Below are 57,671 nucleotides of genomic sequence, written 5' to 3' on the forward strand. Positions count from 1 at the left end.
AATAGTTTTTTATGAAAAAGACTTCGACAAGCTCAGTCTGACAATCACGGATTTCATTTGTCTTTTTAGATAAATTTATAATAGGGGATATGAATTTTGAATTATTTGTAAATCCAATTAGAAACTAAGATGTCACGCAGAGCCTGTCGAAGCGTTTTTTAAAAGTATAGTTTTTTTTGTGAAAAGCCTTCGACAAGCTCAGTCAGACAACTATGGTTTTCATTTGTCTTTTTTAGTTGGTTCTATATTTTTTGATAAAAAGATGTTTGTTTTGAGTGTTGCATAACGATAAATATTATTCATTTAAAAGGGAAAAAAATAAATAGAGGTTTTAGAATATTAAACCATTTGTAAAGCTATTTGAGAAGTAGAATGTCACGCAGAGCCTGTCGAAGTATTTTTTAAAGCATAGTTTTTTTGTGAAAAGCCTTCGACAAGCTCAGTCTGATAATCACGGATTTCATTTGTCTTTTTTTAGTTGGTTCTATGGTTTTTGATAAAAAGATGTTTGTTTTGAGTGTTGCATAACGATAAATATTATTCATTTAAAAGAGAAAAAAATAAATAGAGGTTTAGAATATTAAACCATTTGTAAACCCATTTGAGAAGTAGAATGTCACGCAGAGCCTGTCGAAGCGTTTTTAAAAGCATAGTTTTTTATGAAAAAGCCTTCGACAAGCTCAGTCTGACAAAAGGAGTTTCATCTGTCTTTTAGATTAATTTAAAATAGGGGATATGAATGTTGAATTATTTATAAATCCAATTAGAAACTAAAGTGTCACGCAGAGCCTGTCGAAGCGTTTTTAAAGAATAGTTTTTTATGAAAAAGACTTCGACAAGCTCAGTCTGACAATCACGGATTTCATTTGTCTTTTTAGATAAATTTATAATAGGGGATATGAATTTTGAATTATTTGTAAATCCAATTAGAAACTAAGATGTCACGCAGAGCCTGTCGAAGCGTTTTTTAAAAGTATAGTTTTTTTTGTGAAAAGCCTTCGACAAGCTCAGTCAGACAACTATGGTTTTCATTTGTCTTTTTTAGTTGGTTCTATATTTTTTGATAAAAAGATGTTTGTTTTGAGTGTTGCATAACGATAAATATTATTCATTTAAAAGGGAAAAAAATAAATAGAGGTTTTAGAATATTAAACCATTTGTAAAGCTATTTGAGAAGTAGAATGTCACGCAGAGCCTGTCGAAGTATTTTTTAAAGCATAGTTTTTTTGTGAAAAGCCTTCGACAAGCTCAGTCTGATAATCACGGATTTCATTTGTCTTTTTTTAGTTGGTTCTATGGTTTTTGATAAAAAGATGTTTGTTTTGAGTGTTGCATAACGATAAATATTATTCATTTAAAAGAGAAAAAAATAAATAGAGGTTTAGAATATTAAACCATTTGTAAACCCATTTGAGAAGTAGAATGTCACGCAGAGCCTGTCGAAGCGTTTTTAAAAGCATAGTTTTTTATGAAAAAGCCTTCGACAAGCTCAGTCTGACAAAAGGAGTTTCATCTGTCTTTTAGATTAATTTAAAATAGGGGATATGAATGTTGAATTATTTATAAATCCAATTAGAAACTAAAGTGTCACGCAGAGCCTGTCGAAGCGTTTTTAAAGCGTAGTTTTTTTATGAATGCCTTCGATAATCTCAGTCAGATAAATGGAGTTTCATCTGTCTTTTAGATAAATTTTAAATAGAGAATAATAATATTAAATCATTTATAAGTTCGATTTGAAACTTAAATGTCTCGCTGAGCTTGTTGAAGCGTTTATAAAAATTATAAGAAATTAAATAAAATTACTGCATTCGTGGCAAAACAAAACCCCAATCAAATTCATTTAAAAGTAAAAGATTATTCTGTTTCTAAGGAGGTTTTTGAGTTAATCCAGAATACCGAATTTGGTTTTTTAGAAACAACGCCAAAACCAAGTTTAGATAAATTACCAGAGTATTACGAAAGCGAAGATTATATTTCGCATACCGATTCGAAACGAAATCTTTTCGAAAAAGTGTATCATTTAGTGCGAAGTATTTCGCTTAAAAGTAAATTGAATTTAATCAATTCGGTTTCATCAGAAAGTAAAGTGCTTTTGGATGTAGGTTGCGGTACAGGCGATTTTTTACAAACGGCTCAAAATAATAACTGGAAAGTTTCGGGAGTAGAGCCTAATCATGATGCGCGACAAATTGCAAATTCTAAAACAAATCAGTCTGTATTTGAAACTGAAATGCTTTCTAAGTTTGAAGCAAATCATTTTGATGTGATTACGCTTTGGCACGTTTTAGAGCATTTACCAGATCTAGAAAATCAAATCGAAATTTATAAAAAACTCCTAAAACCGAGTGGAACTTTAATTATTGCTGTCCCTAACCATAAGAGTTACGATGCTGCTTATTATCAAGAATTCTGGGCGGCTTATGATGTGCCAAGACATCTTTGGCATTTTAATAGTGATTCTGTTTCAAAATTGGTTGGAAAGTTTCAAATGCAGGTTGTAAAAGTAAAACCGATGTGGTTTGATGCTTTTTATGTGAGTCTGCTTTCAGAAAAATACAAATCAGGAAAAATGAATCCTTTTAAAGGTTTTTGGATTGGATTACTGTCAAATTTAAAAGCTTTGTCTTCAAAAGAGGCTTCTTCCTTAATTTATATCGTTAAAAACGACTAAAAATCATTTTAAACTATTTATTTCTGTTTCTATTTATTAAAACAATCAAATACAAGCCGAATTTTAAAAACCTGCTTAAATCGCTTTATTTTGAGTCAAAATTAATAGAGAATAATTATGATCTTTCGATTTTTAAATAGTTTTATCTTATATGTTAAATTCAAACGAATTCAGCATTTGATTTTATTTTACTTTCCTACATTTGTCCGAACCTAAAAAAAATAATTAATCAAAAATGAAAAACATAATTTTCCTGGCAATTGTTGCCATCGCATTTACTTCTTGTCAGCAACAACAAAAAATTGGTTATATCGATAATGGTGTCGTAATTAACGATTTTCAAGAAAAAAAGGATATCGAAGCCAAGTTTCAAGTTAAAGATGCTGCTTTTAATAAAAGAGCCGATAGTATCGGACAAGCATTTCAAATGGAAGTTCAAGAAGCACAAAATGTAGCAAGAAAGTCTACACAAGCGAAGGCTCAAGAAATCATGGCTGGTTTGCAACAAAAACAACAAATGTTACAGCAGCAAATGCAACTTGAACAACAAGAAATAGCAAAAGAATTTCAAGTTCAAATAGATTCTACAATAGCTAAGGTGAAGGATTTTGTTAAAGATTACGGTAAGAAAAATGGCTATACGTATATTTTAGGAACTAGCGATGCGGCTTCAACGGTTCTTTACGGTAAGACTGAAAACGATTTAACAGAAACGGTTTTAGAAGCTTTAAACGCAGCTTACGAAAAGTAATTTTAAATACAGTTTATTTAATACAGAAAACCACCTCGAATACAGGTGGTTTTTTTGTGCGTGGGTTTTTCTAAACATGAATAAATCGTGCTCCTCACTTCTTTGTGAAGGGAGGACAATTTCGATAAAATCGAAATTAGGAGGGTTAAAGGACAACAAATAGAGGTTTTTAACTTATGAACTGCAGTGTTTTTAAAACCTGATGAGTTTGAAGAAACTAGAGTTTTAGGAATCACAAATACCCATATAAAGCATTTATAATCAATTTATTACGATTGTTTTAAAAAACTTATTTCTTGTGAAGTAACCGCGTTAATTTAATAGATAAATCGGTTAAAATAATTTTCGAATTGCCGTTGCGTTCAATATGGTAAATGGCGTCTTGAAGTTCGTTGCTTATTTCCATAATATTATTTCCATGAACAAAAGGCGCGAAATTTTCAAGCTTAAATTTTTCAGTTTTAGGCTCGAAATACACTAAATCTGTCGCGTTATAATTCAGCATTAAGGCTTGTCTGAAAAAATCCAAACAGAAATTTAAAAACTGCTTTTGTGTTTCGCGACCTGTTTTAGAGATGTCTTCGCTCCACGAAATTAAATCGTGAATGGCGGCTTTGTTTCCTTTGGCTTTAAAGGCACTTCTAATCCAAAAAATAAACCAAGTTTCAAACTGGGTGTCTTCAGAATCATGATACACCAAATCGCAGGCTTTATTATAATTTCCATTAGATTGGTGTGCAATTTTAGTAGCTATAGAAGGCTCTAAATTGTATTGTTTTATCAGGGATTCTTTAATTACGTTTTCGGCAAGTGGTGGAAAATGTAAAATTTGACAACGGGACCTGATGGTGTTTATAATTTGCTCTTCATCTTCAGCAATTAAAAGAAAAATCGTTTTGTTTGGTGGTTCTTCAATCAGTTTTAAAAGTTTGTTGGCACAGGAGGTATTCATTTTTTCGGCCATCCAAATCAGCATCACTTTATAGCCACCTTCGTATGCTTTTAAACTTAGTGATTTTACAACTTCCAAAGCTTCTTCAACCCCAATTTGCCCTTGTTTATTATCAACTCCAAGCAATTTGTACCAATCAAAAAGGTTTCCGTAAGGTTGTTCTTTTAACAGTTGGCGCCATTCTTCTAAATAAAAACTAGAAACGGGTTTACTTTTCACTTTGTCGCTAGTAGTTACAGGGAATGCAAAATGCAAATCGGGATGCGACATGTTGCTAAATTTTAAATTGCAACTTTCGTTTCCGTTGTTATTTTCGCCTGCTTTATTCGCACATAAAATATATTGGGCATAGGCCAACGCCATGGGTAAAGTGCCTGTGCCTTCGTTACCTACAAACAATTGGGCGTGTGGTATTCTACCATTATCAACGCTTTGCGTGAGGTGTTTTTTAATGTGTTCCTGGCCTAAAATTTCGGAGAATAGCATGAAACAAACCTACATAATTTTTTAGTTTTTACAGTGAGATATTTTTGTAAAAGTGAGGCAGTTTTGAGAGCTTCTTAAGTATTTGAATGATTTTATTACTGAATTTTGTAAAAGTTTTAAATTTTAAAATGCATTTATTTTGTAAACTAAGGACGCTTGAAAACAAGTCTTTTAGAACGTTTTTTTAAGAATTGCATATATTTTTAAAAATCTTTAAAAATTCAAACGTTTTCGTAAACAAACACATTTTTTTGCACTTCATAATTAGTTACATTTGTGCAACAATTATTTAAAAGACAAAATATAGACCTATGAAAACGTTGAACGATTTTAATTTCGAAGATAAAAAGGCATTAATTAGAGTGGATTTTAACGTCCCTTTAAATGAAAATTTTGAGGTAACCGATGCAACTCGTATTGTATCTGCAAAACCTACAATAATAAAGATTTTAGAAGATGGCGGAAGTTGCATTCTTATGTCTCATTTAGGTCGTCCAAAAGGATTTCAAGAAGAATTTTCTTTAAAACATATCGCAAAAAAAGTTGAAGAAATTTTAGGAGTAGAAGTAAAATTTGTGTCAGATTGTGTTGGACCAGATGCTGAAGAAGCGGCTGCTAATTTACAACCAGGACAAGTTTTATTATTAGAAAACTTACGTTTTTACAAAGAAGAAACTGCTGGTGATGTTGCTTTTGCTGAAAAATTATCGAAATTAGGTGATATTTATGTTAATGATGCCTTTGGTACTGCACATAGAGCGCATGCTTCTACAACAATTGTAGCGCAGTTTTTTGAAGGTAAAAAATGCTTCGGAAAATTATTAGCTCAAGAAATTGAAAGCATTCAAAAAGTAATGGAAACTGGAGAAAAACCTGTTTTAGCTATTCTTGGTGGAGCAAAAGTGTCTTCAAAAATTACCATTATTGAAAATATTCTTGATAAAGTAGATCACCTTATTATTGGTGGTGGAATGGCCTTTACTTTTGTAAAAGCGCAAGGTGGAAAAATAGGCGATTCTATTTGTGAAGACGATAAAATGCCATTGGCTTTAGAAATTTTAGAGCAAGCAAAAGCTAAAAATGTACAGGTTCATATTCCTATTGATACCGTTGCTGCTGATGCGTTTAGTAACGATGCTAATAAACAAACCGTAGATATTACAGCTATTCCTGATGGTTGGGAAGGTGTTGATGCTGGACCAAAATCGATCGCTTTATTTGATAAAGTTGTTAACGAATGTAAAACCATTTTATGGAACGGCCCATTAGGTGTTTTTGAAATGGAAAGTTTTGCAAATGGTACTATCGAATTAGGAAATTCTATCGCTAACGCTACTAAAAACGGCGCTTTTTCACTAGTTGGTGGCGGTGATTCGGTTGCGGCTGTTAAGCAATTTGGATTTGAAAATAAGGTGAGTTATGTAAGTACTGGAGGTGGTGCAATGCTAGAAAGTTTAGAGGGTAAAACACTCCCTGGAATTGCTGCCATACTAGAATAAAAGCCTATAAGTTTTTAATTTAGCGTAAAATACACGAATTTTGCCATAATATCGTTCAATATTCATTGATATAGATCTTATGGCATTTCGTTTTTTTATATTCTTCGTACTTCTAAATATAGGCACTGGTTTCTCTCAAGTGCAAGATTCAATTTCAGTTCAACAAATTCAGGTTAAGGAAGATTCTTTAATTATTCAGAACACAAAAATTAAAGACACCTTAATAGACGGCAAGACCCAAGTTGTTAAAACCGTTGCGGTTGATAGTTTTTCAATTAAAAGCTTAAAGGATCATGAACTGGCTGCTAAGTTTGATGCTAAATGGCATGACGAGCTTTATAATAACACACTTTACGATTCCATGTATAAATCGGTTAAGGAGCTGGATTACGAACCTGTTGATTATCCAGAATTATCTACCGATACGCTTAAAGTACGTTTAGCCGCATTAAATGCTAAAACACCTTTTAATGTGGAATATAATCCCGCTTTGGAAAGTGTGATTAAATCCTATTTAAAAAATAGACGCAATACATTGCAGCGGCTTATTAATTTAAGTGAATTCTATTTTCCTTTATTTGAATCGGAATTGGATAAAAACGATATTCCTTTAGAAATAAAATACTTAGCTATTGTAGAATCGGCTTTAAAGCCAAGAGCGAAATCTAGAGTAGGGGCTACAGGTTTGTGGCAATTTATGTTTACTACCGGAAAAGCCTATGGTTTAGATGTTAGTAGTTATGTTGATGAGCGTAGCGATCCCATAAAATCTACCGTAGCTGCCGCAAAATATTTATCGAAACTCTATGCTATTTTTGGCGATTGGGATTTGGCTCTAGCGGCCTATAACTCAGGGCCTGGAAATGTAACTAAAGCGATTAGACGCTCTGGTGGATACCAAAATTATTGGAATATTCGTCCATATTTACCACGAGAAACCGCTGGGTATTTACCTGCGTTTTTGGCGAACATGTATATTTTTGAATATGCCAAAGAACATGGTTTCACAGAAGATAAGCCTGAAATAGCCTATTTTCAAACAGACACGGTTAGAGTGAAGCACATGATTACACTCGATCAAGTTTCAGAAGTTACGGGAACTTCTATTGAAGAACTTCAGTTTTTAAATCCATCATATAAATTAGATATTATTCCAGTTGTTAAAAATGAAAATTATGTTTTAAGGTTGCCTTTAGATGTGATTGGAAATTTTGTTAACAATGAAGATACAATCTATGCTTTCGCTAAAGCGGAATTTGACAAACGTGAAAAGCCTTTACCACAGTTTTTAAAATCGAATGATAAAATTACGTATCGCGTAAAATCTGGAGATTATCTTGGGAAAATTTCTAGAAAATACGGGGTGCGTGTTAGCGATATAAAACGATGGAACGGACTGCGAAGCAACACTATTGATGTTGGTCAGCGCTTAACCATTTACCCTAAAAAACCTCATGTTGAAGCGGTTAAAACCAGCAGTAGTACCCAGAAAACGACTGCTATTTCTGGCGAACATATAACTTATACGGTTAAAAGTGGGGATTCACTTTGGAGCATCTCTCAAAAATTTTCTGGAGTTTCTATTCAAAATATTAAAGATTGGAACGGTATTAGTGGGGATAAACTAAAACCAGGTTTGAAACTTAAAATTTCCAAGGGGTAATTTCAAAAACTTTATAGTATGATGAAAAAAATTATTTTTCCAGCATTAGTTTTATTGCTGTTAGTTGCTTGTGGTAAAAAACAAAAGTCTGATGAAGAGAAGTTTCTTCCAGATGCTTCCGGAACGATTAACAACGTGTCTGTAGTTACAGAAAACGATTTGTGGGATGGCTCGATAGGTGATGCCATTCGTGCCGTTTTAACCAAGCCTATCTATGGTTTACCTCAAGACGAACCTATGTTTAGTATTAATCAAATTCCTTCGTCGGTTTTTTCGGGATTTGTAACAAAAAACAGAACGGTTTTAATCATAAAATTGAATCAGGAAAAAGGCATTAAATTTTTAGATAATGTCTATGCAAAACCCCAAAAGGTGATTGTTGTTTCGGGGAAAAATCGAAATGAAATTATTGAAACACTTTCTGAAAACGAATCCAAAATTATTGAAACGTTTAGGAAATCGGAGTTGGAAGAGAGACAGCGTCAAATGGCAAAATCGCCACATACATTCAAGTCTATTAAAGAAAAGTTAGGTTTAACGTTACAATTTGCTTCCATTTACAGAAAAGCCAAAGAAACCGATAATTTTTTCTGGTTTAGAAAAGACATCACCACAGGAACAAATAATTTAATGATTTACGAGCTGCCATTAAATGCTATAAAAAGAAATGATAGTGTGGTTAATCAAATTATAAAAATAAGAGACTCTATCGGACAAAAATACATTGAAGGTCCTTTAGAAGGCTCGTATATGGTTACAGAAGACGCTTATGCGCCCTTTATTACAGAAACCATTATAGATAACAAACCAGCCTTAGAAACCCGCGGCATTTGGGAAGTTAAAAATGCGTTTATGGGTGGCCCATTTATTAATTATGCCATTGAAGACCGTGTTAATAACCGCTGGGTGGTTATTGAAGGTTTTGCCTTTGCTCCTTCTGTAGAAAAAAGAAATTACATGCTGGAATTAGAATCGATTATAAAATCGGTTAAAATTGATTAAAAACAGCTGTTTTTTAATAGTTGTCAGTTCGAGTGATGCGACCCAAGGAGCATTGTATCGAGAACAGTTTTTCAAATATCCCCTAGAGGGTTTTATAGGGGTGTTTTTCAAATATCGCGATAACGCTTCTCGATACAATTCCGACAAAACCCCGATATGCATCGCGGTTTCACCAGAATCACTCGAAGTGACAAAATAAAGCGCAATGTCAGTTCGAGTGATGCGACCCAAGGAGCATTGTATCGAGAACGGTTTTTGAAATATCCCCTAGAGGGGATTATAGGGGTGTTTTTCAATTATTACGTTAAAGCTTCTCGATACAATTCCGACAAAACCCCGATATGCATCGCGGTTTCATCAAAATCACTCGAAGTGACAAAAGTAAGCACGATGTCAGTTCGAGTGATGTGACCTTAGGAGCATTGTATCGAGAACAGTTTTTGCAATAACCTCAAGAGTGGATTATAGGGGTGTTTTTCAATTATTACGTTAAAGCTTCTCGATACAATTCTGAAGAAAAATCAGAATCACTCGAAGTGACAAAAGAAGCACGATGTCAGTTCGAGTAATGCGACCCAAGGAGCATCGTATCGAGAACCGATTTGAATACATCATATTAATTATCGAGAACTTATTCTGTTTTAAATTTCTTCTTTGCCAGATTAGGAAGCTTTTCAAACTCACCATTAATTAATGCTTCTTTTTTAGCTCTCGACCACTTTTTAATTTGTTTTTCGGTTTGTATGGCAATACTTGGTTCTGTAAATTCCGCATAAAATACCAAGTGAATAGGCCTTCGGTTGTGCGTATAGCTTTCAGGATAGCGTCCTGTTTTGTGTTCTTCAAAACGCTTTGATAGGTTTGAGGTAAAACCTGTGTAATAGGAGTCATCTGAACATCTTAAGATGTATACATAGTAAATTTTCATGGTATTAAGATAGTGCTTCTCGCTACAATTCTGAAGAAAAATCAGAATCACTCGAAGTGACAAAAGAAGCACAATGTCAGTTCGAGTGATGCGACTCAAGGAGCATTGTATCGAGAACGGATTTTGAAATATTCCCAAGAGGGGATTATATGGGTGTTTTTCAAATATCTAGTTAACGCTTCTCGATACAATTCTGAAGAAAAATCAGAATCACTCGAAGTGACAAAAAGAAAGCACGATGTCAGTTCGAGTGATGCGACCCAAGGAGCATCGTATCGAGAACAGTTTTTGAAATATCGCCAAGAAGGGATTATAGGGGTGTTTTTAAAATATCGAGCTAACGCTTCTCGATACGATTCTGAAGAAAAATCAGAATCACTCGAAGTGACAAAAAGAAAGCACGATGTCAGTTCGAGTGATGCGACCCAAGGAGCATCGTATCGAGAACAGTTTTTGAAATATCGCCAAGAAGGGATTATAGGGGTGTTTTTAAAATATCGAGCTAACGCTTCTCGATACGATTCTGAAGAAAAATCAGAATCACTCGAAGTGACAAAAAGAAAGCACGATGTCAGTTCGAGTGATGCGACCCAAGGAGCATCGTATCGAGAACAGTTTTTGAAATATCGCCAAGAAGGGATTATAGGGGTGTTTTTAATTATTGAGACGAAGCTTCTCGATACGATTCTGAAGAAAAATCAGAATCACTCGAAGTGACAAAAAGTAAGCATAATGTCAGTTCGAGTGATGCGACCCAAGGAGCATTGTATCGAGAACCGTTTAGAAATATCCCCTAGAGGTGATTATAGGAGGTGGTTTTCAAATATTGAGACGAAGCTTCTCGATACGATTCTGAAGAAAAATCAGAATCACTCGAAGTGACAAAAAGAAAGCATGATGTCAGTTCGAGTGATGCGACCCAAGGAGCATTGTATCGAGAACTGATTTGAAATACTCATTCAATATACCCTATACAAAAAAAGACCAACACAATGTGCTGGTCTTTTTTTTATAATTAAAATAATAACTACTCTTTTTTATTGGCGCTAACGTCTTCCTCTTCCTTGCTAGCGTCCTTGAATTCCTTAATTCCACTACCTAATCCACGCATTAATTCTGGTATTTTTTTACCTCCAAATAATAATAAAACAACCACAACTATTAATGCGATTTGCCAAGGTCCAATGGCCAATGGTAACATGTATAAATTCATAATAATTAATTTAAAAAACAAAGTTAATAATTAAAGTTTAATAAAATCGTTTTAAGGCTAACTTTAGCATTTCTGAAACTATTTTCCTTTTCGGAATTATATCATACTTTGCTTGAAGAATCTTAGTATTTCATAAATTCTATTTATTTTTGCTTTCCAATGCCAGATAAAAAAAAGAAACCAAAAAGACGAATAAGAAAACTGCTGGATAAATACCGGCTAGTAATTCTTAATGAAAACACTTTTGAAGAGCGTCTTTCATTCAAATTAACACGGTTAAATGTGTTTGTAATGGGCTCTTTAATGGCGGTGTTTTTCATTTCTATAACTTATTTAATTATTGCTTTAACGCCGTTAAGAGAATATATTCCAGGCTATTCTTCAACAGCATTAAAGAAAAAAGCAACCGAGTTAAGCTATAAAACCGATTCTTTACAGCAAGTTATTATCATGAACGATCGTTATTATGGTTCCATAAAAAAAGTACTTACTGGCGATGTGAGTTCGGTGGATATTAATCGAGATTCTATTATTAACGCCGTGCAATTGGAAGCTAGTGAAGTGGATTTAAAACCTATTGCAGAAGATTCAATATTGCGACAAAAAGTAGATAAAGAAGATAAATACAACCTTTTTGAATCGGCAACCTCGTCAACAAATTTTGTGTTATTTCCGCCAGTAAGCGGTGCTATAAGCGAATCGTATAATACAAAAGATAAACATTATGCTGTCGATATTGTGGTCGCTAAAGACACCCCAATAAAAGCAACGGCCGATGGCGTGGTTATTTTTGCCGAGTGGACCGCAAGCACAGGTTATGTAATTATTCTTGAACACAGTCAAGATTTAATTTCCATTTATAAACACTGTTCGGCACTAACAAAAGTGCAGGGCGATTTGGTTAAATCTGGCGAAGTGATTGCTACCGCTGGAAATACAGGCGAATTATCAACAGGGCCGCATTTGCATTTTGAACTTTGGAACGATGGTTACCCCATTAATCCAACCAACTTTATCGATTTTAAATAGATGATATCACTAAAAGCCGCCATTGCAAAACCATTTGCAAAACACATTTATAAAAAGGTTCAAAAATGGGCAAATAACCCTGTGGAAACTCAGCAACGTGTTTTTGAAAACCTGATTTCCGATGCAGCAGAAACGGCTTTTGGAAAAGATCATGATTTTGTAAGTATTAATAATCATGAAGATTTTGTAAAGCGTGTGCCAATTAGAGATTACGAAGCTTTAAAACCCTATGTAGAGCGTGTGGTTGCGGGCGAAGCCAATGTGCTTTGGAAAGGCAAACCGTTATATTTTGCGAAAACATCTGGAACCACATCTGGAGCTAAATATATTCCGCTTACCGCGGAAAGTATGCCGAATCACATTCAAGCTGCTCGAAATGCTATTTTAATGTACATTCATGAAACGGGGAAAACCAAGTTTGTAGATGGTAAAATGATTTTTTTACAAGGAAGCCCCGTTTTAAAAGATCAAAATGGCGTGCAACTTGGACGATTATCGGGTATTGTGGCGCATTATATTCCTAAATACCTTCAGAAAAACAGACTGCCATCTTGGGAAACCAATTGCATTGATGATTGGGAAACTAAAGTTGATGCTATTGTTGAAGAAACCTTGCCTGAGAATATGACGGTTATTTCAGGAATACCATCTTGGGTTCAAATGTATTTTGAAAAGCTTCAGAAAAGAACCGGAAAGAAAGTAGGAGATATTTTTAAAAATTTCAACTTATTTATTTTTGGAGGCGTTAATTACGAGCCCTATCGCGCAAAATTTGAAAACCTTATCGGAAGAAAAGTCGATAGCATCGAGCTTTATCCTGCCAGCGAAGGGTTTTTTGCCTATCAAGACAAGCAAAACGAAAAAGGCATGCTGCTTTTACTAAATTCAGGCATGTTTTATGAGTTTATAAAGGCTGAAGAGTTTTTTAATGAAAACCCAAAACGCCTCACCATTAAAGATGTCGAGGTTGATGTAAATTATGTAATGATTATTTCATCAAACGCCGGACTTTGGGCTTATAATCTTGGCGATACCATTCAGTTTACTTCAACAAAACCGTATCGTGTTATTGTTTCTGGGCGCATCAAACATTTTATTTCAGCTTTTGGCGAGCATGTTATCGGAAAAGAAGTGGAACAGGCCATGCAAGAGGCGACTTTAAATTCAAATATTAGGGTTTCAGAGTTTACGGTAGCCCCTCAAATTAATCCTACCGAAGGTTTGCCGTATCACGAATGGTTTATCGAATTTGAAAACGAACCGGAAGACCTTTCCGCATTAGCGAAAAAATTAGATGCCTCACTTCAAAAGCAAAACACCTATTATTTCGACTTAATTCAAGGGAAAGTATTGCAGCCCTTAAAGATTACAAAAGTTAAGAAGAATGGTTTTCAGGACTATATGAAATCGGTTGGAAAGCTAGGCGGACAAAATAAGATACCAAGATTGTCTAACGACCGAAAAATTGTAGAGGGTTTTTCGCATTAAGATTAAATCAATAATACTATCTTTGGCGAGGATTTAAAATAGGCATGGCAAATAATAAAAAACATCATACACGAACTAGAGCACAAGAGAGTTCCAACGCGATTGAGCGGATGTATATTACCATGCGCCATTTATTTAACCGTGGGTTTTATAAGCCTATGGGCATTTCGGGTGAAACCTTAAGAGAATCTTTACTGCTTTTAAGACCTGAAATTTATGGTTCTGTTGCTGAAGAAAAAGCCGAATTGGAAGGCTTATTGTATGTAATTGATCGCTTACCACAAGGGATTGAAGAATGTACTTTTATAAATTTAACCAGTGATGAAGGCTATTCGAGTTCGCATTTTAAACCTATAATTCCAAAGAAACGTCGCCGAAACTGCTACCGCATTGATGCCGAGCAAATGAATATTGAAATTACCCGGGGCCGATCGGAGATTTACGATATTTTAACACACCTCACCTTTATTTTTATCGAATCGCATAAAATTGGGCGTCGTGTTTTAATTAATGAAGATGGCGCCACCACTAGAGATTGGAGCAAACTTGAAACCGCCGTACTTTCTAAAAAGAAATTGACTCAAGAAGCCAGAGAGGTGGCTATTTCGCATACCGCTAATATTTTAGGTCGCACGTTTAACGAAATTATGGCGCTTTATAAAGCATACGCCATGCCATCGCAGCCCGAGCGTTTTTTACATATTGTGTATTGGCTGGGTAAGTTGGCTATTGAAGAACTTATAAATAATAATAAAAGAACCATTACGTTTAGTCCGGTGTTGCGTGAGCGTATTGGGCATCATATTCATGGTGAAATTTGGGCAGATACCATAAAAGAAACCTTGTATAAAAACGATTTGTTGGAAAAGCCCATTCATATCATTAGTGCGAACATGCATAGTGTGATGAATACTCTTTTTGCAACAAAGGTTTTAAAAGCAAAAGACGCTAAAAAAGATGTTTTTGAGGTGTACGAAGCTTTAAGTAAGGAAGAAAACGAAGGGTTACGCAAGCAAGTCGCTAAAGAAGCGACTCAAAATGGCATGATGTATATCAAAGATACTTCGGGTGCTAATATTGATGTTCAAGTTTTCGATACTGCTAAATTTAATACTGCTAAGCTTGGAATTCCAGTTTCGGAAACGGTTTTAAAAGACAAGCAACCCGTTATTGTGGTTATGGATTATGCCTTCGGAGAACAGGCTTACGAAACCATTGACGAATTGCTGAAACCTTATAAAGTAAAAAACAAGAACATCCATCTAAATGTAGATTCAATTTCCATAATGGGGAAAGCAGGCATTTTAGAAGGAGGTAAAGGCGATATTATGATACCTTCGGCTCATATTTTTGAAGGAACCGCGGATAATTACCCTTTTAAAAACGAATTAAAAAAGGAAGATTTAGAAGGGCAAGGCGTTGGTGTTTATGAAGGTTCAATGATAACCGTTTTAGGAACCTCATTACAAAACAAAGACATTTTAAAATTCTTTTATAACTCCACATGGAATGTGATTGGTCTAGAAATGGAAGGGGCACATTACCAAAAAGCCATTCAAGCCGCTTCAAAAGTACGGGGGAGTATTCAGTCTAATGTCAAAGTAAGATATGCCTATTATGCTAGCGACAATCCCTTAGAAACTGGGGCTACATTAGCCTCGGGAGGTTTAGGAACTTCGGGTGTTAAACCCACTTATTTAATAACACAAACCATATTACAACAAATACTTAATTAATAATTATGAGTCAAGATTTGCAAAACCCGCAACCACAACAATCTGAAGAAGTCGATTTAGGGCAATTATTTAAACTAATTGGTAAGGCTTTCGATCGTTTCTTTAAGTTTATAGCCAGTATTTTTATTGGGATCTATAAGGTTATTTTGTTACTACTGGTTCATATATATTCGCGTTTCGTATGGTATGCAGGAGCCGTTGTAGTAGGTGTAGTTCTTGGGTTTTTTATAGATAAAAATACCGATAAAATGTATGGTGCCAATATGTTTATTGAAACCAATTTTAAGTCGGCACGACAAGTTTACGAAAACGTTAAGCAGTTACACCAATTAGCAGAGGATGAAGATACTTTACAATTGGGGAAAATTTTAAATATAGATCCATCTAAGGCAACGAAATTAAAAGGATTTTATATAACACCTGATGTTGATGAAAATGAAATCTCTGAAATGTATTCCGAGTTTTATTTGAAACTAGATTCTTTGTCTCGTGTAACGATGACTTACGACCGATATAAGGAGTCTTTAATTTCAAGTAATTTCCCTATGCATAAAATTGGTGTGGCTTCTACCGATAAATCGATTTATAAAAAAATAGAGCAAGGGTTTACCAATAAGCTTATTGATAACCCGTATTTAGAGGAATTGTTACAAGCTAATAATAAAGTTTTAATCCAAGAGGAACAAGCTTTAAAAACTCAAATAAATAAAACAGACTCTTTGGTAACACAGTATCTTAAAATTAGAGTGTTAGAGTCTCAAAAAGAACCGGTTCAAGGTTCTGGAACCAATTTATATATGGGTGATAGTGAGTCGAATGGCTTGTTGGTTGATGAATCTAAAATTATTGAAAAACGTTTGGCTTTAGAGCGTCAAAGAAGAGAGGTAATAAAAAGACAAGCCGAGGAAAAAGGGGTTGTTAATGTATTAGCTGGATTTCCAGAAACTGGTTATGATATTAGGGAGTGGACCGATAAAATGAAATTTGTTTTACCTATAGCATTATTTTCAATTATCTTTTTGTTTTTCATTGTGCTAGGCTTAGGGAAATTTTTAAAATCGCAAACACAAAAATAAAACAGATGACTATATTAATAACAGGGGGCACAGGTTTTATTGGCTCACATGTGGTGCGCCTTTTTGTGGAGCACTATCCCGATTACCATGTTATTAATTTAGATGCGCTTACCTATGCCGGTAACTTAGAAAATTTAAAAGATATAGAGCAGCAACCTAACTATCAATTTATAAAAGGTGATATTACCGATGCTGATTTTATAAATAATTTATTCAAAACCCATCAATTTGATGGGGTGATTCATTTGGCAGCCGAGTCGCATGTCGATCGTTCTATTTCAGACCCTTTGGCATTTGTAAAAACCAATGTGATAGGCACTATGAATCTTTTAAATGCTTGTAAGGAACAGTGGCAAGGCAATTTAGAAAATAAGCGTTTTTATCATATAAGTACCGATGAGGTTTATGGAACCCTAGGGGAAACTGGTCTTTTTACCGAAACCACGCCTTACGATCCCAATTCCCCGTATTCCGCTTCAAAGGCGAGCTCCGATCATTTTGTAAGGGCCTATGGTGAAACCTATGGCTTGCCTTATGTGATTAGCAACTGTTCCAATAATTATGGTCAAAATCAATTTCCAGAAAAATTAATTCCACTATTTATAAATAACATCATTCATAACAAACCGTTACCTGTTTATGGTGATGGCAACTACACCAGAGATTGGTTGTATGTTAAAGATCATGCCGTTGCCATCGATTTGGTTTTTCATAAGGGAGAAAATCATGAAACCTATAATATTGGCGGATTTAATGAGTGGAAAAACATTGATTTGGTAAAGCTACTGTGTACTCAAATGGATGAAAAATTAGGTCGATCTACAGGAACTTCAGAGAAGTTAATCACTTATGTAAAAGATCGTCCAGGACACGATTTACGTTATGCTATTGATGCTTCAAAAATAAAGAAAGAATTGGGTTGGACCCCTTCAGTAACTTTTGAAGAAGGCCTAAATAGAACCATTGATTGGTATTTGGAAAATAGTGAGTGGTTGGATCGTGTTTCTAGTGGGGCGTATCAGGATTATGATAGTTAAGAGGTTATAGAGTTAAAAAGTAATAAAGTAATAAAGTTAGAATGTTATAAGGTTACGAAGTTAAAAAGGGTAGCGGGTTACTAAATTAGTTTGTTGTCCTTTTAAAAACACTATAATTTAAGCCATATAGGAATAGAATCCCAATAACTCTATAACATTTTCACCTTTTAACTTTTTCTAACAGCATCACCATATAACTCTATAACCATTTAACCATATCACTTTTTAACTGCATTCCTATGACTAAAATTCAATCACACAAAGATTTATATGTTTGGAAAGAGGCTATGGATTTAGTGGTTGTTGTTTATAAGCTTACAGAAAAGTTCCCTTCACATGAGGCTTTTGGATTAACATCTCAAATACGGAGAGCAGTGATTTCTATTCCTTCTAATATTGCGGAAGGTGCTGGTAGAAAAGGAGGAAAAGAATTTTCTAGATTTTTGTATATTGCTTTAGGCTCGCTTTCGGAAGTGGAGACACAAATAGAAATCGCATTTAGACTTCAATACATAAAAAACATTGAAGATGTAAATAAAAGTATTTATTTCATTAGGAGTATGTTGTCAAAATTAATAAAAAGTTTAGGGTAGTTTTTAGTGAGGAAGTGATATAGTTAAGAGGTTATATTGTTAAAAAGTTAAACTGTTATGATGTTAAGAAGTTATAGTGTGAGATGGTTGTAGTCCCATATATTGTAATCCTCATAACTTTTATAACCTCATAACCCTATAACAGCATCACTCTATAACCTATAATCATTTAATAGTATAACCTTCTAACATTTTCACAATGAGACGCTATAACCCCATAACCTTTATAACTATATAACCTTATAACACAGTACCTACCATGAAAGGCATCATACTCGCAGGAGGCTCAGGAACCCGTTTACATCCATTAACTTTATCAGTAAGTAAGCAGCTCATGCCTATTTACGATAAACCTATGATTTACTATCCGTTGTCTACTTTAATGTACGCAGGAATTCGTGAGGTTTTAATTATATCTACACCTAAAGATTTACCCTTATTTAAAGATTTATTAGGCGATGGGAAAAAGTATGGCTGTACCTTCGAGTATGCTGTTCAAGAAGACCCTAATGGTTTGGCTGAAGCTTTTATAATTGGTGCAGACTTTATTGGTAATGATAAAGTCGCCTTAATTTTAGGCGATAATATTTTTTACGGGACCGGTTTAGCAAAGCTTTTACAAGCTAATAACGACCCTGATGGTGGTATTATTTATGCCTACCGTGTTCATGATCCTGAACGTTATGGTGTTGTTGAATTTGACGAAGCGGGACAAGCCATTTCTATAGAAGAGAAACCAGAACAGCCTAAATCAAATTATGCAGTGCCAGGGATTTATTTTTATGACAATTCGGTGGTTGAAATCGCTAAAAATATAACACCGAGTCATCGGGGTGAGTTAGAAATTACCGATGTAAACCGCACGTATCTTGAACAAGGTAAACTTAATGTGAGTATTTTAGATCGTGGTACCGCTTGGTTGGATACTGGTACCTTTCAATCGCTTATGCAGGCTTCACAGTTTGTTGAGGTTATTGAAGAACGTCAAGGCCTAAAAATAGGGGCTATCGAGGGCGCCGCTTTTGAAATGGGCTTTATTAACGAGGATCAATTTAGAGCTTTAGCAGAACCGCTGCTTAAAAGTGGCTACGGTAAAAATTTATTAGGGTTACTTAATAAAAAATAAAACACAATGTCAGTTCGAGTGATGCGAGCTTAGGAGCATCGTATCGAGAACCGCTTTGAAATAACTCCTAGAGGTGATTTAGTGGTGTTTTTCAAATATTGCGCTAAAGCTTCTCGATACAATTCTGAAGAAAAATCAGAATCACTCGAAGTGACAAAAAAATAAAAAAATAACAGCTTAATATCAAAAATGACTGTAAAAGAAACAAAATTGAAAGGGTGTTTTATCATAGAACCCAAAATATTTAATGACAGCCGCGGCTATTTTTTTGAAAGTTTCAATCAACAAACGTTTAATGCACTAATAAATCATGAGGTCAATTTTGTACAAGATAACGAGTCCTTTTCATCAAAAGGCGTTTTAAGAGGCTTGCATTACCAAACTGGTGAGCATGCACAGGCTAAATTAGTACGCGTAATTAAAGGCTCGGTGTTGGACGTTGTGGTCGATCTACGAAAAGACTCGCCTACTTTCGGCCAGCATGAAACCGTCGAATTAACCGAAACTAATAAAAAACAGTTATTTGTGCCTCGTGGCTTTGCCCATGGTTTTGTTGTTTTAAGTGATACCGCAATTTTTTCCTATAAATGTGATAATTTCTATAATAAAGCATCAGAAGGAGGCATTATTTATAACGATAAAACGTTGGATATCGATTGGAGACTACCTAATGAAGACCTTATTGTTTCGGAGAAAGATTTGGTGTTGCCAAATTTTGAATCCAGGTTTTAATATTATTGTGTGTCATTCCGACGATAGGAGGAATCTCAAACAGTAAATCGTTTAGAATAGCACTTCGACAAGCTCAGTGTGACTTGGTTAATTCTAATTTGTATTTTGTTTAATTTGATGTCAATAAATTTCAATTATTTGTAAAGCCAAATAGAAATTGCGATGTCAGGCAGAGCTTGTCGAAGCCTATTTTCGTTAACTCGAATTTAAAAATAAGTCATGATTTTAGCTGAGATGAAGGGGAGTTGTAGTGATAAGGTAATTCACTCAACGTTGTTCCGTTCTGTTTGACATACGTTTGTCATTCCGACAATAGGAGGAATCTCAAAAGAAATAATTAAAAGGAAAGAAAAATAAAAACTGAAGACCAAGGTCAATTAGCCTTTTTGTACAAACCAACAGCCAATATCAAAATTTAAAGTTTTAACATGTTATGAAAGATGCGTCTTTAAACAATCCAGAAACCAACAACCAACAACCAACAACCATTCTAGTAACCGGAGGCAAAGGCCAATTAGCATCTTGCATAAAAGCCATAGAAAACCAGTGTCAAGATTTAAAATTCATTTATACAGACCGAGAGGAATTGGATATTACTAGTTTAAGTCAGGTTCAGGATTTTTTTAATGCCAATACTATTGATTATTGCGTGAATTGCGCGGCCTATACCGCTGTAGATCAAGCTGAAAAAGATGAAGCAAAAGCCTTTGAAATAAATGCTTTAGGTGCTAAAAATTTAGCATTGGTTTGTAAGGACCATAACGCCATTTTAATTCACATTTCAACCGACTTTGTGTTTGATGGAGCATCAAATAAACCCTATACTGAAACCGATACCCCCAACCCGATTAGTGTTTATGGCGCATCAAAACTTCAAGGTGAAATTGAAATTCAAAAAGCATTAAAGGAACACTTTATTATAAGAACCTCTTGGTTATACTCCGAATACGGCAATAATTTCATGAAAACCATGCTCCGTTTGGGAGAAATACGCGATGAATTAAGCGTGGTTAACGACCAGATTGGTACACCAACCTATGCAGGTGATTTAGCAGAAGTGATGCTTCAGATTATAAAAACAAAAACAGATATATACGGACTTTACCATTACAGCCATTTAGGAGAAATTAGTTGGTACGATTTTGCAAATGTTATTTTTAAATTCAACAAAAGCAATGTGAAATTACATGCTATTCCTTCAACGGAATATCCAACTCCAGCTAAACGGCCGTCATATTCTGTATTGGATAAAAGTAAAATAACAAAACTGTTAGCTATTAGTGTTCCTAATTGGGAAAAGCGTCTTGAAGTTGTTTTGTATAAATGTAATTTGTGAAAAGTCTTTAATGAGTGTGTTATTACATAAAGTATTTAAGATTTTCCATATGTTTAAAACTGAAATATTTTTTTTGTTTTTATTAAATTTGCTTGTGTTAAAACTATTTTCAGAAAAGGAGATGTTGAACAATATTAAACTTGTTGAAGAAAAGAATTATCGTACTTTTGCCGATAGATAACAAAATAGTGTTTTTATTATAAAATAAACTAGTTTTTAATGTGCGGAATAACAGGAATATATTCAAAAAATAATATTTCAAATATTGAAGAAAGAATTCAACGCATGAATACTTCTATAGTACATAGAGGTCCAGATGCAGGTGGTTTTTATGTCAATAGAAATTTGGTTTTGGGACATCGGAGACTTAGTATTATAGATACAAGGCAAGTGTCTAACCAACCTATGCATTCAAATAGTAAGGTTTGGCATCTTGTGTTTAATGGTGAGATATATAATTTTGAAGAAATAAAATCAGAACTTGATTACAATTTTAAAACATCTTCTGACACCGAAGTTATCCTTGCAGCAGTTGAAGAGAAAGGGGTAGATTGGTTTCTTAATCTAGCTAATGGAATGTTTTCAATTGCGCTTTATAATTCTGAAAATGAAGACTTATTTTTAATTAGAGATAGATTAGGGATTAAACCTCTATATTTTTATAATGATGGTGAAAATATAATTTTTTCATCTGAAATAAAGGCAATATTATCTAGCGGATTGGTTAATGCTGAGTTCAATGATGATGCCGTAGATGAATATTTAGCAAATAGGTATGTTAGGTCTCCATATACTTTTTTTAAAAACATCTTTCAAGTAAATCCAGGAACTTATTTGTCTATAAAGAAAAATTTATCTAGTATAGAGCATAAATATTGGGATATACCAGATGTCTTTAATATGTCAACAGATTATAATGAAGAGGATATACTCAAAGAGTTAGATGAAGAACTAAACAAAGCTATAAGATATAGGCTTATTGCTGATGTTCCACTAGGTACATATTTAAGTGGAGGTGTAGATTCTAGTCTTATTACAGCAATTACGGCATTAAATAAAAATGAAAAAATTAATACTTATACTATAGGTTTTGATGAAATTAATGAGTTTGAGTATTCTGAAGTTATAGCCAAGAAATATAACACAGAACATCACGAAATCTTAATGAAAAAAGAAGATTACCTGTCTAATTGGGAGAGACTTATTAAATTTAAAGATGCGCCCTTGGGAGTTCCTAATGAAATTCCACTAGCTGTAATGTCTAGTAAATTAAAGGAAAAAATCACAGTTGTGCTATCAGGAGAAGGTGCTGATGAGCTTATGGGTGGCTATGGTAGAATTTTTAGAACTCCTTTTGACTATGAAAATGAAGTCACGAACGAATCCTTTTACGATTACTTTATTTCGAAGTATGATTATGTTCCAAGATCTATGAGGGATGAATTAATTAACACTTCTAAAAGTTATCGAAATGAATTTGATACTGAAATTAAGGCTCAATTTAATAAAAGTACAAATGAAGAAAATATTTTTAAGTTTTTTCATAAATATCATGTGAAAGGATTATTACAGCGAGTAGATATGACAACTATGCAAACGTCTGTAGAGGCTAGAGTACCCTTTTTAGATCATAATTTAATTGAGTTTTCATATAATAAAATCCCTTTTAACTTAAAATTACGGTGGATAAGTGAGGATGCTGAAATGCAAGCAAGGACAATGAATTCTAATGAATATAGTGAAGTATTAGATATACCAAAATATTTGCTTAGAAAATTATCATATAAATACCTTCCCAAAGATATTATTGAACGTAAAAAAATAGGGTTTCCAGTGCCTTTAACCGAATGGTTTGATAATTTGGAATCATTAGCTTTAGAGCTTTTACCTAATGCAAAATGGTTAAAGAAGGGAGTGGTTAATGAGTTAATTGAACAAAGTAAAACAGAGTCTAGAGCAGGACAAATTCTCTGGATGTTTATTAATATAGAATTATTTAAAAGAAACTACTTTAATAAAGAGTGGAAGTGGTAGAATAGAGGAGTTATGTATAAAAGAGGAGATGAAAAAACAACAGTAGGGTACACATCTGGGGTATATGATTTGTTTCATATTGGACATTTAAATTTATTAAAGAATGCTAAAGGGTTGTGTGATAAGTTAATTGTTGGAGTTACTTCTGATGAATTGGTTGCCTACAAAAACAAAAAATCGGTAATTAATCATCAAGAACGTATGGAAATTGTTAGGAACATAAAGCATGTTGATGCTGTTGTGCCTCAAAACGATATGGATAAATTTAAAATGTGGGAACGTTTAAAGTTTGATGTTATGTTTGTTGGTGATGATTGGTTTGAAAGTGAAAAGTGGAATGAGTTAGATAAGAAATTTAAAGCTGTTGGAGTGAAGATTATTTATTTTCCTTATACGAAGGGTACATCTTCTACGTTAATAAATAAAACTTTAAAGAATTTAAGAGAGAACGAGTAATTTTTATGTCAAAATAGAAATTCTTACCTAATTGTTGATTAACTAGATGAAGCTTTCTTTTTTTAAACATGTATTAGTAAAGAATTTTTTAGCTCTTTCTACTTTACAAGGAATTAATCTTATTTTACCATTTGTTACTTTACCTTATTTAACTAGAGTTCTTGGAGTATCTAATTATGGAGTGGTGGTGATGGTTTATTCTATAATGCAGCTGTTAACGGTCGTTTGTGATTATGGCTTTAATTTATCTGCGACTAAGGAAATCTCCATATTTAGAGACAACACTCCAAGGGTCAATACAATTTTTAGTAGTATTTTGATAGTGAAATTAGTACTATTATTAATTTCATTTCTCATTTTATTTGTTTTAACGATATATGTGCCTGTTTTAGAAGCGAATAAAACCTCATATTTTATGGGTTTTGGTATAGTAATAGGTCAAGCAATTACGCCTACTTGGTTATTTCTTGGAATGGAAAAAATGAAGTACATAACAATAGTCAATTTAGTATCGAAGACATTGTTTACATTTTTAATTTTCTTTTTAATAAAGAACTCAGAAGATTTTTTTTATGTACCATTACTTTATTCTATTGGATTTGTTATCGCTGGTATATTATCATTAGTCTTTGCTTATAAAGAATTTGGAGTATCCTTTTATTTTATAAAAAAAATTGATATTATAAGACAAATAAAGAATAGCTCCCAATATTTTTATTCTAGAGCATCAGTTGCATTATATACATCAAGTAATAATTTTATAGTAGGATTAGTTCTTGGTGAATTTTATGCTGGCATTTTTGGAGTAGCCGAAAGATTATTTACTGCAATGACTGTTATTTATAGCCCATTATCAGATGCTATTTATCCATATATGGTTCAAAAAAAAGATTTAAAACTTTTTAAGAAAATATTTTTTTCTGCAATATTTTTTAATTCTTTAGTGAGTTTAATAACAATGTTTTTTTCTAACGAAATAGTATATTTTGTTTTTGGTTTTGGTTATGAAGAAAGCGCTGTTTTATTAAAATATTTTTGTTTTTTATCTATAATTATAGTTCCTGCTACTTTTATAGGTTATCCTTTATTGGGAGCTTTTGGCTTTGAAAAATATGCTAATTATAGTGTGGTTATAGCTTGTGTAATTCATATGATTATTTTAATTTTTATTTCTTCTTTTCTTTCGGTTTATTCAATGGTTTTATTATTGATTTTCACTCAAATTATTGTTTTATCAATCAGGTTTTTAGGAGTTAGAAAGTTTTTAAACAAACGCCGTTTAATCAGCAATAATATCTAATTATAGAAGAAATGAGAAAGATTTTGAAGAACGTGAAAACAATAACTAAACTAGTTTTTGGGCTACCTATTTATTATATTTCTATTATTTTTCCCAAGAAAAAAAATTTATCCGTAATCGGTTCATCTTTGGGGAAACATTTTGCTGATAATTCAAAGTATTATTATATAAAACATTATGATAACGAAGATAATGATGTGAATCTTGTATGGATATCAAAGAACAAAGTTGTCGTTAATGTTTTAAAACAGAAGGGCTATCTTGCAGAGTATTTGTATTCAATTAAAGGGGTTTATTCAACTTTACGTGCATCAAAAGCATATCTTTCTCATCAGTTAGATGATATAGATGGTGCGCTAATAGGTGGTTCTGAAATAATTCAATTATGGCACGGTATGCCATTAAGAAAAATAGGGTATGGTGGAGATTGGAAAAATGATACGCTATCGGGGCAAATCAAACTTTTTATTTCAAAATGGTTGCCTTATGCATATTATATGAAATGTGATGTTTTATGGGCGCCTTGTAAAAGTGCAAAGGATAATTATAAAATACCTTTTTCTAAGTCATTTAGAAATAATAACATAGAAGATAAAATTATTTTATCACAACAACCAAGAACATTTTGTTTTAATGATTCATTTAAGTTTAAAAAAAACTTTTTTCCTGAGATGGACATGCTTCTTAAACTTAACGAAAATTATAAAAATATAATCTCATGGTTGCCAACTCAAAGAAAACAATTCAATAAAACAATAATTGATGTAATTAAAGATTCGGGTTTAGATTTATATATTATGAATCAGTTTTGTAAAAAAAATGAGAGCTTGTTTGTTATTAAAGCTCATTTTTTAGATTTTAATTTGTTATCCAGTATAACAAAAGGGTTTGAAAATATTTTAATTTATCCTGAGTCAGATCCGTATCCATTACTTAAATATACAAATGTATTAGTAACTGATTATTCAAGTGTCTTTTTTGATTTTTTAATGATTAATAGACCAATAGTATTTATGTGTCATGATTTATTGGAGTATTCAAAAAAAGTAGAATTTTATTATGATTTTGAAAATTTAAAAATTGGTCCAATATGTAGTTCATGGGATGAAGTGTATAATTGTATTGGTGACGTTATGAGTAATAATGATGTGTACTCTGAAAAAAGAAAAGAAAAGTTAATTGATCTTGAATACGCATTAAATTATAAAGGTTAGTTTAGCTAAAAATTATGGATGTTAGTTTAAACTATATAATTGTAAGTTAATGAAAATTAAATTCACTACTTTTTTTTGTCTTTTTCTATTTTTCTTGTCTTTCACACAGGCACTTACTATAAATATAGGATTCCCTTTAAAAATATCAGAGTTATTACTTATGGTGATAATTATTCTATATCTTTTTGTTGGATATTTGCCTAAAGAATATTTGTATATTGTTTTAAATAGCAAAAGTTTGGTTTTTTTTTTATTATGGGCACTTTTATCATTTGGTATAAATAGTTTTTGGCAATATGATTATTCTTTAAAAAAAATACCATTTAGATTAAATGCAATTGGAGATAGTTTTTTAAGGCTTTGTTACATATACTTGAATATTTTAGCATTTTTTATTAGTTGTTATTTTATTTCAAAAAGTACAAATATTTTAAAATATTTTGTGATTGGTGCAGTTATCGCAAGTTGTTATTCATGGTATTTATTTGTTTCTTCAGCCTTAGGTTTTCCTTATATAAAATTATTCGGAATGGAGTCATCTCCCCAAAAACTTTTTGGTATTATTAGATGTGGAACATTTAAGGAAGGTAATTTTTTAGGACTTTTTTTAATTTTATCAGCAGCAGTTGCTTTTTTTAAACAAAATCTTAAAGCAGGATGGTTTTTATTATTTACCATTATAACAACTATGTCTACAATTTCTATGGTTAGTGGAATTGTTTTTTTGATTTTTATTTACAGAAAAAAATTATTTACTGGAAAAGTTTTAATTATTTACCCTTTAATTATAATTTCTTGTTTGTTTTTTATTAAAACTGAATATTTTCAACGTTATGTTGAAAAAAAAATATTTCAACCAGTAAGCAACCTTACTACCTCAAATTTTTCTAAAGTAGATAGGTATATCACAGGAAGGATTGCTTACAAGGAGGGACTTGATAACCCACTTCTTGGTGTTGGGCCCTATAACTATGCTTTACATTACGATCATTATAATGATTATAAAAAAGTAGTAAAAAACCCTTCTAAATGGTTTGATAACTTTATAGCTAGAAACAATGTAAGAGGAATAACGAATAATGTATATTTAGAAGTATGGTCTGAATACGGTATTGTTGGTTTTATTATTTTTTTGTTTTTTTTAGTAAAAACAGTAATTATAGCTTTTAAAAACAAAGATGATTATATTACAGGAGGTATTATTGCAACCTTAATTTCTTTTAATGCTTTCCCATCTTTTATAATGTTATTCATTTGGGTGTTTTTTGCTATTCCATATGCTATGTGTTATCAAAAAAAAATATCGAATGTTTTTTAAAAACGTAAAAATGGTAAATGTTTCAATATATTTAATTGCGTTATTACCGTTATTATCTTTATTTATGGTAAGTATCGCCATTATTGCTTTTTCAATCGGAGCTTTACTTAATAGTTTTTATTACCAAAAAATAAAGCAAATAAAAATAGAGAGTTTAAAAGTTGTTTTATTATGTGTTTTACCATTTTTAATGTATTTGATTTCACTGTTATGGACAGAGGATTTTAATAGTGGATTAAAAATTATAGAAAAAAATTTAGCTTTTCTTATATTACCTTCAGTAGTGTTTGTTTTAAAACCATTTAAAACATGTGCTCAATTAAAAATATTTAAGAAAATATTTGTCTGTTCTGCTGCATTCTCCGTAATAATTACATCTTGTTATTTGCTCTTTAATTTGAGGGGTATTTTAACCGCGCAAAATGCTTATTCCATTAATATTAAGCTTCGTGAAAGTATCGAGTTAGTGCCAATTATAGGGGAGCATTCAATTTATTTTTCATTAATATTAGCATTAGCAATAGTGTTACTTTTTTTTAATAGTTTTAATTATAGGTGGTTAAATATAGCTTTATATGTGTTATTTATTTTAGGAATTAGTATAGCAAGTTCAAAGGGTGTAATTTTGGCTGTTTTATTAGTAGTAGTTGTAGGTGTCTTCCAGCGGTTTAGAAATATAAAAAAAGCTATAACAGTTCTATTCTTTTCTTTTTTATGTTTTGGGTTTATTGTTTATTTTTCACCAATTAAAGAACGTTTAAACGAAATTATAGAGTCTAAATATATCTACCCCGAAGGTGTTCATTATAATTCTTTTAACTTACGTATGGCTATATATAATTGCTCACTTTCGTTAATTAAGGATACACCGATAATAGGTTTTGCTCCTGCAGACACCCAAAAGCAATTGAATGAATGTTACAAAAAGTTTAATACAAATGCATTTTTTGAAAAAAATTACAATACGCACAATCAGTATTTTGATTATTTTTTATCATTTGGTATTTTAGGTTTAATGATAATTTTGTTTTCATTTACATATTTCTTAAGAATTGCTATTGTAAATAATAACTATGAGTATTTATGTTTTCTAACCTTATTCTATACTGCATTTCTTACTGAGAATATCTTGGTTAGAAATACGGGAATAGTTTTGTTTGTAACATTTAATTGTTTATTTGCATACTCAACTTTATTTACTAAAGAATTAAACCAAAATTTAAATTTGAAATCATGATTGTTATTAATGCTAGGTTTTTAACCCAAAAGATGACGGGAGTACAAAGATATGCTTTTGAAATATGCAATAGATTACCAAAAAAAATTGGAAATCATGAACTTATTTTTGTAGCTCCTAATGAACCTGTTGTAAATAAATTGGAAAATGATATTGATATTGTTTTTGTCGGGAAGCATAAAGGGCAATTATGGGACCAACTAAGTTTACCTGTATTTTTGAAGAAAAATAAAAACCCTTTGTTGCTAAATTTCGTAGGGATAGCACCGATATTTTATAAGAACAAAATAATGTTTTTATACGACTTGGCTTTTAAACATCACCCAGAATGGTTTTCATACTCTTTTCAGAAATTATATAATACCCTAATCCCTTTTAGTTTAAGTAATTCAAAGCGAATAGTTACAGATAGTAATTATGTGAAGCAAGATATTATTGAGACTTATAAAATTCTGGATAGAAAATTACATGTTATCTATGCAGCACCATCAGAGAAGTTTATCAATAAAAATTTAAAACGTGAAAAATTTATCCTAACGGTTTCTTCCATCGACCCAAGGAAAAATTTGAAACGTGTTATTGAAGCATTTAATAAAATAGACTCAGATTATAAACTTGTAATTGTAGGAAAAAAAAATAAAACATTTTCTAATGTTGGTTTAGATGAAGAAATTATTAATGATAATATTATCTTTACAGGATATTTGACAGATGAAGAATTGATTGACATATATAATACAGCGGAATTATTTATATATGCGTCTTTATTTGAGGGTTTTGGGATACCTCCTTTAGAAGCCCAGGCATGTGGATGTGCATGTATTATATCTAATGTGACTTCTTTGCCCGAAGTTTATGGTGATTCTGTTGAATATTTTGATCCTAATTCTGTAGATAATATAAAGTCTAAAATGGAGGAAGTTATTAATAATAAAGACACAATTGATAAAATTAAAAACCTTAGTGCTTTAAACTTAAAACGCTATAATTGGGATGATTCAACCAGTAAATTGAAATGTATAATTGAAGAATTAATATGAAAAAAGCATTAATCCATGATTGGTACACCGTTTACGGTGGAGCAGAAAGATGTGTTGAAAGTTTTACTAACATTTGGGACGATTTTGATCATTTTTCTTTGATTGATGACTTATCACAGAAGAATAGAGATATTATTTTAAAAGGGAAACAGACAAAAAATACATTTATTCAAAAACTGCCGTTTGGTAAAACAAAATACAGAAGTTATTTACCTCTTTTTCCTTTAGCCATTGAAGAGTTAGATTTAAATGATTATGATTTAATTATTTCGTCATCTTCATCAGTTGCAAAAGGAGTATTAACGCGCCCAAATCAATTTCACATATCTTATGTTTATTCGCCGGTAAGATATGCTTGGGACTTATATTCTCAATATATTAAAGAAGCAAAATTAGATAAAGGAATTAAAGGCTTTATTGCTAGATATTTTTTATTTAAGTTAAGATTATGGGATTATTCTACGGCAAATAGGCCTAATCAATATATAGCTATTTCTAATTATGTAGCAAAAAGAATTAAAAAAATTTATAACAAAGAATCAATTGTTATATATCCACCAGTTGACACCAATTCTTTTACTCTAACAACTGAAACAAGTGATTATTATATTACTTGTTCGAGAATGGTTCCTTACAAAAGAATTGATCTCATAGTTGAGACATTTTCTAAAATTGGCAAAAAATTAATTGTTGTAGGAGATGGGCCTGATTTTAAAAAAATAAAGAAATTAGCTAAATCCAATGTTGTACTTAAAGGGTATGTTGAAAAAGAAGAGATGCAAAGGTTGTTAATGCATGCTAGAGCTTTTATTTTTGCTGCTGAGGAAGATTTTGGTATAGCCCCAATTGAAGCTCAAGCTTGCGGCGTTCCTGTAATCGCCTATGGTAAAGGAGGTGCTCTTGAAACGATAAAAGGAGTATTTCCAAGTAACAAAAATGTTAATGAAGAGATAACAGGTGTTTTCTTTGAGCGACAAAGTGTTAATGCTTTAGAAGAGGCTTTGATTTATTTTGAGAAAAACGAATCTTTATTTGTTAAAAAAAATATTAGAAAAAATGCAGAGCTTTTTAGTATAGAACGATTTGAAAAAGAATTTAAAAATACAGTAGAAACATTATATAATAATTGGAAAGAAAATAAATAAAAATGAAAAAAGCCATAATAACGGGAATTACAGGGCAAGATGCAGCATATTTAGCAGAACTTTTACTAGGCAAAGGGTATAAGGTTTTTGGAACATATAGAAGAACAAGTTCTACCAATTTTTGGAGAATAGAAGAGCTTGGAGTAGATCAGCACCCAAATTTAACTTTATTAGAATATGACTTAATTGATTTATCCAGTGCGTATAGAATTATTTCAGAAATTGAGCCAGATGAAATATACAATTTAGCAGCACAAAGCTTTGTAGGAGTTTCTTTTACCCAGCCTATAGCAACTGCACAAATTACGGGTGTTGGTGCAATGAATTTATTGGAAGCTATAAGAACCATAAATCCAAAGATTAAATTTTATCAAGCCTCTACTTCTGAAATGTTTGGTAAGGTTCATGCTATTCCCCAGAAAGAAGATACACCGTTTCACCCTAGAAGCCCTTATGGTGTCGCTAAAGTTTTTGCTCATTGGGCCACTTTAAATTATCAAGAGTCGTATAATTTATTTGCGACAAGTGGTATATTATTTAACCACGAATCGCCTTTAAGAGGGAAAGAGTTTGTAACTAGAAAAATTACAGATGCTGTTGCTAAAATTCATTTAGGAAAACAAGATTTTTTAGAATTAGGAAATATGGATGCTAAAAGAGATTGGGGTTATGCAAAGGAATATGTAGATGGTATGTATCGCATGTTACAAATTGATGAGCCAGGAACCTTCGTGCTTGCTACGAACAAAACACAAACAGTTAGAGATTTCGTTACTTTAGCTTTTAATGCTGTTGATGTAGATATTCAATGGAAAGGGGAAGCGGAGAATGAAATTGGATTGGATGCTGCAACAGGAAAAGAATTAATAAAAGTCAACCCTAAGTTTTATCGTCCTGCAGAAGTAGAGTTGTTAATTGGAGATGCTTCCAAAGCAAATGAAAAATTAGGATGGAAACCTAAAACAACATTAAAAGAGTTGTGTGATATGATGGTGAAAAAAGATATAGAAAGAAATGAAAATGGTGGAACTTTCTAAGAAAAAAGTATTTATTACTGGGATTAGTGGTTTTACGGGAATTCATCTCGAAAAACATTTAATAAATGAGGGTTTTGATGTTTATGGGTCAACATTAGCACAAGCAGATAATCCAAAACATTTGTCTTGTAATATTTTAAATGAACAAGACCTGTTTGAAACTTTAAGATTTGTTAAACCTGATTATATAATACATTTAGCTGCTGTCTCTTTTGTAGCATCTGAAAATATGCAAAATATTTATAATGTAAATATTTTTGGAACTTTGAATTTATTAGAGGCAATTGAAAGGTTGAACTATATTCCTGATAAAATATTAATTGCGAGTAGTGGAGCTGTTTATGGAAATAGGGAGGGAGAGTTGGACGAGTCAATGTGTCCGCAACCTGTTAACCATTATGGGAATAGTAAGTTGGTTATGGAAAATATGATTCGTTCTTATTTTGACAGACAAAATATAGTGATTACTAGACCTTTTAATTATACTGGTGTTGGTCAAGAATCTCATTTTTTAGTACCTAAAATAGTGTCACATTTTAAAGAGAATAAGTCAGAGATTGCCTTAGGAAATATAGATGTTTATAGAGAGTTTAATGATGTTAGTTTTGTTGTAGAATGCTACGAAAAACTGATAAAGAGTGATGTGAAGTCAGAAATTGTAAATGTTTGTAGTGGTAGTGCTATAAATATAAAAGAAATTATTAGTGTTTTAGAGGGACTTTCTAGGCGTAAAATAAGTGTTACTATAAACCCTAAATTTGTTAGAAAGAATGAAATCCAAACGCTCTGTGGTTCTAGAAAAAAATTAAATTCAATAATTGGTGATTTTCATAGAAATTATGATATAGAAAACACATTAAGTAAAATGTTTAATCATTAAAATTATTGATCCACTTTTCGATTAAGTAGCTCATTATATTATGAAAAAAGTTCTAATAACAGGAGCAGCAGGATTTTTAGGCTCGCATTTATGCGATCGCTTCATCGGTGAAGGTTATGCCGTTATTGGCATGGATAACTTTATTACGGGAGATAAAAAGAACCTGGCTCATTTAGAACAGCACCTCCATTTTCAATTTATTGAACACGACGTTACCGAGTTTGTGTCCATTGAAGGTGATTTAGATTATATTTTACATTTTGCATCGCCAGCTAGCCCTATTGATTATTTAAAAATCCCTATTCAAACGTTAAAGGTAGGCTCATTAGGTACCCATAATTTGTTGGGCTTGGCTAAAGCTAAAGGAGCACGAATTCTTATTGCTTCGACATCTGAGGTTTATGGCGACCCCTTAGTGCATCCTCAAAATGAAGATTACTATGGTAATGTGAATACCATTGGCCCTCGCGGGGTTTATGATGAGGCCAAGCGATTCCAGGAATCCATCACTATGGCTTACCATCGTTTTCATGGTTTAGAAACCCGTATTGTTCGTATATTTAACACTTATGGACCAAGAATGCGCCTAAATGATGGCCGTGTAATTCCTGCTTTTATGGGGCAGGCTTTACGAGGTGAAGATTTAACTATTTTTGGTGAAGGTTCGCAAACCCGATCCTTTTGTTATGTAGGCGATCAGGTAGAAGGGATTTACAGATTGCTATTAAGTGATTATACAGGACCTGTAAATATTGGGAACCCGCATGAGATCTCAATTAAAGACTTTGCAGAGGAAATTATAAAATTAACAGGAACTGCTCAAAAAGTTATCTATAAAGATTTACCTGTTGATGACCCCATGCAAAGGCAACCTGATATTACATTGGCGAAACGTGTGTTAGGCTGGGAACCCCAAATAGGTCGTGCTGAAGGCATGCAAATAACCTACAATTATTTTAAGGGTTTAACACCTGATGAACTCTATAAAAGTGAACATAAAGATTTTAAAAATCATATAAAAAAATAAGTGGAATACAAAAGAAGCAGATATTCAGGGTATATAAAGCCGCTCTTTGGGTTTATAGATTTAATCATTATTAATTTGGCGGTTTTTTTCTTCGACATTAACCTAACAGATGTCTATGTATTTTGTGTCTATATTTCTTTGTTGTGGGTAGTCATTGCTATTAAAAACCATTTTTATGAAATAGAAAGACACACCAAATTAATTCAAATTATACCCTTGCTTTTTAGGCAGATTATCATTTTTGCTGTTGTGCTATACGCGTTTATAGGGTTTTTTAAGCAGCCTAGTATCAGTAGGTTGTCTTTGGTTTACTATATTTTGGCTGTGTTTGCATGTATAAGTGCATTTAAATTAATAAGTACTTTTTTGTTAAAAAAGTACCGAACGGTTTTTGGTGGAAATATTAGAAACGTAATTGTAATTGGTAGTAACGAAAAAACCAGACAATTAATAAAAACCTTTAAAAGACGTGCTGATTTTGGATACAGTTTTAAAGCTAAATTTAGTGTAAATGATCATGGCTTTAGTTTAGAAAAGTGTTACCACTATATTATTGCAAATAATATTGATGAAATTTATTTTTCTGTAGCCGAATTATCTAATAAACAGATTAATAGTTTAATCGATTTTGCAGATAATAATTTAAGAGAATTAAAGTTTATTCCCGATAATAAGGATATTTATTCCAAACGTTTAAAGTATCAGTATTACGATTACATCCCTATTTTATCGATAAGGGCGATCCCTTTACAAGAACCAGGAAATAAATTTGTTAAAAGAGTGTTTGACATCCTGTTTTCATCTTTTGTTATTGTTTTTTTACTGTCTTGGTTAACGCCTATCATCGCTATTTTAATCCGATTAGAATCTAAAGGCCCCATATTTTTTAAGCAATCTAGAAATGGTTTTAACTATCAAGAATTCGATTGTTATAAATTTAGATCCATGAGGCCTAATAAAGATGCGCACTTGCATCAGGCAACTAAAGGCGACATGCGTATTACAAAGGTGGGAGCATTTATTCGAAAAACCAGTATCGATGAATTGCCTCAATTTTTTAATGTTTTGTTTGGCGATATGTCTGTGGTAGGACCGCGTCCGCATATGGTTAGTCATACCAGTATGTATGCCCAACGCGTTGATAAGTTTATGGTGCGTCATTTTGTGAAACCTGGTATTACAGGAATGGCTCAGATTAGTGGTTTTAGAGGTGAAATAGAAACCGATAAAGATATTATTAACCGTGTGAAATACGACATCTTCTATATTGAAAACTGGTCACTTTTATTAGATATTAAAATCACCATTCAAACATTTTTAAATGCGATTAAAGGTGAAGAAAAAGCTTATTAATCATCCACTGTAGTGATGCAGCCTTTGGTTTCTGTAATAACACCCATGTTTAATTCTGAAGCTTTTATTTCAGAAACTATTCGTAGTGTGATTAGTCAGACCTATCTAAATTGGGAATTGCTTTTAATTGATGATGCTTCTGAAGATGCTACTTTGCAAGTCATTCAGCCTTTTTTAGAAAACCATGCCAACATCAAACTTTATAAAAACCCTAAAAATTTAGGAGCTGCTGTGTCCCGTAATTTAGGCATTGAAGCTGCACAAGGCGATTTTATAGCCTTTTTAGATGCCGATGACCTGTGGAAACCTAATAAACTGGAGCTACAGGTTAAGTTTATGCAAACTGAAAACTGTGCCGTTAGTTTTTCTACTTACTATTTTATCGATGCTAACGGAAATCCATTGAAGAAACGCGCTAATGCGTTACCAGTCTTAACTTACGAAAAACTTCTAAAAAGTAATTACATTGGGAATTTAACAGGGATGTATAATGTGAAAAAGTTAGGTAAAATAACTACTCCAAATCTACGTAAGCGTCAGGATTGGTTGTTGTGGTTAGCGGCGATTAAAAAATCGGGGCAACCTGCTTTGGGAATTCCGTCGTCTTTAGCATACTACCGGGTTAGAAAAGACTCCATGTCGGCCAATAAATTTGAATTGCTTAAACATAATTATTGGGTATATCATAAAGGCTTGGGTTATTCTAAATTAAAATCTTTGTACTGTATGTTGGTGTTTTTAGTGGAGCATTTTTTTGTGAAGGCTAAGTTGGTTGAGAAGTTGAGTAGTAATAAAGTTATAAAGTTATAAAGTTATAAGGTTATATAGTTATAAAGTTAGGTGGTTAAGGAGCTAATAGCTAAGCAGTCTTAGGCATGCTCAGCTTGAAATTTTTGGTTCTATTTAAGAACATGGATCGGTATAAACATTTATTTATTACTGTTTTTCTTAATCTACAGGGTGTTCGAGCGGCGTCGAGAAGTACACTTTAAACTTGTTGTTTTACGTCACCTTGAATTTATTTCAGGGGTATCAAAAGTACAGAATACTTTTTATGTAATTGCTCTGTCATTCCCACGCTAGGAGGAATCCCAGAATAACGTAGTAAAGATTCTTCATTACGCTACGCTTCAATCTGATTGATAATGCGTTACTTTAAAAAACCTATAAATAAGACGTGAACTGCTTGAGTTTTCCCCGGTTGGAACGGTTTAAACTTGTTTTCTGTTCAAAAAGAATTGAGAGCTGAGGTTCTAAATATTTAGAGATGGCTTTTCTAATGGCTTCAAGTTTGTCTTCCGAAAGGGTTTCGGTACTCACATAGCTAATTTTAAACGTGTTTAATTTTAATTGTTCAATAACAAATTCTTTTACGGGGCTTGAATCTTCAATAATCGTTTTTGTAACATAATAAAAACTGAGTCCAGCTGCTGTTTTTCCGCTTGGTAATTGCACGAGATCACTGGTTCTGCCTTGAAGACTTTCAAGAATCGGTTTACTGGGCGTGCTGTTTTTTGATAATGTGCCAATATCACCTAAATCGTAACGAATAAAAGGATGTGCTTTGTTAAATAGCGAAGTGATTACCACGCGTCCCGTTTCACCGTAAGGCAAAATGGTGTTTTCTTCATCTAGAATTTCAACATATAAATCTTCGTTATTAATCAACCATTCGTTTTTACTGTTCTGAAAGGCGATGAGGCCTAATTCGGCAGCGCCATATTCATTAATCACTGGAACGCCAAATTGTGTTTCTAAAAGGGTTTTATCCGATTCAAAAAGCATTTCAGAAGTAACAATACAAGCTTTTAGAGTCGGGCATACTGTTTTTAAAACGATGTTGTTTTTCTGAAGGTATTTAGCAAACTGAACAATGGCACTGGTATAGCCATTAATATATTCAAAAGGAGTGGTTTTAAATTTTTCAACATTTTTTCCAAGCTGTACATCGCTTAAATCAAATACTGAAAAACGGTAACGGTTGCTTAATTTATCTTTCAAACGTTCCTTGTAATAGCCTTTTTTATCCAAAGGAATTCCATAAAAACGGGCTTGTTTCGAGTGTTGAATATCGATATTAAACCAATTATATCGGTCTATAAAATTGGCCCAGGTTAAGGCGTGGCAAAATTTATCTTTAGCAAAAATAAAAGGCGTTCCAGAAGAACCGGAAGTTTTGTGGAAATGGCAGTTGGTTTTAGAAAAACCATTTGATAAGCGCTTAGTCAAAGGGGTTTGTAAATCACTTTTGGTCATTACGGGGAGGCTATTCCAATTGGTAAATCCTTCAGTATTTACAAAGTTTTTATAAAACGTATTATGTTTTAAGTGGTAATTAACTATGGCTTGTTTTTTAGCTTCAATGTAAGTTTCATAATTATTATCCACACGATTTTGAATGCTTTTTAGCACACGGGAAGCTTCCTTTATAGGAAAGCCGTTTAATTGTAAGGACAGGTTAAATAAATTCATGTAAATCGAGCCAAAAAATCAAAGCTAAAGATAAAAGTAATATCCAAAACGGTTTTATAGAAAAAATATAATGATACAATCTTATTCAAAAAACTTCTCGACTCCGCTCGAAGACCGTTACCTTTTGAACTTATTTTAATCCTTTATTATTAGGGTGTTCGAGCGAAGTCGAGAACATATACATTTGAATGAAATAGTCTGTTATTTTTACATTCATTTAGCTTGGATAGTTTACTGATTTACTAATCTTATTCAAAAACCTTCTCGACCCCGCTCGAAGACCGTTACCTCGTGAACTTATTTTAATGCTTCATTATTAGGGTGTTCGAGCGAAGTCGAGAACATTTTAGATTAGAATGAACAGTCTGTTATTTTTGCATTCATCTAACATGGATAGTTTACTGATTTACAAATCTTATTCAAAAACCTTCCCGACTCTGCTCGAAGACCGTTGCTCTGTGAATTTAGAATAAAAAATCAGAAAAAAACACATCTGTTTTCGTGGCTAATTCTAAAAAGCCCTTATTTTTGCAACCATATAATTTAAAGCCATTCTCATGTAAATGAGAATCTAAAAAACAACACCATGCGTATTTTAATTCTTGGTTCTGGCGGAAGAGAACACACTTTTGCTTGGAAAATTGCTCAAAGTCCTAAATGTGAACAGTTATTCGTAGCTCCTGGAAACTCAGGAACTGCCGAAATTGCTACCAATGTTAATATTGGAGTTACCGATTTTCCTGCTATTAAAGCCTTAGTTTTAGAACATAAAATCGATATGGTAGTGGTAGGTCCCGAAGATCCGTTAGTGCAAGGTGTTCACGATTTCTTTTTGAACGATGCTGCCATTAAACACGTTTCGGTAATTGGACCACAAAAAGCAGCTGCCGAGTTAGAAGGTAGTAAAGAATTTGCAAAAGAATTTTTATACCGTCATAATATTCCAACAGCGGCTTACGAGAGTTTTACAAAAGATAACGTTGAAAAAGGTTATGCGTTTTTAGAAACTTTACAACCACCTTACGTTTTAAAAGCAGACGGTTTAGCGGCTGGAAAAGGTGTGGTTATTTTAAATGATTTAAATGAAGCCAAAGCAGAACTAAAAAGTATGCTGGTTGATGCAAAATTTGGTGCAGCAAGTACTAAAGTGGTTATAGAAGAGTTTTTAGACGGTATCGAGCTAAGTTGTTTTGTTTTAACCGATGGCAAAAATTATAAAATCTTACCAACAGCTAAAGATTACAAGCGTATTGGCGAAGGCGATACAGGTTTAAATACAGGCGGTATGGGAGCTGTTTCTCCAGTGCCTTTTGCAACCGACGAATTTTTAAGCAAAATTGAAGAGCGTATCGTTAAACCTACGATTGGCGGCTTTAAAAAAGATAATTTACCTTATGTAGGTTTTGTTTTTATTGGCCTTATAAAAGTAGGCGACGATCCTAAAGTGATTGAATATAACGTGCGTATGGGCGACCCAGAAACCGAGGTTGTTTTACCGCGATTAAAAAATGATTTTGTTGATATTCTTCAAGCTATGGCTGAAGGTACTTTAGATAAAATTAATATTGAAATAGACGAACGTGCTGCAACTACTATCATGTTAGTTTCTGGAGGTTATCCGGAAGCTTATGAAAAAGGTAAAGAAATTACAGGAATTGAAGCTGTTGAAGATTCGATACCATTTCATGCAGGTGCGGTTATAAAAGATGGTAAAATTGTAACTTCTGGCGGACGCGTTATGGCAATTACTTCGTATGGAGATACCTACCAAGAGGCCATAAAAAAATCTTACCAAAATATAGAAAAACTACATTTTGATAAGATGAATTATCGTAAAGATATCGGTTTCGATTTATAAATACGAGTGCGAAGAAATGCTTTTGTCTTCTTCGTTATTGTCGTTAAATCCTTTTAATTGGATCATCCAATAAACCATGGCAACAAAGCCAATAATGATGAAAATCCAAGAAACCATGTTTGCTAAAAACCAATTTTCAAGCTCTAGAGCACGAATAGCATCTAAAGGTTTAAAAAGAACATTAACAAATAAATCTTGTATCGCGTAAAAGAAATCTTTCATGTTAGTTTGTTTATTATGCGCTAACCATATATAGTTAGTATATTTACGAAGCAAAAATACAAAAACAGTTAATGTTAACAAGCTTTTTTAATAAATCTAAACCAATAAATTTCATCATCGTGTTTTTTATCACGCTATTAGCTTTTGTTATGGCGCGCATAAATATACCGTTAGAAGGAATGGATTCTTTTTTTGTTGCTAAGCAAGTTGGTGTGCTTTTCATGCTTTATGGCTCTATTTTAGTCCTTAATTTTATAGTTAATAAGAACAGCTTAACGGTTAATAATAATTATGAAATTTTACTTTTTAGTCTTTTCATATTATTTATAACACAAACAACAAGCTACCCGAATGTTATTTTTGCCAACTTTTTTGTGTTATTAGGCCTGCGACGTATTATTAGTTTGCATTCGCAAAAAGAGGTTAAAAAGAAACTTTTTGACGCAGCCTTTTGGATTGGTATTGCGGCCTTGTTTTATTTCTGGTCCATTCTGTTTTTTGTGCTAATCCTTTTATCTTTAGCGTTGTATACCGATAATAACCTTAGGCATTGGATTATTCCTTTTCTAGGCATTTTTACCGTTTTTTTAATAGGTTCGGCACTTTCTGTGGTTTTATACGATAGCTATTTCGAGATTTTTCATTTTTCAACAGCTATTAGTTACGATTTTAGTCCCTATAATTCCATTACCTATTTAATAGCCATTACCGTACTTGTTTCTTTTGGTGTTTGGTCCTCCTTTTATTATTTAAAAAATATTAAAAAGAAGAAAAAGGTGTTTCGCGTTTCCTTTAAAACGGTAGTCTTAGCTGCTGTTATTGGTGCTTTAATAGTGGTGTTTGTACCCGAAAAAAACGGTAGCGAGTTTTTGTTTTTATTTACACCTTTAGCTATTATTATCGCGAATTATGTTGAAATTATTCAAGAAAAATGGTTTAAAGAAATCTTTTTGGCTGTACTTATCTTGGTGCCTTTTATCTTATTAATGCTGTAGTTTTTCACCAAAAGCCAAATCGCCAGCATCACCAAGTCCTGGAATAATATAGCCCTTACTGTTTAGTTTTTCATCAATAGTGCCAATCCATAAATGCACATTGGCATCAAAATGATTGCTTATAAAATCGACGCCTTCTTGTGCACCAATCACACTTATTAAATGAATTTCTTTTGGGGTTCCAAAACCTTTTAAAGCTTCAAAAGTGGCCACCATCGATTGTCCGGTAGCCAACATGGGGTCGGCTAGAATAAGGGTTTTGTTTTCCAAACTTGGGCAGGCTAAATATTCCACCACAATTTCGAAACTTTCAGGGTTTTGTTTGTGCTGTCGGTATGCCGAAATAAAGGCGTTTTCAGCGGTATCAAAATAATTCAATAAACCATTGTGCAAGGGAATCCCAGCGCGTAAAATGGAACATAAAACGATGTTGTTTGTGGGTAATGCCGTTGGACTAATGCCTAAGGGTGTTTTAATGTTTTCGGTTTGATAATCTAGAGATTTACTCATCTCATAAGCTAGAATTTCACCTATGCGTTCAATATTTCGCCTAAATCGCATGGCATCCTTTTGAATATCAACCTGTCTTAATTCAGAAAGAAAGGTGTTAAGTATCGAATTTTCAATTGATAAATTGCGAATTTTCATGGCTTCAAATTGTGTTTTCATTAGTAAAGTTAACGAATTATAAATATCTTTGCATTTTAAAATTAAAGACTATGTTTACTACAAAAGCGAATAAAATATTTCAGGAGGTTATCGAAAAATATCACATTATAAATACGGTCGATCAGCCTTTTGAAAATGCCTATCCAGAAAGTGAATTATTAGAGCATTTATTATACAGAAAATGTTGGATTGATACTGTGCAATGGCATTATGAAGATATTATTCGCGACCCGCAAATCGACCCTGTTGCAGCACTGACTTTAAAGCGCCAGATTGATGCTTCAAATCAAGACAGAACCGATATGGTGGAGTATATTGACAGTTACTTTTTAGAAAAATATAAAGATGCTCCTGTAAAAAAAGACGCGACTATTAATACCGAAAGTCCGGCTTGGGGTGTAGATAGATTGTCTATTTTAGCTTTAAAAGTGTACCACATGCATGAAGAGGCGACTCGTAGCGACGCTTCCGCGGAACACAAAGCTGCTTGTCAGAAAAAATTAGATGTTTTATTAGAACAACGTGTCGATTTATCAACTGCAATTGATACCCTTTTAAGTGATATTGAAAAAGGCGATAAATACATGAAAGTGTACAAGCAAATGAAAATGTACAACGATGATGAATTAAATCCTGTACTTCGTTCTCAAAAATAAATGCATAAAAGCCATTTTGTGATTCTTGGTTTGTAACTTAGAGGAGTATCGAAATGAAAATATATTTTCATTGAATATGAGTGGTGTATGGTAAAAAGGTGTTCGTTACACCCCTATAATCCCCTCTAGGGGATAACTATACGTAATCAATTCAACTTTTTAAAAACATTGATAAAGTAGTTTAAAAATGTTTTAATTCTAAAGACCTTTGGAAAGGATTGTCCCCTTGAGGGGATTTTAGGGGTGTTTTATATTTTTTGTAAACCTTAATCACAAATTACATCAACTGTAGCTTGTCGAAGACTTTTTCAACTGAAATTCCATGCCAAATACAAAACATATATTAGCAATACGTCTCTCTGCTATGGGAGACGTTGCTATGTCTGTGCCTGTGCTTCGGGCGCTTATTCAGCAGCATCCAGAGGTTGAAGTTACGGTTTTAACCCGAGCATTTTTCAAACCTTTTTTTAGAGATATTCCTCGAGTTAAAATCGTTTCCGCAGAGGTTAAAGGAAAACATAAGGGCGTTTTCGGACTTTATAAATTAGCTAAGGAACTCAACCAGAATGCCTTTTATGGGGTTGCCGATTTGCACCATGTTTTACGAAGTAAAATTTTAAAACAGTTTTTAAAATGCAAACGTTTTGTGTCTTTAGATAAAGGCCGAGCAGAAAAGCGTTTATTGATTTATGGCGAAAAATTTGAAGCTTTAAAAACAACGCATCAACGCTACGCCGATGTGTTTGAAAAATTAGGTTTTCCTGTCGATCTTTCAAATCCGAGTTTCCCAAAACGCGTGGTTTTAGGTCAGACTTTACAAAGGTTAATTGGTCGCGATTCTAAAAAATGGATTGGCGTTGCGCCTTTTGCAGCTCATGAAGGCAAAATGTATCCGCTACCTTTAATGAAACAGGTTGTTAAGGCACTTTCACAAAAGTATACCGTGATTCTTTTTGGTGGTGTAAGTGATGTTGAAGCTTTAAACACTTTTGAAAACGGCATCAATTTGGCTGGAAAGCTCACTTTTGATGAAGAATTAGATGTCATTTCAAACCTTGATGCCATGCTTTCTATGGATTCTGGAAACGCACATTTAGCGGCCATGCTGGGTGTAAAAGTGGTCACTATTTGGGGGGTTACTCATCCTTTTGCTGGTTTTGGGCCGTTTAATCAGCTAGAAGATTTTGCACTTATAGCCGATAGAACACAGTTTCCTAAAATACCAACTTCAGTATACGGGAACAGTTACCCAGAAGATTATAAAGACGCTGCTGGAAGCATTGCTCCAGAAGTTGTGGTTGCTAAACTGCAGGATGTTGTAGGGTAGGTTTTGGTTACTGGTTTTTAGTTATTAGTTAATTGTTGCTAGTTGTTGGTTATTGGTTTGTTGTAATTGGTTTTAATTCAACTTTGCAAAAAACAACGGTGACAATAATAGCTTAAAATAATGTGCTATTTCTACAGAATCTGGTTTGGAATATCCCCTAGAGGGGATTATAGGGGTGTTTTAAACGTTAATAAGTTTTTACTGCACGAGTAACAGTTAAACAATTACACAAATCAACAAATCAAATCAAAATTAAACATCATCAAAATCAATTGTAATGGTTGGGGTTGTTGGGTGCGCTTGACAAGTTAAAATTAAACCTTCTGCTACTTCGCTTTCGGTTAAAATATTGTTTTGACGCATGGTAGCTTCGCCTTCTGTAATTCGGGCTAAACAGCTGCTGCAAATACCACCTTGACAAGAATATGGGGCGTCTAAATCTTCATCTAGAGCGGCTTCAAGAATGGTTTGTTTTTGAGACATTTCAAAAGTAGTAGTTTCATCATCAACGGTTACCGTTATTTTTGATGTGCCTGAAGCTTGTGTTTCAGTGGGTTCAACTTCGGCAGGTTTTGCGGCTTTAAAAAGTTCGTAATGAATTCGAGAGGCATCTGTATTATGTTCTGTTAAAACATCTTTCACCGTATGAATCATGGCTTCTGGTCCGCAAAGGTAATAAGCATCTACTTCAACGTGTTTATGTTCGTTTTTAATAACGTAATTCACGGTGCTTTTTTCAATTCTTCCAAAAATAGCATCGTCTTCATCTTGTTGACTAAATACAAACTGAATTGAAAAACGATCTTTATAAGCGTGTTGAAGCTCTAAAAGTTCGTTTAAAAACATAGTGTCTTCAGTAGTTTTATTACCGTAAACTAAAATAACTTTACTGTGCACTTCTTCTTCCAAAGCACATTTTATAATGCTTAAAACAGGAGTAATTCCGCTTCCTGCAACAAAAGCAGCAATGTTTTTAGTTTTAGAGTCGTTGGGTTCAAAAATAAAGCGCCCCTTTGGTGGAGCAACTTCAAGCGTGTCGCCAACTTTTAGGCTGTTATTAGCATAGGCCGAAAAGGTGCCGTCTTCTATTTCTTTAATAGCCACTTTAAGTTCGCCACTTTTAGGTGATACACAAAGTGAGTAATCCCGACGTACTTCATGGCCATCGATTTCGGTTTTTAAAGTTATGTATTGTCCCGCTCTAAAAGCGAAGGTCTCTTTAAGGTTTTCAGGAACATTAAAAGAAATACTAATGGCTTTTGGAGTTTCTCTTTTTATGTTTTTTACCGAAAGTTTGTGAAATGATGCCATGCAAATTTATTTTTAGCAAAAATAGTGAAGCCTTTAAAAATTAGGATGTTTTTTTAATAAAATTAACGCGTAAGAAAAATATTAAAATGTACTTTGTGTGTTTCTAGTAAGTAGGTAATTAATACACTTTCTGTTAATGTGTTTAATTTTCTTATACATAATTTATTTATGTATAAGAAAATTATGTAAATTTGAATTGTTATGAAAAAATCTAATCTATATAAAGGCAGTTTAACCACTATTATTTTGAAACTCTTAAACGAGAATGATAAAATGTATGGTTATGAGATTACTCAAAAGGTAAAAGAGCTTACAAAAGGAGAGCTTAAAATTACTGAAGGTGCACTTTATCCATCGTTACATAAGTTGGAATCCGAAGGTTATTTGGATGTTGAGGTTTTAAAAGTTGATAATAGAATGCGTAAATATTATAAACTTACGGAGACAGGCACAAAGGAAACAGCTAATAAACTTAATGAGTTGGAACAATATATTGCAACCATGAGAACTTTGGTAAACCCTAAATTTAGAATGGGATAATTATGAAATTAACGACAGATGAAATTAAGCAGATTGAAAAATTCCTTGATGTAAAAGGGATTGTTTATGTTGATTTGAGAATCGAAATTTTGGATCATTTAATACTGCAAATAGAAGATGAAATGAATAACCACGGAGTTGACTTCGAATATGCTTTTGTTCAGGTTACTAAAAAATGGAATTCTTATTTTAATAATAGCAGTAGTTTGCTGTTTGGGTTAACCTTTTCTGCGCCTAAACTCGTTATTGATAAAGCAAAAAAAATATATTTGAAGTATTTCATAATTTATATGCTAACATGCTTCTTTCTGCCTTTTATAAATGATGAAGTAGAAATATCCACATTCTTAACTTGTGTACTTGTCGGAATTATACTTTTATTTTCTGTTATTTCAATTATTAAGTTTAATAAAATTAGAAAGTCTAGTGAAAAGACAGTTTATAGTTTTATTGCTAAAACTCAAATATGGAGTGTTATTACTTACCCTTTAATTATAATTGTTGTTTTTCAAGGTTTGTATACTTCGTTATGGCTTTTGTTTAATAGTTTCATATTTCTTTATTGTTCTATTGTGTTTTTAAAGAAGCACCAAAAAATCATAAAGCAGTTTAATTAAAAGTTTTATATTCCATTATAAATAGCTTTTTGAGTTTTGATCAGAAGCGCTATGTTTATTGCCGTCATGTATAATACGAAATGGTTAAATAATATAAAAACAGTACAGGAATCAGTGGGTTACAAATTATAATATCCTTTTTTGGGTACTCATAACTTATGAATTTATAAAATTTTGTTTTTTGTAGTTTTTAAGATTTAATCAAGGAAAAACAAAAACTTCGTTTGAAGCCTATAATTTTATTTTAAAAACTGTAACTTTTGTTGAAATTTAAGCACATATTTAATTAACTAATTAATCCTCTTTTAAAAATGAAAAAAATCGTAGTAGTATGCCTTTTATTGGTTGTTAATGTAGCCCTGGCACAGGATAACACAGCGTTTAAAAACGAAGCCATAGAGTTTATTAAGTTAACAGGAGCAGGTTCGGCTTTTGATGCTGCAATTGCACAATTTGGTAGTACAGTTTCTGATGATAAAAAACAGGCATATACCACCGAAGCTAGCAGCACTTTAGATGGTTTGTATACTAAAATGGCCGATTTATATATGGCCGAATTTACTCAAGATGAGATTAAACAACTTTTAGCATTTTACAAGTCACCCTTAGGAAAAAAGTTAGCCGAAAAGCAATTAGCCCTTACGCAACAAGGCATGATGCTGGGGCAAAATTGGGCAGTGGAAGTGCAAGGTATTGCTAAGAAATATCAATAATGACATCCTTTTTACCTAAATTAGAATGGAAGTCTTTTTTTAGATCGGCAAGTTTTGGTAAAAGTCTTGGGCTAAAAATTTTAATGGGCTTTTTTGCCTTTTATTTTATAGCGATGTTTTTTGGGGCAGGTCTCACTTTGTTTCCTTTCCTTAAAGATAAATTTCCTGCCCAAGATCCTTTGTTTGTTGTTAATGGGTATTTATTCTATTGGTTTTTAGTCGATTTGGTACTTCGTTTTTTCTTTCAGAAGCTGCCTGTTTTGGCTGTAAAACCATTGTTAATTTTACCTGTAAAGCGACGCGATATTGTAAACTATGTTTTAGGGAAGTCGGTGCTTTCTTTTTTTAATTTTTTGCCGCTATTTGCCATTATTCCTTTTAGCATAACTTTAATTTATAAAGGCTACCCAGCAGGTTTGGTATTAACTTGGATGCTCGCTTTTTTTCTGGTAACGCTCATTATTAACTTCTTGAATTTTATTATTGAAAGCTTTTCTTCTGAAAAAGACTTGTCTGTGCTGCCTATAATTATCTTAGCAGGAGGGCTTTATGCTTTAAATGATTTTCAAATTATTTCGTTTTCAACTTTAATAGGTAATGGATTTAATGCTATTTATAATTCCCCTGTTTTTATTATAATTCCAGTATTTATTCTAGTTGGTTTGTACCTTATTAATTTTAAGCTGCTAAAGCAGAAATTATTTTTAGATAGTGGTTTAAAGACTAAAATAAAAGCAGTGCAAACTTCCAATATGGAATGGACTAAAAATTTTGGTGACACCGCTCCGTTTTTACAATTGGATTTAAAACTTATTTGGCGCAACAAAAGATCAAAATCGTCTGTTTATGGTTTAATTATTGGTTTGTTGTATGGTTTGTTTTTTTATACCAACCCAACATACCAAAACTCACCATCGTTTTTTGTTTTTATTGGAGTGTTTTCAACAGGCATATTTTTAATTAATTTCGGACAATTCATTCCGGCGTGGGATAGTGCTTATTATAAGCTTTTAATGAGTCAGAATATAAAATACGAACACTATTTAAAGTCTAAATTCACCTTAATGGCCATAAGTGTAATCCTGCTTTTTATTTTAGGAATTCCCTATGTTTATTTTGGATGGAAAATTCTTGTAGTGCATTTTGCTGCTGCTATTTATAATATTGGTGTGAATTCGCACATCATGCTTTACGGCGGTTCGTTTAATCGAAAAAAAATAGAATTAGACCAAAAAGCAGCCTTTAATTTTCAAGGCACAGGTGCAGTACAATGGATAATTGGTATCCCGTTGTTATTAATCCCCATGCTAATATTTGGCTTATTTAATTTTTTAGTAAGTTTTGAAGTGGCTTGCCTTAGTCTTATTACATTGGGTGTTTTAGGGATTGTTTTTCATCAAAAAATAATGAAGAAAATCACAGCCAAATATTTACAATCAAAATACATAATGATTAATGCTTTCGAGCAAGACAACTAATTTTTAAATATGATTATATCTTCTAATTTATCTAAAAAGTACGGTGGAAAACAAGTTTTAAACATTGAATCTTTAGAAATTCCTAAAGGGCAAAGTTTTGGTTTGGTGGGTAATAATGGCGCAGGAAAAACTACTTTTTTTAGTTTGTTGTTAGATTTAATTCAGCCCACAACAGGTTTTATAAAAAGTAATGACATTCAAGTTAACGAAAGTGAAAATTGGAAACCGTTTACATCGTCATTTATAGATGAAAGTTTTTTAATTGGGTATTTAACTCCTGAAGAGTACTTCTTTTTTATTGGTGAATTACGTGGCCAAAATAAGGCTGATGTAAATACCTTGGTTTTTAAGTTTAAAGATTTTTTTCACGGAGAAATATTGGGTCAGAAAAAATATTTACGCGATTTAAGTAAAGGGAATCAGAAAAAAGTGGGCATTGTAGCCGCTTTAATTGGAAACCCTGAAGTGGTGATTTTAGATGAGCCTTTTGCTAATTTAGACCCCACAACTCAAATTCGATTAAAAGGCATTATAAAAGATTTAGCCGAAAACCAGAATGTTACGGTTTTAATTTCTAGTCATGATTTGCTGCACGTTACCGATGTTTGCGAACGCATTGTGGTGCTAGAAAAAGGTGAAATTATAAAGGATTTGGTTACAAGTGAAGCGACTTTAAAAGAGTTGGAAGCCCATTTCTCTGAAAACGAGGTGTATTAGGGTATTGCGCTGATATGCAGGGTGTTTATGTGTGGGTTTCGTAGATTTCACAGATAAATTTTCGCTCTGTATAATTTGTGTGAATCCGTGAAATCCGTGTCAAAACATTTAGTCTCTGTGTGCCTCTGTGCATTTTCGTGTAAAAAGATTTAACATCGAGATACGCAGCGTTCCGTTGAGAGATACGGAGAAAATCAATTTCATTTTTTATTTATTAAATCCGCGTAACCGCTATTTTTCTGAAAACGTATCACATCCTACTGAAACACCCCAATTTGTGCATTCAATTTATAGGTTAATTGAAAAAGATGCTTATTTTTACCACTATATATAATAATAACAAGCCTTTGCAGTTATTATTTTAGACTAAAACACCAGCATTGAAAACACCTTTTAAAGTCTTACTAACCATAGTCTTTTGTGCCTTGTTCGCATTAAGTTGTTCGAGGAAAAAGGACAAGTTTATAAACAGAAATTTTCACGCGCTAACAGCTGAATATAATACGCTTTATAATGGTTATATTGCTTTAGATGAAGGCAGGAAAAGTTTAAATAATTCCTACTTCGATAATTACTGGGAGGTCTTACCCATAGAGCGCATGCAAATTTCGGAAGACATCTTACTTCCAGGGCAATCCAGAAACGAAAATTTTACAATTGCTGAAGAAAAGGCTGCAAAAGCCATTCAGAAGCATGGTATGAATGTCGAGGGTAAAGAAAGAAATCCGCAAATAGACGAAGCTTATTTGCTTTTAGGAAAGGCGCGTTATTTCGATCAGCGGTTTATTCCTGCTTTAGAAGCCTTCAATTATATTCTTTATAAATACCCTGCAAGCGATAAAATTAATCAAGCTAAAATATGGCGTGAAAAAACCAATATGCGTTTGGATAACAATGAGCTTGCTATCCACAATTTAAAACGTTTGTTGAAACGCGCTTTTATCGACGATCAGGATTTAGCTGATGCTACGTCAATTTTAGCACAAGCTTACATCAACACAAAAGCCATTGATAGTGCTGTAACTCAATTAGAAATTGCTTCAAACTTCACTAAAGATAATGATGAACGCGGCCGATACCGATTTATACAAGGACAATTGTATAACGAATTAGGCTATAAAGACAGTGCAAATAGTGCTTTTAATAAAGTGATCGAACTGAAGAGGAAAACCCCAAGAATCTACATGATTGCGGCACACCTTGAAATCATTAAAAATTTCGATTACCAAAACGGTAATAAAATAGAGATTACCGAATTACTTACCGAGCTTGAAGAAAACAGAGAAAACCGTCCGTATTTAGATAAGATTTACCATCAAATTGCGGTTTATCATTTAACGAATCATTCCGATTCTCTAGCCGTTCGTTATTTTAATAAATCACTGCGCACCAATACCAAAGACAATTATCTTAAAGCCAGAAATTATGAAATTTTAGGCGATATGTATTTTGATAATTCGGTGTATGCAAAAGCAGGTTTATATTATGATAGTACCATGACGAATATGGCATTAAACTCTAAACCATATCGTGTTATGAAACGAAAACGCGATAATTTAGAAGATGTTATTTTTTATGAAGGCATCGCCAAGGTAAACGATAGTGTTTTAAACTTGGTTAATATGCCCGATGTAAGCAGGAAGTTGTATTTTAATGATTACGTTAAAGCATTAAAACTTAAAGCCGAAGAAGCCAATGAAAAAGCTGAAGCTGCAAAACGAAACAATAGTGGCTTGGCTATGGTTAATAATCAAATAGGCGGCCAGGTGCGTACGGGCACTGCAGAGCAGGGAGCTTTATTTTATTTTTACAACCCTACCACGGTGGCTTACGGGAAAAATGAATTTATTAAAATTTGGGGCGATCGCGATTTAGAAGACGATTGGCGATGGGCTACTAAAGGCGTTACAACTGGCGCAAGTTCGAATTTGAATTCGGTTGTTGATACAGCTTCAGATGATGAAAAATTTGATCCAGAATATTATATTTCACAAATTCCTTCCGACGAAAAAGTTATTGATAGTATTTCAAAAGAACGCAATTACGCTTATTATCAATTAGGGCTTATTTATAAAGAGAAATTTAAAGAATACGAATTGGCAAAAAGTAAATTTCAGAATTTATTAGACAGCAATCCTGAAGAGCGTTTGGTGCTGCCTTCAAAATATAATTTATATAAAATTTACGAATTGCTTGGCGAACAAGGGGAGGCAGAAATTGCTAAAAAAGATATTATTTTAAACTATCCAGATTCGCGTTACGCTAACATTCTAGAGCATCCCGAATTGGTTACAGATGAAGATGAAAATAGTCCGCAAAACATTTATGAAGCCCTTTATTTAAAGTATGACAATCAGGAATATGCTGAAGTAATTTCAAAATGTGAAGAAAGTATTAATCGTTTTGATGGAGATGCCATTGTATCAAAATTTGAAATGTTAAAAGCTACAGCCTCCGGACGCTTATACGGGTTTGAAGCTTATAAAAAGGGAATAAATCGTGTTGCAGTTACTTATGCCAACACGGCCGAAGGTAAGCAAGCACGAGATATTGCTAAAAACCTTTTACCTTCTTTAGAAAGCAGTACATTTGTTAGAGCTGCTGATAGTATTTCGGAACATTACAAAGTTGTTTTTCAGTTTAAAGCAGATAAACCTGAAGCCATTTCAACTTTTAAAAAGACTTTAGATGAAGTTTTAAAAAATATAAAATATTACCGTTTAAAATCTTCGGTCGATGTTTATAATCCAGAAACGACCTTTGTGGTGGTTCATGGTTTAAAATCGGAGCAGGTGGCAGAAACTTTCGATCAGATTTTAGAAAAAAAAGACAGAAAAAAAATAAAAACCCCCTACTTTGTAGTGTCTTCTTCAAATTATAAAATCATTCAAATTCATAAAAATTTGGAAGCTTATTTGAATCAAGACACAAAATAAATTTTAACCATTATGTTCTCTGATAATAAAAAAGAAAAAAGCATGGCAGAAGCAGGCTCAAGCCAAAACTTAATAGCACAAGGCACAAAAATTGTTGGCGATTTAACTAGCGAAGGCGATTTTAGAATAGACGGTACCATAGAAGGTAATATAAACACCACGGGAAAAGTGGTTGTTGGAAAAGCAGGATTAATAAAAGGCACCATGCACGGCACCGATGCATATTTTGAAGGTGGTTTTACAGGAAAATTAACCCTTTCCGGAACGTTAACATTAAAAGCTTCAGCGCGTATTGAAGGCGAAGTTATAGCTGGAAAATTAGCGGTAGAACCTGGTGCGACATTTAATGTAACCTGCGCAATGTCAGGTTCGCAAAAAGCAACACAAAATGCCCAACAAAAAGGAAAATCAGAATCAGAGAAAACAGCTTAACAAGTATGTTAGGTTTACTACTATAGCACTTCAAATGGGCTTAACCATTTATCTGGGAAGTGTTTTAGGGGAGTGGGTAGATTCTAAAACAGGAAACACAAACCAATTATATTATAAAATAATAACATTGCTAGCAGTCTTTCTAGCAATGTTTTCTGTTATTAGACAGGTTCTTAATATTACCAATAACGATAATAATGATTAAAAGAATTCTCGTTTTTACATTAAGTATTTTTTTGCTTTTTGCTATTTCATATACATCCCATAGTTATTTTATTACAGAGCCTATGGCTTTTGAATTGTGGCATGTATATTTATATCACGCTTGTGCGGCACTTATAGTATATATTTGTGTAGAAGGTGTTGCAAGTATACTTCCTAATCAAGCCGGTTATGCATATTTGGCGCTTATGCTTTTAAAAATTGGAATTTTTGTTTTTGTTTTTAAAAATTCGGTGCTAGAAAACGACACATTAACTAGAGTAGAACGCATAGCGCTAGTGGTGCCATTATTCCTGTTCTTAATAGCAGAAGCTATTGGCTTAGCCAAATTGTTAAATAACCAAAAATTAGCCGATTAGGTCTTAGATTTGTCAATTATATAGTTGTATAAACACTAATTGAAAAAAAGAGTTTGCCTTTTTAAATTATTGTGTACATTTGCAAAAAATTTTAGAGAGCGTAATTTCATTAGTTTATAAAAATATGATGCTAGTAAAACAAACTACCAAGTTTATTGCAATTTTAGTTTTATTGATGACTTCAGTTTCGAGCTTTGCTAATAGCGGAGAGCATGATAATCAACATCAAGAAGAGGGTGGAAACAAGGTAGATACTCCAGATGAAATTAAAGCATATATTGCGCATCACTTACAAGATTCTCACGATTTTCATTTATATACTAATAACGAAACAGGAGCTAATATTGGTTTTCCGTTACCTGTAATAGTATGGACAAGTGGTGGGTTAAAAGTATTTATGTCTTCAGAATTTCACCACGATGATAATGGTCAAGTTATTGTAAATAAAGATGGTGTTTTATTAACTAAAATTCACAGTAAAATATATGAATTAGAATCAGGGGCTGAAGCCGTTGTTTTTGATGACCATCACCATGCTGAAAACGCACACAAAGTATTAGATTTTTCTATTACTAAAAGTGTATTTGGTATGTTGTTAACTGGTATTTTAATGCTTTTAGGTTTTGTTGCTTTAGCAAAGGGCTACAAAAAAAGTGCGATACCTACTGGGTTTTCTAGAGTATTAGAGCCGTTAGTAATCTATGTGCGTGATGAAATTGCACGTCCGAATATTGGAGAGAAAAAGTACAGAAAATTCATGTCCTTTTTATTAACCGTGTTTTTCTTTATCTGGATATTAAATTTACTAGGATTAACACCACTTGGTTTTAACGTTACTGGGCAAATAGCAGTAACAGCATGTTTAGCTATTTTTACGGTTGTTATTTATATGTTTAGCGGTACTAAAGATTTCTGGGCACACACTTTGTGGATGCCAGGAGTACCAGTTGTACTACGTCCAATATTAGCAGTTATTGAGTTAATTGGTTTTGTGGTTATCAAACCTTTCTCATTATTAATACGTTTGTTTGCCAACATTACAGCTGGTCACTTCGTAGTAATGAGCTTAATAGCTTTAATGATTACAATGAAACAAGCGTTTGGCCCTGTAACATCTACAGGAATGTCGTTAATATTATCATTATTTATTATGGTAATTGAGATTTTAGTAGCGTTTTTACAAGCATTTATTTTCACGATGTTATCATCGTTATTTATAGGTATGGCTGTTGAAGAACATGACCATCATTAATAAGAATTTGTTTAATTAATATTTTAAAAATCAATTAGTATGTACAATTTAATTGGAGCAGGATTAATCGTAATCGGTGGAGGTATCGGTTTAGGTCAAATTGGTGGTAAAGCAATGGAAGGTATTGCTCGTCAACCAGAAGCGGCTGGGAAAATCCAAACTGCGATGATCATCATTGGAGCTTTATTAGAAGGATTAGCATTTGGTGCTTTAATCTTAGGAAAATAATTCCTGCTAGAAACAAAACAAAAACAGCATTCTGTAACGGTTGGTTACAGAAGCTGTTTTTAAATTAAACAAAAAAACAGAAGTAAAACTTTTTATATCGTTACAAATGGATCAGTTGTTAAATGATTTTTCGCCAGGATTGTTTTTTATGCAAGCCATTATCTTATTAATCTTAATTGTATTAATGAGAAAATTTGCTTGGAAACCTATTCTAGACTCTTTGCAGACTAGAGAAGATGGTATTAAAGACGCCTTAGATGCTGCTCAAAACGCAAAATTAGAGTTAGAAAACCTTCAAGCTGATAACGAAAAGTTATTACAAGAAGCAAGATTTGAGCGTGAGACTATGCTGAAAGATGCACGTGATATCAAAACTAAAATGATTGAAGACGCAAAAACTGAAGCTCAAACTCAAGCTAATAATATTATTGAACAAGCTCAAGTAGCTATTGAAGGAGAAAAGAAAGCAGCAATGGTCGAACTTAAAGACCACGTGGCTAAGTTATCTTTAGAGATTGCTGAGAAAATAGTACGTAAAGAGTTAACTAGCAACGACAAGCAATTAGAATTGGTTGAAACCATGCTAACTGAAAAATCATTAAACTAAGTTTATAATGGCGGGAGCAAGAGCAGCAATACGTTATGCGAAAGCAGTATTAAATGTCGCATCTAATCAAAAATTAGCTGAGGTTGTCAATGGCGATATGAAGTTAATTGCTAATACCATTGCAGAAAGTAAAGACTTAGGCGAAATGCTTGAAAGTCCTGTAACACCTTCTTCAGTAAAAAAAGCTGTTTTATTAGAAGTATTTAAATCTTCAAATAAAAACACTTTACAATTAATAGATGTTTTAATGAACAATAACCGAATTAATATTTTAAACGATGTCGCTTTAAAATATAATCAGTTATTCGACGCGTTACAAGGTGTAGAACATGCCACAGTAACAACAGCAGTGCCATTAACTGCAGAATTAAAACAACAAGTTTTATCTAAAGCTAAAACGCTTACAGGTAAAAATGTTGAAGTTAAAAATATTATAGATGAAAGCATTATTGGTGGTTTCATTTTACGTGTAGGCGATGTGCAGTATAATGCAAGTGTTGCCAACCAGCTAAACAATTTAAAAAGAGAATTTTCATTAAATTAAAAAAAGACCTTTCACTATTACGTTTCTAAAGCTTATAGTGTAACGTCTAAATACTAAAAGAGATGGCAGAAGTAAAACCAGCTGAAATATCAGCAATCTTAGAAAAACAACTTTCAGGTTTTGAGGCAGGCGCTTCATTAGATGAAGTAGGAACTGTATTAACCGTAGGAGATGGTATTGTTCGTGCTTACGGATTATCTAACGCACAATATGGTGAGTTAGTAGAATTCGAAGGCGGATTAGAAGGTATTGTACTAAATCTTGAAGAAGATAACGTAGGTATCGTATTATTAGGTGGATCGGTAGGTGTTAAAGAAGGTTCTACTGTAAAACGTACGTCTCGTATTGCTTCAGTTAAAGTAGGTGAAGGTATTGTTGGTCGTGTGGTTGATACTTTAGGAGCTCCAATTGATGGAAAAGGTCCTATTACTGGCGAAACTTACGAAATGCCATTAGAGCGTAAAGCGCCTGGGGTTATTTTCCGTGAGCCTGTTACCGAGCCATTACAAACAGGTATTAAATCTATCGATGCGATGATTCCTGTAGGTCGTGGTCAACGTGAGTTGGTTATTGGTGACCGTCAAACTGGTAAAACAGCCGTTTGTATTGATACCATCTTAAATCAAAAAGAATTTTACGATGCAGGAGAGCCTGTATATTGTATATATGTTGCCGTTGGTCAAAAAGCATCAACCGTAGCTTTAATTGCTAAAACTTTAGAAGAAAGAGGCGCTTTAGCTTACACAACTATAGTTGCTGCAAACGCATCAGATCCTGCTGCAATGCAAGTTTACGCACCTTTCACAGGAGCTTCTATTGGAGAGTATTTTAGAGATACAGGTCGTCCAGCTTTAATTGTTTATGATGATTTATCTAAACAAGCTGTTGCTTACCGTGAGGTGTCTTTATTATTACGTCGTCCACCAGGACGTGAGGCGTATCCAGGTGACGTTTTCTACTTACACTCACGTTTATTAGAGCGTGCTGCAAAAGTTATTAATAATGACGAGATTGCTAAAGAGATGAACGATTTACCAGCGTCATTAAAACCATTAGTAAAAGGTGGTGGATCTTTAACAGCTTTACCAATTATTGAAACACAAGCAGGAGACGTTTCGGCATATATCCCAACAAACGTAATTTCGATTACAGACGGACAAATTTTCTTAGATGGTGATTTGTTTAACTCTGGTGTTCGTCCAGCAATTAACGTAGGTATTTCGGTATCTCGTGTTGGTGGTAACGCTCAAATTAAATCGATGAAAAAAGTATCTGGTACTTTAAAATTAGATCAAGCACAATTCCGTGAGTTAGAAGCTTTCGCGAAGTTTGGATCAGATTTAGATGCTGTTACTTTAAACGTAATCAACAAAGGTAAACGTAACGTTGAAATCTTAAAACAAGCACAAAACGATCCTTTTAAAGTTGAAGAACAAATTGCAATTATTTATGCAGGTTCTAAAAACTTATTAAGAGATGTGCCTGTTGAAAAAGTAAAAGAATTTGAAGGTAACTATTTAGAATTGTTAAGAACAAAGCATAGCGATGTTTTAGCAACTTTAAAAGCTGGAAAATTAACTGATGAAGTTACAGATGCATTAACAGCTGTAGCAAAAGATTTATCAGGACAATATAAAAAATAGTATAAAGTTCAGAGTTTAGAGTTATGAGTTCAAAGATGATTGCTCTTAACTCTAAACTCAATACTTTTTAACTTGAATCATGGGTTTAAACGAAAGTCCAATAAGAATTAAGAGTTTCGTGTTTGCCTGTGAAATAGTAAAATACTGTGACAAATTAAAGTCGCAAAATGATTTTGAGTTAGCCTCTCAATTGTTGAAAAGCGGAACAAGTATTGGAGCCAATACAAGAGAAGCACAACGAGGAGTTAGTACAAAGGATTTTAAAAATAAGTTTGGTATTGCATTAAAAGAAGCTGATGAAACCATGTATTGGTTAGAAATTCTTGAAGCAACTGGCAGAGAAATACCAAATGATATGAAAAATAAATGCGAGGAGTTAATTAGAATTTTGGTAGCAATAATCAAAAACTCATAACTCAGTATAAAAAGAACATGAATTTAGATGATTGTTGAATTATGATATGTAAATGTTGAATTACAAACAACTCATAACTCTTCACTCATAACTCATAAC

At 33.0% G+C, this 57,671-nt stretch carries 54 protein-coding genes; 47 read left to right on the forward strand and 7 right to left on the reverse strand.

Going from position 1 to position 57,671, the window contains the following annotated elements; genetic code table 11:
- Positions 1-1,810 precede the first annotated feature (1,810 nt).
- Positions 1,811-2,671, forward strand: coding sequence for a class I SAM-dependent methyltransferase (locus H6X70_RS13265; RefSeq protein ID WP_194768174.1), 861 nt, complete (start codon positions 1,811-1,813; stop codon positions 2,669-2,671).
- A 235-nt stretch (positions 2,672-2,906) separates the two neighbouring features.
- Positions 2,907-3,422, forward strand: coding sequence for an OmpH family outer membrane protein (locus tag H6X70_RS13270; RefSeq protein WP_194768175.1), 516 nt, complete (start codon positions 2,907-2,909; stop codon positions 3,420-3,422).
- Positions 3,423-3,711: 289 nt separating this feature from the next.
- On the opposite strand, the gene H6X70_RS13275 is transcribed toward H6X70_RS13270, so the two are convergent.
- Entirely contained in the window at positions 3,712-4,860 is a 1,149-nt protein-coding gene (locus tag H6X70_RS13275; protein ID WP_194768176.1) for an ATP-binding protein, read from the reverse strand.
- A 311-nt stretch (positions 4,861-5,171) separates the two neighbouring features.
- On the opposite strand from H6X70_RS13275, the gene H6X70_RS13280 reads away from it, so the two are divergent.
- The 3 genes from H6X70_RS13280 (at position 5,172) to H6X70_RS13290 (ending at position 9,024) form a co-directional block, all read left to right on the forward strand.
- A complete protein-coding gene (locus H6X70_RS13280) occupies positions 5,172-6,359 on the forward strand; it encodes a phosphoglycerate kinase (protein ID WP_194768177.1) in 1,188 nt (395 codons plus the stop codon).
- A 79-nt stretch (positions 6,360-6,438) separates the two neighbouring features.
- On the forward strand, positions 6,439-8,022 hold the full coding sequence (locus tag H6X70_RS13285; RefSeq protein WP_194768178.1) for a LysM peptidoglycan-binding domain-containing protein: 1,584 nt from the start codon (positions 6,439-6,441) through the stop codon (positions 8,020-8,022).
- An 18-nt stretch (positions 8,023-8,040) separates the two neighbouring features.
- Positions 8,041-9,024, forward strand: coding sequence for a DUF4837 family protein (locus tag H6X70_RS13290; protein ID WP_317171473.1), 984 nt, complete (start codon positions 8,041-8,043; stop codon positions 9,022-9,024).
- A 631-nt stretch (positions 9,025-9,655) separates the two neighbouring features.
- Here the strand turns inward: H6X70_RS13290 and H6X70_RS13295 are convergent.
- Positions 9,656-9,952 (reverse strand): GIY-YIG nuclease family protein, encoded by a 297-nt coding sequence (locus tag H6X70_RS13295; RefSeq protein ID WP_194768179.1) that lies wholly within the window; start codon positions 9,950-9,952, stop codon positions 9,656-9,658.
- Positions 9,953-10,075: 123 nt separating this feature from the next.
- Between H6X70_RS13295 and H6X70_RS13300 the strand changes: the two genes are divergently transcribed.
- Positions 10,076-10,669 (forward strand): hypothetical protein, encoded by a 594-nt coding sequence (locus H6X70_RS13300; protein ID WP_194768180.1) that lies wholly within the window; start codon positions 10,076-10,078, stop codon positions 10,667-10,669.
- A 310-nt stretch (positions 10,670-10,979) separates the two neighbouring features.
- Here H6X70_RS13300 and H6X70_RS13305 read toward each other — a convergent pair whose 3' ends face one another.
- Positions 10,980-11,165 (reverse strand): twin-arginine translocase TatA/TatE family subunit, encoded by a 186-nt coding sequence (locus H6X70_RS13305; RefSeq protein ID WP_194768181.1) that lies wholly within the window; start codon positions 11,163-11,165, stop codon positions 10,980-10,982.
- Positions 11,166-11,324: 159 nt separating this feature from the next.
- Between H6X70_RS13305 and H6X70_RS13310 the strand changes: the two genes are divergently transcribed.
- From H6X70_RS13310 to H6X70_RS13415, 22 genes are all read left to right on the forward strand, one after another.
- The gene (locus H6X70_RS13310) at positions 11,325-12,194 is read left to right on the forward strand and encodes a M23 family metallopeptidase (RefSeq protein ID WP_194768182.1); all 870 of its coding nucleotides are present in this window, start codon (positions 11,325-11,327) and stop codon (positions 12,192-12,194) included.
- Positions 12,195-13,682: a GH3 auxin-responsive promoter family protein gene (locus H6X70_RS13315; protein ID WP_194768183.1), complete on the forward strand. Its 1,488-nt coding sequence runs from the start codon at positions 12,195-12,197 to the stop codon at positions 13,680-13,682. It begins immediately after the preceding gene.
- Between the two features lie 44 nt (positions 13,683-13,726).
- Positions 13,727-15,418 carry a DUF6909 family protein gene (locus tag H6X70_RS13320; protein WP_194768184.1) on the forward strand — a complete coding sequence of 564 codons (1,692 nt, stop codon included), beginning with the start codon at positions 13,727-13,729 and terminating at the stop codon, positions 15,416-15,418.
- Positions 15,419-15,423: 5 nt separating this feature from the next.
- On the forward strand, positions 15,424-16,494 hold the full coding sequence (locus tag H6X70_RS13325; protein WP_194768185.1) for a hypothetical protein: 1,071 nt from the start codon (positions 15,424-15,426) through the stop codon (positions 16,492-16,494).
- Between the two features lie 5 nt (positions 16,495-16,499).
- Positions 16,500-17,531 (forward strand): dTDP-glucose 4,6-dehydratase, encoded by a 1,032-nt coding sequence (gene rfbB, locus H6X70_RS13330; protein ID WP_194768186.1) that lies wholly within the window; start codon positions 16,500-16,502, stop codon positions 17,529-17,531.
- A 239-nt stretch (positions 17,532-17,770) separates the two neighbouring features.
- A complete protein-coding gene (locus H6X70_RS13335) occupies positions 17,771-18,124 on the forward strand; it encodes a four helix bundle protein (protein ID WP_194768187.1) in 354 nt (117 codons plus the stop codon).
- Positions 18,125-18,383: 259 nt separating this feature from the next.
- Positions 18,384-19,250 (forward strand): glucose-1-phosphate thymidylyltransferase RfbA, encoded by an 867-nt coding sequence (rfbA, locus tag H6X70_RS13340; protein WP_194768188.1) that lies wholly within the window; start codon positions 18,384-18,386, stop codon positions 19,248-19,250.
- Between the two features lie 189 nt (positions 19,251-19,439).
- A complete protein-coding gene (gene rfbC, locus H6X70_RS13345) occupies positions 19,440-19,982 on the forward strand; it encodes a dTDP-4-dehydrorhamnose 3,5-epimerase (protein WP_194768189.1) in 543 nt (180 codons plus the stop codon).
- A gap of 433 nt (positions 19,983-20,415) precedes the next feature.
- Positions 20,416-21,318: a dTDP-4-dehydrorhamnose reductase gene (gene rfbD, locus H6X70_RS13350; RefSeq protein WP_194768190.1), complete on the forward strand. Its 903-nt coding sequence runs from the start codon at positions 20,416-20,418 to the stop codon at positions 21,316-21,318.
- A gap of 219 nt (positions 21,319-21,537) precedes the next feature.
- A complete protein-coding gene (gene asnB / locus H6X70_RS13355; RefSeq protein ID WP_194768191.1) occupies positions 21,538-23,352 on the forward strand; it encodes an asparagine synthase (glutamine-hydrolyzing) in 1,815 nt (604 codons plus the stop codon).
- A 12-nt stretch (positions 23,353-23,364) separates the two neighbouring features.
- Positions 23,365-23,808, forward strand: a complete 444-nt coding sequence (locus H6X70_RS13360; protein ID WP_194768192.1) for an adenylyltransferase/cytidyltransferase family protein — start codon at positions 23,365-23,367, stop codon at positions 23,806-23,808.
- A 46-nt stretch (positions 23,809-23,854) separates the two neighbouring features.
- Positions 23,855-25,108, forward strand: a complete 1,254-nt coding sequence (locus H6X70_RS13365; protein ID WP_194768193.1) for an oligosaccharide flippase family protein — start codon at positions 23,855-23,857, stop codon at positions 25,106-25,108.
- 32 nt (positions 25,109-25,140) lie between these two features.
- Positions 25,141-26,322, forward strand: coding sequence for a CDP-glycerol glycerophosphotransferase family protein (locus H6X70_RS13370; protein ID WP_194768194.1), 1,182 nt, complete (start codon positions 25,141-25,143; stop codon positions 26,320-26,322).
- Positions 26,323-26,371: 49 nt separating this feature from the next.
- Positions 26,372-27,640, forward strand: a complete 1,269-nt coding sequence (locus H6X70_RS13375; protein WP_194768195.1) for an O-antigen ligase family protein — start codon at positions 26,372-26,374, stop codon at positions 27,638-27,640.
- A complete protein-coding gene (locus H6X70_RS13380; RefSeq protein ID WP_194768196.1) occupies positions 27,630-28,877 on the forward strand; it encodes an O-antigen ligase family protein in 1,248 nt (415 codons plus the stop codon). The genes H6X70_RS13375 and H6X70_RS13380 overlap by 11 nt, the downstream gene beginning before the upstream one ends.
- Complete coding sequence (locus H6X70_RS13385) at positions 28,874-29,917, forward strand: glycosyltransferase family 4 protein (RefSeq protein ID WP_194768197.1); 1,044 nt, start codon at positions 28,874-28,876, stop codon at positions 29,915-29,917. The genes H6X70_RS13380 and H6X70_RS13385 overlap by 4 nt, the downstream gene beginning before the upstream one ends.
- On the forward strand, positions 29,914-31,062 hold the full coding sequence (locus tag H6X70_RS13390; RefSeq protein ID WP_194768198.1) for a glycosyltransferase: 1,149 nt from the start codon (positions 29,914-29,916) through the stop codon (positions 31,060-31,062). The genes H6X70_RS13385 and H6X70_RS13390 overlap by 4 nt, the downstream gene beginning before the upstream one ends.
- A gap of 2 nt (positions 31,063-31,064) precedes the next feature.
- Positions 31,065-32,099, forward strand: a complete 1,035-nt coding sequence (gmd, locus tag H6X70_RS13395) for a GDP-mannose 4,6-dehydratase (protein ID WP_194768199.1) — start codon at positions 31,065-31,067, stop codon at positions 32,097-32,099.
- Positions 32,077-32,979, forward strand: a complete 903-nt coding sequence (locus tag H6X70_RS13400) for a GDP-mannose 4,6-dehydratase (RefSeq protein WP_228530372.1) — start codon at positions 32,077-32,079, stop codon at positions 32,977-32,979. The genes gmd and H6X70_RS13400 overlap by 23 nt, the downstream gene beginning before the upstream one ends.
- A 40-nt stretch (positions 32,980-33,019) precedes the next feature.
- Entirely contained in the window at positions 33,020-34,006 is a 987-nt protein-coding gene (locus tag H6X70_RS13405; protein WP_194768200.1) for a UDP-glucuronic acid decarboxylase family protein, read from the forward strand.
- Positions 34,007-35,359: an undecaprenyl-phosphate glucose phosphotransferase gene (locus H6X70_RS13410; RefSeq protein ID WP_194768201.1), complete on the forward strand. Its 1,353-nt coding sequence runs from the start codon at positions 34,007-34,009 to the stop codon at positions 35,357-35,359.
- Positions 35,360-35,374: 15 nt separating this feature from the next.
- Positions 35,375-36,169, forward strand: coding sequence for a glycosyltransferase family 2 protein (locus H6X70_RS13415; RefSeq protein WP_194768288.1), 795 nt, complete (start codon positions 35,375-35,377; stop codon positions 36,167-36,169).
- A gap of 354 nt (positions 36,170-36,523) precedes the next feature.
- Here the strand turns inward: H6X70_RS13415 and H6X70_RS13420 are convergent, their stop codons facing one another.
- Complete coding sequence (locus H6X70_RS13420; protein WP_194768202.1) at positions 36,524-37,831, reverse strand: phenylacetate--CoA ligase family protein; 1,308 nt, start codon at positions 37,829-37,831, stop codon at positions 36,524-36,526.
- Positions 37,832-38,417: 586 nt separating this feature from the next.
- On the opposite strand from H6X70_RS13420, the gene purD reads away from it, so the two are divergent.
- Complete coding sequence (gene purD / locus H6X70_RS13425) at positions 38,418-39,689, forward strand: phosphoribosylamine--glycine ligase (RefSeq protein ID WP_194768203.1); 1,272 nt, start codon at positions 38,418-38,420, stop codon at positions 39,687-39,689.
- On the opposite strand, the gene H6X70_RS13430 is transcribed toward purD, so the two are convergent.
- Positions 39,684-39,911: a DUF6341 family protein gene (locus tag H6X70_RS13430; protein WP_194768204.1), complete on the reverse strand. Its 228-nt coding sequence runs from the start codon at positions 39,909-39,911 to the stop codon at positions 39,684-39,686. The genes purD and H6X70_RS13430 overlap by 6 nt on opposite strands.
- Positions 39,912-39,982: 71 nt before the next feature.
- Between H6X70_RS13430 and H6X70_RS13435 the strand changes: the two genes are divergently transcribed.
- A complete protein-coding gene (locus H6X70_RS13435; protein ID WP_228530373.1) occupies positions 39,983-40,906 on the forward strand; it encodes a DUF6427 family protein in 924 nt (307 codons plus the stop codon).
- Here H6X70_RS13435 and upp read toward each other — a convergent pair.
- Positions 40,895-41,554, reverse strand: a complete 660-nt coding sequence (upp, locus tag H6X70_RS13440; RefSeq protein ID WP_194768289.1) for a uracil phosphoribosyltransferase — start codon at positions 41,552-41,554, stop codon at positions 40,895-40,897. The genes H6X70_RS13435 and upp overlap by 12 nt on opposite strands.
- A gap of 71 nt (positions 41,555-41,625) precedes the next feature.
- Between upp and H6X70_RS13445 the strand changes: the two genes are divergently transcribed.
- Together H6X70_RS13445 and H6X70_RS13450 are read left to right on the forward strand one after the other, a co-directional pair.
- Positions 41,626-42,231, forward strand: a complete 606-nt coding sequence (locus H6X70_RS13445) for a DUF4254 domain-containing protein (protein WP_194768206.1) — start codon at positions 41,626-41,628, stop codon at positions 42,229-42,231.
- A 322-nt stretch (positions 42,232-42,553) separates the two neighbouring features.
- Positions 42,554-43,558 carry a glycosyltransferase family 9 protein gene (locus H6X70_RS13450; protein ID WP_228530374.1) on the forward strand — a complete coding sequence of 335 codons (1,005 nt, stop codon included), beginning with the start codon at positions 42,554-42,556 and terminating at the stop codon, positions 43,556-43,558.
- Positions 43,559-43,810: 252 nt separating this feature from the next.
- On the opposite strand, the gene H6X70_RS13455 is transcribed toward H6X70_RS13450, so the two are convergent.
- The gene (locus H6X70_RS13455) at positions 43,811-44,869 is read right to left on the reverse strand and encodes a ferredoxin--NADP reductase (protein WP_194768207.1); all 1,059 of its coding nucleotides are present in this window, start codon (positions 44,867-44,869) and stop codon (positions 43,811-43,813) included.
- Positions 44,870-45,070: 201 nt separating this feature from the next.
- Between H6X70_RS13455 and H6X70_RS13460 the strand changes: the two genes are divergently transcribed.
- From H6X70_RS13460 to H6X70_RS13530, 15 genes are all read left to right on the forward strand, one after another.
- Entirely contained in the window at positions 45,071-45,409 is a 339-nt protein-coding gene (locus H6X70_RS13460; RefSeq protein ID WP_194768208.1) for a PadR family transcriptional regulator, read from the forward strand.
- A 2-nt stretch (positions 45,410-45,411) separates the two neighbouring features.
- On the forward strand, positions 45,412-46,026 hold the full coding sequence (locus tag H6X70_RS13465; protein ID WP_194768209.1) for a hypothetical protein: 615 nt from the start codon (positions 45,412-45,414) through the stop codon (positions 46,024-46,026).
- A 311-nt stretch (positions 46,027-46,337) separates the two neighbouring features.
- On the forward strand, positions 46,338-46,739 hold the full coding sequence (locus H6X70_RS13470) for a DUF2059 domain-containing protein (protein ID WP_194768210.1): 402 nt from the start codon (positions 46,338-46,340) through the stop codon (positions 46,737-46,739).
- On the forward strand, positions 46,739-48,217 hold the full coding sequence (locus H6X70_RS13475; RefSeq protein WP_194768211.1) for a DUF5687 family protein: 1,479 nt from the start codon (positions 46,739-46,741) through the stop codon (positions 48,215-48,217). The genes H6X70_RS13470 and H6X70_RS13475 overlap by 1 nt, the downstream gene beginning before the upstream one ends.
- A gap of 9 nt (positions 48,218-48,226) precedes the next feature.
- Entirely contained in the window at positions 48,227-48,934 is a 708-nt protein-coding gene (locus H6X70_RS13480) for an ABC transporter ATP-binding protein (protein WP_194768212.1), read from the forward strand.
- 380 nt (positions 48,935-49,314) lie between these two features.
- Positions 49,315-51,870 (forward strand): tetratricopeptide repeat protein, encoded by a 2,556-nt coding sequence (locus H6X70_RS13485; protein WP_194768213.1) that lies wholly within the window; start codon positions 49,315-49,317, stop codon positions 51,868-51,870.
- A 12-nt stretch (positions 51,871-51,882) separates the two neighbouring features.
- A complete protein-coding gene (locus H6X70_RS13490; protein WP_194768214.1) occupies positions 51,883-52,302 on the forward strand; it encodes a polymer-forming cytoskeletal protein in 420 nt (139 codons plus the stop codon).
- Positions 52,259-52,507, forward strand: a complete 249-nt coding sequence (locus H6X70_RS13495; RefSeq protein WP_194768215.1) for an AtpZ/AtpI family protein — start codon at positions 52,259-52,261, stop codon at positions 52,505-52,507. The genes H6X70_RS13490 and H6X70_RS13495 overlap by 44 nt, the downstream gene beginning before the upstream one ends.
- On the forward strand, positions 52,500-52,883 hold the full coding sequence (locus H6X70_RS13500; protein WP_194768216.1) for a DUF6168 family protein: 384 nt from the start codon (positions 52,500-52,502) through the stop codon (positions 52,881-52,883). Before H6X70_RS13495 ends, H6X70_RS13500 begins: the two co-directional genes overlap by 8 nt.
- A 124-nt stretch (positions 52,884-53,007) precedes the next feature.
- Entirely contained in the window at positions 53,008-54,135 is a 1,128-nt protein-coding gene (gene atpB / locus H6X70_RS13505) for a F0F1 ATP synthase subunit A (protein ID WP_194768217.1), read from the forward strand.
- A 39-nt stretch (positions 54,136-54,174) separates the two neighbouring features.
- Positions 54,175-54,363, forward strand: a complete 189-nt coding sequence (gene atpE, locus H6X70_RS13510; RefSeq protein WP_004569351.1) for an ATP synthase F0 subunit C — start codon at positions 54,175-54,177, stop codon at positions 54,361-54,363.
- 106 nt (positions 54,364-54,469) lie between these two features.
- Entirely contained in the window at positions 54,470-54,970 is a 501-nt protein-coding gene (locus H6X70_RS13515; protein WP_194768218.1) for a F0F1 ATP synthase subunit B, read from the forward strand.
- Positions 54,971-54,977: 7 nt separating this feature from the next.
- On the forward strand, positions 54,978-55,514 hold the full coding sequence (atpH, locus tag H6X70_RS13520; RefSeq protein WP_194768219.1) for an ATP synthase F1 subunit delta: 537 nt from the start codon (positions 54,978-54,980) through the stop codon (positions 55,512-55,514).
- Positions 55,515-55,576: 62 nt separating this feature from the next.
- Entirely contained in the window at positions 55,577-57,157 is a 1,581-nt protein-coding gene (gene atpA / locus H6X70_RS13525; protein ID WP_194768220.1) for a F0F1 ATP synthase subunit alpha, read from the forward strand.
- Positions 57,158-57,236: 79 nt separating this feature from the next.
- Positions 57,237-57,572: a four helix bundle protein gene (locus tag H6X70_RS13530; RefSeq protein ID WP_194768221.1), complete on the forward strand. Its 336-nt coding sequence runs from the start codon at positions 57,237-57,239 to the stop codon at positions 57,570-57,572.
- Positions 57,573-57,671 lie beyond the last annotated feature (99 nt).

The sequence above is a fragment of the Tamlana sp. I1 genome, assembly GCF_015355625.1.
Lineage (GTDB): Bacteria > Bacteroidota > Bacteroidia > Flavobacteriales > Flavobacteriaceae > Pseudotamlana.

Coding starts and splice junctions, on each gene's coding strand:
- H6X70_RS13320 (WP_194768184.1), top strand. CDS start 13,727: ATGGCAAATAATAAAAAACATCATACACGAACTAGAGCACAAGAGAGT.
- H6X70_RS13455 (WP_194768207.1), bottom strand. CDS start 44,869: ATGGCATCATTTCACAAACTTTCGGTAAAAAACATAAAAAGAGAAACT.
- atpA (WP_194768220.1), top strand. CDS start 55,577: ATGGCAGAAGTAAAACCAGCTGAAATATCAGCAATCTTAGAAAAACAA.
- H6X70_RS13290 (WP_317171473.1), top strand. CDS start 8,041: ATGATGAAAAAAATTATTTTTCCAGCATTAGTTTTATTGCTGTTAGTT.
- H6X70_RS13475 (WP_194768211.1), top strand. CDS start 46,739: ATGACATCCTTTTTACCTAAATTAGAATGGAAGTCTTTTTTTAGATCG.
- H6X70_RS13400 (WP_228530372.1), top strand. CDS start 32,077: ATGAAAATGGTGGAACTTTCTAAGAAAAAAGTATTTATTACTGGGATT.
- H6X70_RS13530 (WP_194768221.1), top strand. CDS start 57,237: ATGGGTTTAAACGAAAGTCCAATAAGAATTAAGAGTTTCGTGTTTGCC.
- gmd (WP_194768199.1), top strand. CDS start 31,065: ATGAAAAAAGCCATAATAACGGGAATTACAGGGCAAGATGCAGCATAT.
- H6X70_RS13380 (WP_194768196.1), top strand. CDS start 27,630: ATGTTTTTTAAAAACGTAAAAATGGTAAATGTTTCAATATATTTAATT.
- H6X70_RS13515 (WP_194768218.1), top strand. CDS start 54,470: ATGGATCAGTTGTTAAATGATTTTTCGCCAGGATTGTTTTTTATGCAA.
- H6X70_RS13470 (WP_194768210.1), top strand. CDS start 46,338: ATGAAAAAAATCGTAGTAGTATGCCTTTTATTGGTTGTTAATGTAGCC.
- H6X70_RS13430 (WP_194768204.1), bottom strand. CDS start 39,911: ATGAAAGATTTCTTTTACGCGATACAAGATTTATTTGTTAATGTTCTT.
- H6X70_RS13305 (WP_194768181.1), bottom strand. CDS start 11,165: ATGAATTTATACATGTTACCATTGGCCATTGGACCTTGGCAAATCGCA.
- H6X70_RS13365 (WP_194768193.1), top strand. CDS start 23,855: ATGAAGCTTTCTTTTTTTAAACATGTATTAGTAAAGAATTTTTTAGCT.
- atpE (WP_004569351.1), top strand. CDS start 54,175: ATGTACAATTTAATTGGAGCAGGATTAATCGTAATCGGTGGAGGTATC.
- rfbB (WP_194768186.1), top strand. CDS start 16,500: ATGACTATATTAATAACAGGGGGCACAGGTTTTATTGGCTCACATGTG.
- H6X70_RS13375 (WP_194768195.1), top strand. CDS start 26,372: ATGAAAATTAAATTCACTACTTTTTTTTGTCTTTTTCTATTTTTCTTG.
- H6X70_RS13360 (WP_194768192.1), top strand. CDS start 23,365: ATGTATAAAAGAGGAGATGAAAAAACAACAGTAGGGTACACATCTGGG.
- H6X70_RS13480 (WP_194768212.1), top strand. CDS start 48,227: ATGATTATATCTTCTAATTTATCTAAAAAGTACGGTGGAAAACAAGTT.
- H6X70_RS13460 (WP_194768208.1), top strand. CDS start 45,071: ATGAAAAAATCTAATCTATATAAAGGCAGTTTAACCACTATTATTTTG.
- purD (WP_194768203.1), top strand. CDS start 38,418: ATGCGTATTTTAATTCTTGGTTCTGGCGGAAGAGAACACACTTTTGCT.
- H6X70_RS13390 (WP_194768198.1), top strand. CDS start 29,914: ATGAAAAAAGCATTAATCCATGATTGGTACACCGTTTACGGTGGAGCA.
- rfbC (WP_194768189.1), top strand. CDS start 19,440: ATGACTGTAAAAGAAACAAAATTGAAAGGGTGTTTTATCATAGAACCC.
- H6X70_RS13275 (WP_194768176.1), bottom strand. CDS start 4,860: ATGCTATTCTCCGAAATTTTAGGCCAGGAACACATTAAAAAACACCTC.
- H6X70_RS13500 (WP_194768216.1), top strand. CDS start 52,500: ATGATTAAAAGAATTCTCGTTTTTACATTAAGTATTTTTTTGCTTTTT.
- H6X70_RS13310 (WP_194768182.1), top strand. CDS start 11,325: ATGCCAGATAAAAAAAAGAAACCAAAAAGACGAATAAGAAAACTGCTG.
- H6X70_RS13325 (WP_194768185.1), top strand. CDS start 15,424: ATGAGTCAAGATTTGCAAAACCCGCAACCACAACAATCTGAAGAAGTC.
- H6X70_RS13405 (WP_194768200.1), top strand. CDS start 33,020: ATGAAAAAAGTTCTAATAACAGGAGCAGCAGGATTTTTAGGCTCGCAT.
- H6X70_RS13465 (WP_194768209.1), top strand. CDS start 45,412: ATGAAATTAACGACAGATGAAATTAAGCAGATTGAAAAATTCCTTGAT.
- H6X70_RS13435 (WP_228530373.1), top strand. CDS start 39,983: ATGTTAACAAGCTTTTTTAATAAATCTAAACCAATAAATTTCATCATC.
- atpB (WP_194768217.1), top strand. CDS start 53,008: ATGATGCTAGTAAAACAAACTACCAAGTTTATTGCAATTTTAGTTTTA.
- upp (WP_194768289.1), bottom strand. CDS start 41,554: ATGAAAATTCGCAATTTATCAATTGAAAATTCGATACTTAACACCTTT.
- H6X70_RS13280 (WP_194768177.1), top strand. CDS start 5,172: ATGAAAACGTTGAACGATTTTAATTTCGAAGATAAAAAGGCATTAATT.
- H6X70_RS13295 (WP_194768179.1), bottom strand. CDS start 9,952: ATGAAAATTTACTATGTATACATCTTAAGATGTTCAGATGACTCCTAT.
- H6X70_RS13335 (WP_194768187.1), top strand. CDS start 17,771: ATGACTAAAATTCAATCACACAAAGATTTATATGTTTGGAAAGAGGCT.
- H6X70_RS13420 (WP_194768202.1), bottom strand. CDS start 37,831: ATGAATTTATTTAACCTGTCCTTACAATTAAACGGCTTTCCTATAAAG.
- H6X70_RS13445 (WP_194768206.1), top strand. CDS start 41,626: ATGTTTACTACAAAAGCGAATAAAATATTTCAGGAGGTTATCGAAAAA.
- H6X70_RS13490 (WP_194768214.1), top strand. CDS start 51,883: ATGTTCTCTGATAATAAAAAAGAAAAAAGCATGGCAGAAGCAGGCTCA.
- rfbD (WP_194768190.1), top strand. CDS start 20,416: ATGAAAGATGCGTCTTTAAACAATCCAGAAACCAACAACCAACAACCA.
- H6X70_RS13285 (WP_194768178.1), top strand. CDS start 6,439: ATGGCATTTCGTTTTTTTATATTCTTCGTACTTCTAAATATAGGCACT.
- atpH (WP_194768219.1), top strand. CDS start 54,978: ATGGCGGGAGCAAGAGCAGCAATACGTTATGCGAAAGCAGTATTAAAT.
- asnB (WP_194768191.1), top strand. CDS start 21,538: ATGTGCGGAATAACAGGAATATATTCAAAAAATAATATTTCAAATATT.
- H6X70_RS13385 (WP_194768197.1), top strand. CDS start 28,874: ATGATTGTTATTAATGCTAGGTTTTTAACCCAAAAGATGACGGGAGTA.
- H6X70_RS13270 (WP_194768175.1), top strand. CDS start 2,907: ATGAAAAACATAATTTTCCTGGCAATTGTTGCCATCGCATTTACTTCT.
- H6X70_RS13495 (WP_194768215.1), top strand. CDS start 52,259: ATGCCCAACAAAAAGGAAAATCAGAATCAGAGAAAACAGCTTAACAAG.
- H6X70_RS13450 (WP_228530374.1), top strand. CDS start 42,554: ATGCCAAATACAAAACATATATTAGCAATACGTCTCTCTGCTATGGGA.
- rfbA (WP_194768188.1), top strand. CDS start 18,384: ATGAAAGGCATCATACTCGCAGGAGGCTCAGGAACCCGTTTACATCCA.
- H6X70_RS13315 (WP_194768183.1), top strand. CDS start 12,195: ATGATATCACTAAAAGCCGCCATTGCAAAACCATTTGCAAAACACATT.
- H6X70_RS13415 (WP_194768288.1), top strand. CDS start 35,375: ATGCAGCCTTTGGTTTCTGTAATAACACCCATGTTTAATTCTGAAGCT.